Source organism: Lelliottia sp. CFBP8978, assembly GCF_034046055.2.
Classification (GTDB): domain Bacteria; phylum Pseudomonadota; class Gammaproteobacteria; order Enterobacterales; family Enterobacteriaceae; genus Enterobacter.
The window spans coordinates 4,421,172-4,478,842 of the sequence record NZ_CM188253.1 but is presented as its reverse complement, the minus strand read 5'-3'; the positions used below and the strand labels follow the sequence as shown (position 1 = coordinate 4,478,842).

The 57,671-nt window shown below is 51.7% G+C and carries 46 protein-coding genes, 1 tRNA gene and 3 rRNA genes (2 of these 50 cut by a window edge); 21 read left to right on the top strand and 29 right to left on the bottom strand.

The annotated features are described in order from the left end of the window. The 3 genes from pstS to glmU form a co-directional block, all read right to left on the bottom strand. Positions 1 to 311 carry the 5' portion of a phosphate ABC transporter substrate-binding protein PstS gene (gene pstS / locus SOM82_RS21005; RefSeq protein WP_154128795.1) on the bottom strand. 730 nt of this gene lie to the left of the window's left edge, so only the first 311 of its 1,041 coding nucleotides appear in the window; the start codon lies at positions 309 to 311; its stop codon lies off the left edge, out of view. A 320-nt stretch (positions 312 to 631) separates the two neighbouring features. Continuing rightward, a complete protein-coding gene (glmS, locus tag SOM82_RS21000; RefSeq protein WP_320460593.1) occupies positions 632 to 2,461 on the bottom strand; it encodes a glutamine--fructose-6-phosphate transaminase (isomerizing) in 1,830 nt (609 codons plus the stop codon). Between the two features lie 223 nt (positions 2,462 to 2,684). Beyond that, positions 2,685 to 4,055, bottom strand: coding sequence for a bifunctional UDP-N-acetylglucosamine diphosphorylase/glucosamine-1-phosphate N-acetyltransferase GlmU (gene glmU / locus SOM82_RS20995; RefSeq protein ID WP_320460592.1), 1,371 nt, complete (start codon positions 4,053 to 4,055; stop codon positions 2,685 to 2,687). 344 nt (positions 4,056 to 4,399) lie between these two features. On the opposite strand from glmU, the gene SOM82_RS20990 reads away from it, so the two are divergent. After that, positions 4,400 to 6,499, top strand: coding sequence for a right-handed parallel beta-helix repeat-containing protein (locus tag SOM82_RS20990; protein WP_320460591.1), 2,100 nt, complete (start codon positions 4,400 to 4,402; stop codon positions 6,497 to 6,499). A gap of 303 nt (positions 6,500 to 6,802) precedes the next feature. On the opposite strand, the gene SOM82_RS20985 is transcribed toward SOM82_RS20990, so the two are convergent. The 13 genes from SOM82_RS20985 to asnC form a co-directional block, all read right to left on the bottom strand. Beyond that, the gene (locus SOM82_RS20985) at positions 6,803 to 7,222 is read right to left on the bottom strand and encodes a F0F1 ATP synthase subunit epsilon (RefSeq protein ID WP_100778295.1); all 420 of its coding nucleotides are present in this window, start codon (positions 7,220 to 7,222) and stop codon (positions 6,803 to 6,805) included. A gap of 20 nt (positions 7,223 to 7,242) precedes the next feature. Beyond that, positions 7,243 to 8,625, bottom strand: a complete 1,383-nt coding sequence (gene atpD / locus SOM82_RS20980; RefSeq protein WP_137849936.1) for a F0F1 ATP synthase subunit beta — start codon at positions 8,623 to 8,625, stop codon at positions 7,243 to 7,245. Between the two features lie 26 nt (positions 8,626 to 8,651). Beyond that, entirely contained in the window at positions 8,652 to 9,515 is an 864-nt protein-coding gene (gene atpG / locus SOM82_RS20975; RefSeq protein ID WP_154128799.1) for a F0F1 ATP synthase subunit gamma, read from the bottom strand. Between the two features lie 50 nt (positions 9,516 to 9,565). Beyond that, positions 9,566 to 11,107, bottom strand: a complete 1,542-nt coding sequence (atpA, locus tag SOM82_RS20970) for a F0F1 ATP synthase subunit alpha (RefSeq protein ID WP_100778298.1) — start codon at positions 11,105 to 11,107, stop codon at positions 9,566 to 9,568. 12 nt (positions 11,108 to 11,119) lie between these two features. Then, positions 11,120 to 11,653 carry a F0F1 ATP synthase subunit delta gene (gene atpH, locus SOM82_RS20965; RefSeq protein WP_154128800.1) on the bottom strand — a complete coding sequence of 178 codons (534 nt, stop codon included), beginning with the start codon at positions 11,651 to 11,653 and terminating at the stop codon, positions 11,120 to 11,122. A gap of 14 nt (positions 11,654 to 11,667) precedes the next feature. Continuing rightward, positions 11,668 to 12,138 (bottom strand): F0F1 ATP synthase subunit B, encoded by a 471-nt coding sequence (gene atpF, locus SOM82_RS20960; protein ID WP_320460590.1) that lies wholly within the window; start codon positions 12,136 to 12,138, stop codon positions 11,668 to 11,670. 48 nt (positions 12,139 to 12,186) lie between these two features. Continuing rightward, positions 12,187 to 12,426, bottom strand: coding sequence for a F0F1 ATP synthase subunit C (atpE, locus tag SOM82_RS20955; RefSeq protein WP_000429386.1), 240 nt, complete (start codon positions 12,424 to 12,426; stop codon positions 12,187 to 12,189). Between the two features lie 50 nt (positions 12,427 to 12,476). Next, a complete protein-coding gene (gene atpB, locus SOM82_RS20950) occupies positions 12,477 to 13,292 on the bottom strand; it encodes a F0F1 ATP synthase subunit A (protein ID WP_154128801.1) in 816 nt (271 codons plus the stop codon). 8 nt (positions 13,293 to 13,300) lie between these two features. Next, complete coding sequence (gene atpI, locus SOM82_RS20945) at positions 13,301 to 13,681, bottom strand: F0F1 ATP synthase subunit I (RefSeq protein ID WP_154128802.1); 381 nt, start codon at positions 13,679 to 13,681, stop codon at positions 13,301 to 13,303. 617 nt (positions 13,682 to 14,298) lie between these two features. Next, positions 14,299 to 14,922: a 16S rRNA (guanine(527)-N(7))-methyltransferase RsmG gene (rsmG, locus tag SOM82_RS20940; RefSeq protein ID WP_320460589.1), complete on the bottom strand. Its 624-nt coding sequence runs from the start codon at positions 14,920 to 14,922 to the stop codon at positions 14,299 to 14,301. Between the two features lie 66 nt (positions 14,923 to 14,988). Further along, a complete protein-coding gene (gene mnmG, locus SOM82_RS20935; RefSeq protein ID WP_320460588.1) occupies positions 14,989 to 16,878 on the bottom strand; it encodes a tRNA uridine-5-carboxymethylaminomethyl(34) synthesis enzyme MnmG in 1,890 nt (629 codons plus the stop codon). 373 nt (positions 16,879 to 17,251) lie between these two features. Next, positions 17,252 to 17,701: an FMN-binding protein MioC gene (gene mioC / locus SOM82_RS20930; RefSeq protein ID WP_320460587.1), complete on the bottom strand. Its 450-nt coding sequence runs from the start codon at positions 17,699 to 17,701 to the stop codon at positions 17,252 to 17,254. Positions 17,702 to 17,790: 89 nt separating this feature from the next. Then, positions 17,791 to 18,249, bottom strand: coding sequence for a transcriptional regulator AsnC (gene asnC, locus SOM82_RS20925; protein ID WP_041689565.1), 459 nt, complete (start codon positions 18,247 to 18,249; stop codon positions 17,791 to 17,793). 150 nt (positions 18,250 to 18,399) lie between these two features. Between asnC and asnA the strand changes: the two genes are divergently transcribed. Then, a complete protein-coding gene (gene asnA, locus SOM82_RS20920) occupies positions 18,400 to 19,392 on the top strand; it encodes an aspartate--ammonia ligase (protein WP_154128805.1) in 993 nt (330 codons plus the stop codon). On the opposite strand, the gene viaA is transcribed toward asnA, so the two are convergent. After that, positions 19,393 to 20,844, bottom strand: a complete 1,452-nt coding sequence (gene viaA / locus SOM82_RS20915; protein ID WP_320460586.1) for an ATPase RavA stimulator ViaA — start codon at positions 20,842 to 20,844, stop codon at positions 19,393 to 19,395. It lies immediately after the preceding gene. Then, positions 20,838 to 22,334, bottom strand: a complete 1,497-nt coding sequence (gene ravA, locus SOM82_RS20910; protein WP_154128807.1) for an ATPase RavA — start codon at positions 22,332 to 22,334, stop codon at positions 20,838 to 20,840. Before ravA ends, viaA begins: the two co-directional genes overlap by 7 nt. Positions 22,335 to 22,556: 222 nt before the next feature. Here ravA and kup point away from each other — a divergent pair, with 222 nt between their 5' ends. The 7 genes from kup (at position 22,557) to rbsR (ending at position 30,526) form a co-directional block, all read left to right on the top strand. Further along, positions 22,557 to 24,425 (top strand): low affinity potassium transporter Kup, encoded by a 1,869-nt coding sequence (gene kup / locus SOM82_RS20905; RefSeq protein WP_320460585.1) that lies wholly within the window; start codon positions 22,557 to 22,559, stop codon positions 24,423 to 24,425. Positions 24,426 to 24,654: 229 nt separating this feature from the next. Beyond that, a complete protein-coding gene (gene rbsD / locus SOM82_RS20900) occupies positions 24,655 to 25,074 on the top strand; it encodes a D-ribose pyranase (RefSeq protein WP_154128809.1) in 420 nt (139 codons plus the stop codon). 7 nt (positions 25,075 to 25,081) lie between these two features. Further along, the gene (rbsA, locus tag SOM82_RS20895; protein WP_320460709.1) at positions 25,082 to 26,587 is read left to right on the top strand and encodes a ribose ABC transporter ATP-binding protein RbsA; all 1,506 of its coding nucleotides are present in this window, start codon (positions 25,082 to 25,084) and stop codon (positions 26,585 to 26,587) included. 4 nt (positions 26,588 to 26,591) lie between these two features. Next, positions 26,592 to 27,557 carry a ribose ABC transporter permease gene (rbsC, locus tag SOM82_RS20890; RefSeq protein WP_154128811.1) on the top strand — a complete coding sequence of 322 codons (966 nt, stop codon included), beginning with the start codon at positions 26,592 to 26,594 and terminating at the stop codon, positions 27,555 to 27,557. A gap of 27 nt (positions 27,558 to 27,584) precedes the next feature. After that, a complete protein-coding gene (rbsB, locus tag SOM82_RS20885) occupies positions 27,585 to 28,475 on the top strand; it encodes a ribose ABC transporter substrate-binding protein RbsB (protein WP_154128812.1) in 891 nt (296 codons plus the stop codon). Positions 28,476 to 28,582: 107 nt separating this feature from the next. Beyond that, positions 28,583 to 29,512 carry a ribokinase gene (gene rbsK / locus SOM82_RS20880; protein WP_320460708.1) on the top strand — a complete coding sequence of 310 codons (930 nt, stop codon included), beginning with the start codon at positions 28,583 to 28,585 and terminating at the stop codon, positions 29,510 to 29,512. A 3-nt stretch (positions 29,513 to 29,515) separates the two neighbouring features. Further along, a complete protein-coding gene (rbsR, locus tag SOM82_RS20875) occupies positions 29,516 to 30,526 on the top strand; it encodes a ribose operon transcriptional repressor RbsR (protein WP_320460584.1) in 1,011 nt (336 codons plus the stop codon). A 15-nt stretch (positions 30,527 to 30,541) separates the two neighbouring features. On the opposite strand, the gene SOM82_RS20870 is transcribed toward rbsR, so the two are convergent. Beyond that, complete coding sequence (locus tag SOM82_RS20870) at positions 30,542 to 31,243, bottom strand: FadR/GntR family transcriptional regulator (RefSeq protein ID WP_320460583.1); 702 nt, start codon at positions 31,241 to 31,243, stop codon at positions 30,542 to 30,544. Positions 31,244 to 31,724: 481 nt separating this feature from the next. Between SOM82_RS20870 and SOM82_RS20865 the strand changes: the two genes are divergently transcribed. The 4 genes from SOM82_RS20865 (at position 31,725) to rrf (ending at position 36,756) form a co-directional block, all read left to right on the top strand. Continuing rightward, positions 31,725 to 33,264, top strand: a 16S ribosomal RNA gene (locus tag SOM82_RS20865). Positions 33,265 to 33,349: 85 nt separating this feature from the next. After that, positions 33,350 to 33,425: transfer RNA gene (locus SOM82_RS20860), tRNA-Glu, on the top strand. A gap of 217 nt (positions 33,426 to 33,642) precedes the next feature. Next, positions 33,643 to 36,549: ribosomal RNA gene (locus tag SOM82_RS20855) — 23S ribosomal RNA — on the top strand. A gap of 91 nt (positions 36,550 to 36,640) precedes the next feature. Beyond that, positions 36,641 to 36,756, top strand: a 5S ribosomal RNA gene (rrf, locus tag SOM82_RS20850). The 16S, 23S and 5S rRNA genes sit together here with 1 tRNA gene alongside, the layout of an rRNA operon. Before the next feature lie 79 nt (positions 36,757 to 36,835). Here rrf and mobB read toward each other — a convergent pair. Together mobB and mobA are read right to left on the bottom strand one after the other, a co-directional pair. Then, a complete protein-coding gene (gene mobB, locus SOM82_RS20845) occupies positions 36,836 to 37,351 on the bottom strand; it encodes a molybdopterin-guanine dinucleotide biosynthesis protein MobB (RefSeq protein ID WP_320461636.1) in 516 nt (171 codons plus the stop codon). Next, positions 37,348 to 37,932: a molybdenum cofactor guanylyltransferase MobA gene (gene mobA, locus SOM82_RS20840; RefSeq protein WP_320461637.1), complete on the bottom strand. Its 585-nt coding sequence runs from the start codon at positions 37,930 to 37,932 to the stop codon at positions 37,348 to 37,350. Before mobA ends, mobB begins: the two co-directional genes overlap by 4 nt. Positions 37,933 to 38,001: 69 nt before the next feature. Between mobA and SOM82_RS20835 the strand changes: the two genes are divergently transcribed. The 3 genes from SOM82_RS20835 to dsbA all read left to right on the top strand — a co-directional run bounded on the left by SOM82_RS20835 (position 38,002) and on the right by dsbA (position 39,983). Next, complete coding sequence (locus tag SOM82_RS20835) at positions 38,002 to 38,271, top strand: YihD family protein (RefSeq protein WP_154128638.1); 270 nt, start codon at positions 38,002 to 38,004, stop codon at positions 38,269 to 38,271. 75 nt (positions 38,272 to 38,346) lie between these two features. Continuing rightward, positions 38,347 to 39,333, top strand: coding sequence for a serine/threonine protein kinase (locus tag SOM82_RS20830; RefSeq protein ID WP_320461638.1), 987 nt, complete (start codon positions 38,347 to 38,349; stop codon positions 39,331 to 39,333). A 26-nt stretch (positions 39,334 to 39,359) separates the two neighbouring features. Beyond that, the gene (dsbA, locus tag SOM82_RS20825) at positions 39,360 to 39,983 is read left to right on the top strand and encodes a thiol:disulfide interchange protein DsbA (protein WP_154128640.1); all 624 of its coding nucleotides are present in this window, start codon (positions 39,360 to 39,362) and stop codon (positions 39,981 to 39,983) included. Between the two features lie 15 nt (positions 39,984 to 39,998). On the opposite strand, the gene yihG is transcribed toward dsbA, so the two are convergent. Next, positions 39,999 to 40,907, bottom strand: coding sequence for a 1-acylglycerol-3-phosphate O-acyltransferase, YihG family (gene yihG / locus SOM82_RS20820; RefSeq protein WP_320461639.1), 909 nt, complete (start codon positions 40,905 to 40,907; stop codon positions 39,999 to 40,001). Between the two features lie 439 nt (positions 40,908 to 41,346). Between yihG and polA the strand changes: the two genes are divergently transcribed. Together polA and spfP are read left to right on the top strand one after the other, a co-directional pair. After that, positions 41,347 to 44,139: a DNA polymerase I gene (gene polA, locus SOM82_RS20815; RefSeq protein ID WP_320461640.1), complete on the top strand. Its 2,793-nt coding sequence runs from the start codon at positions 41,347 to 41,349 to the stop codon at positions 44,137 to 44,139. A 166-nt stretch (positions 44,140 to 44,305) separates the two neighbouring features. Beyond that, positions 44,306 to 44,353, top strand: coding sequence for a small protein SpfP (gene spfP, locus SOM82_RS20810; RefSeq protein WP_071892919.1), 48 nt, complete (start codon positions 44,306 to 44,308; stop codon positions 44,351 to 44,353). Positions 44,354 to 44,452: 99 nt separating this feature from the next. Here the strand turns inward: spfP and yihA are convergent, their stop codons facing one another. Beyond that, positions 44,453 to 45,079, bottom strand: a complete 627-nt coding sequence (gene yihA / locus SOM82_RS20805; protein ID WP_320461641.1) for a ribosome biogenesis GTP-binding protein YihA/YsxC — start codon at positions 45,077 to 45,079, stop codon at positions 44,453 to 44,455. A 582-nt stretch (positions 45,080 to 45,661) separates the two neighbouring features. On the opposite strand from yihA, the gene yihI reads away from it, so the two are divergent. Both yihI and hemN read left to right on the top strand, forming a co-directional pair. Next, a complete protein-coding gene (yihI, locus tag SOM82_RS20800) occupies positions 45,662 to 46,177 on the top strand; it encodes a Der GTPase-activating protein YihI (RefSeq protein WP_320461642.1) in 516 nt (171 codons plus the stop codon). Positions 46,178 to 46,365: 188 nt separating this feature from the next. Beyond that, on the top strand, positions 46,366 to 47,739 hold the full coding sequence (hemN, locus tag SOM82_RS20795) for an oxygen-independent coproporphyrinogen III oxidase (RefSeq protein WP_320461643.1): 1,374 nt from the start codon (positions 46,366 to 46,368) through the stop codon (positions 47,737 to 47,739). Positions 47,740 to 47,778: 39 nt separating this feature from the next. Here hemN and glnG read toward each other — a convergent pair whose 3' ends face one another. The 3 genes from glnG to glnA all read right to left on the bottom strand — a co-directional run bounded on the left by glnG (position 47,779) and on the right by glnA (position 51,857). Beyond that, positions 47,779 to 49,191 carry a nitrogen regulation protein NR(I) gene (gene glnG, locus SOM82_RS20790; RefSeq protein WP_320461644.1) on the bottom strand — a complete coding sequence of 471 codons (1,413 nt, stop codon included), beginning with the start codon at positions 49,189 to 49,191 and terminating at the stop codon, positions 47,779 to 47,781. A gap of 11 nt (positions 49,192 to 49,202) precedes the next feature. After that, positions 49,203 to 50,252, bottom strand: coding sequence for a nitrogen regulation protein NR(II) (gene glnL / locus SOM82_RS20785; RefSeq protein ID WP_154128647.1), 1,050 nt, complete (start codon positions 50,250 to 50,252; stop codon positions 49,203 to 49,205). A gap of 195 nt (positions 50,253 to 50,447) precedes the next feature. Beyond that, positions 50,448 to 51,857, bottom strand: a complete 1,410-nt coding sequence (gene glnA / locus SOM82_RS20780) for a glutamate--ammonia ligase (protein ID WP_095284040.1) — start codon at positions 51,855 to 51,857, stop codon at positions 50,448 to 50,450. A gap of 379 nt (positions 51,858 to 52,236) precedes the next feature. On the opposite strand from glnA, the gene typA reads away from it, so the two are divergent. After that, positions 52,237 to 54,060, top strand: coding sequence for a ribosome-dependent GTPase TypA (gene typA, locus SOM82_RS20775; protein ID WP_320461645.1), 1,824 nt, complete (start codon positions 52,237 to 52,239; stop codon positions 54,058 to 54,060). A gap of 90 nt (positions 54,061 to 54,150) precedes the next feature. Here the strand turns inward: typA and ompL are convergent, their stop codons facing one another. From ompL to SOM82_RS20760, 3 genes are all read right to left on the bottom strand, one after another. Then, positions 54,151 to 54,837 carry a porin OmpL gene (gene ompL / locus SOM82_RS20770; protein WP_320461646.1) on the bottom strand — a complete coding sequence of 229 codons (687 nt, stop codon included), beginning with the start codon at positions 54,835 to 54,837 and terminating at the stop codon, positions 54,151 to 54,153. A gap of 73 nt (positions 54,838 to 54,910) precedes the next feature. Then, positions 54,911 to 56,335: an MFS transporter gene (locus SOM82_RS20765; protein WP_320461647.1), complete on the bottom strand. Its 1,425-nt coding sequence runs from the start codon at positions 56,333 to 56,335 to the stop codon at positions 54,911 to 54,913. 45 nt (positions 56,336 to 56,380) lie between these two features. Then, positions 56,381 to 57,671, bottom strand: partial view of an MFS transporter gene (locus SOM82_RS20760; protein WP_154128650.1) — the 3' portion only. Its footprint extends 92 nt past the window's final position; 1,291 of the gene's 1,383 nt are visible here — the last part of the coding sequence; its start codon lies beyond the right edge, outside the window; its stop codon occupies positions 56,381 to 56,383.

Here is a 57,671-nt window from a genome sequence, read left to right as displayed (position 1 = left end):
ACACCACCGATCACGGTCGGGAACTGGAACAGACCTTCCTGAGCCAGTTTGTCATCAGACAGCGGAGCGTCTGATGCGCCGAAATCGACGGTATTTGCAGTAATTTGTTTAACGCCACCGGAGGAGCCGATACCCTGATAGTTAACCTTGTTACCGGTTTCTTTCTGGTAAGTATCAGCCCATTTGGCATACACCGGCGCAGGGAAGGTTGCACCAGCGCCAGTCAGGCTTGCTTCTGCGAATACAGAGAAAGCGCTCAGAGATAAGGTCGCGGCGACAACAGTTGCGACAGTGGTACGCATAACTTTCATAATGTCTCCTGCAAGATTTCGTAAATCATTGTTTGAGTGGCTACGATGAGCAAAATAGGACAAACAGGTGACAGATAAATGTACGAATTATGACAGTTTTATGACACGGGAAATTTAGCTTAAAGATTCGATAAATTACAATTAAAAATCAGCGACTTATCTTCAATTATGACAATATCTTTTCAGAAAAATTTTCTTTCTGTGACACTGAAAAAAGTAGCTGAAGATGACAGATTGTCATAAATAAAAATGCGTGAGTTGATTAAAAAACTGCCGGGAAGGGTTAAAAAAGCTCCACCCGAAGGTGGAGCCTGAAGGGATTATTCGACGGTAACAGACTTCGCCAGGTTACGCGGCTGGTCAACGTCGGTGCCTTTGATCAGCGCGACGTGATAAGCCAAAAGCTGCAGCGGAACGGTATAGAAGATTGGGGCAATCACTTCTTCTACATGCGGCATCTCAATGATATGCATGTTGTCGTTGCTGGTGAAACCGGCATCCTGATCGGCGAAGACATACAGCTGGCCGCCACGGGCGCGCACTTCTTCGATGTTCGATTTCAGTTTTTCCAGCAGTTCGTTGTTCGGTGCAACCACAATGACCGGCATATCCGCATCAATCAACGCCAGTGGGCCGTGTTTCAGCTCACCTGCAGCGTACGCTTCCGCATGAATATACGAGATCTCTTTCAGCTTCAGCGCGCCTTCCAGCGCGATAGGGTACTGATCGCCGCGGCCAAGGAACAGCGCGTGGTGTTTATCCGAGAAATCTTCAGCCAGAGCTTCAATGCGCTTATCCTGCGACAACATCTGCTCGATGCGGCTCGGCAATGCCTGCAGACCATGCACGATATCATGCTCAACAGAGGCATCTTGCCCTTTCAGACGCGCCAGTTTCGCCACCAGCATCAACAGCACAGTCAGCTGAGTCGTGAATGCTTTGGTCGATGCCACGCCGATTTCGGTTCCGGCGTTGGTCATCAACGCCAGATCGGATTCGCGCACCAGTGAAGAGCCCGGCACATTACAAATCGCCAGCGAGCCAAGGTAGCCCAGCTCTTTAGACAGACGCAGCGCAGCCAGCGTATCTGCTGTTTCACCGGACTGAGACAGCGTGATCATCAGGCTGTTGCGGCGCACAGCGGATTTGCGATAGCGGAATTCCGAGGCGATTTCGACATCGCACGGTACGCCCGCCAGCGCTTCAAACCAGTAGCGCGACACCATCCCCGAGTTGTAAGAGGTCCCGCAGGCCACAATCTGAATATGCTCGACGTTGGCCAGCATTTCGTTGGCGTTAGCGCCCAGCTCGCTGAGATCCACCTCGCCGTGGCTGATACGCCCGGTCAGGGTGTTCTTGATCGCGTTCGGCTGCTCGTAAATCTCTTTCTGCATGTAGTGACGATACGCGCCTTTGTCGCCCGCATCGTATTGCAGACTGGACTCAATCTCCTGACGCTTAACTTGCGCGCCAGATTTATCGAATACCGTTACGCTACGACGTGTCACTTCTGCGATGTCACCCTCTTCCAGGAAGATAAAGCGACGAGTCACCGGCAGCAGCGCCAGCTGATCGGAAGCGATAAAGTTCTCGCCCATCCCCATACCGATAACCATCGGGCTACCGGAACGCGCTGCCAGCAGCGTGCTCGGATCGCGGGAATCCATGATCACCGTACCGTATGCGCCACGCAGCTGTGGAATAGCGCGCAGCACCGCTTCACGCAGCGTACCGCCCTGTGCCAGTTCCCAGTGAACCAGATGCGCGATAACTTCGGTGTCGGTTTCAGAAACAAAAGTGTAGCCACGCGCTTTCAGCTCTTCGCGCAGCGGTTCGTGGTTTTCGATAATGCCGTTATGCACGACCACGATGTGTTCAGACACATGCGGGTGTGCGTTCCCTTCCGAGGGTTCGCCATGCGTCGCCCAGCGGGTGTGCGCAATACCGGTCCCGCCGTGGAGTGGCGTTTCTTCCGCCGCTTGCGCGAGCATTTGCACTTTACCGAGACGGCGCAGACGGGTCATATGCCCTTCTGCATCAACCACTGCCAGGCCGGCAGAGTCGTAGCCACGGTATTCCAGACGACGTAGTCCTTCGAGAAGGATTTCAGCAATATCACGCTGCGCAACTGCGCCAACAATTCCACACATAGTTAGATTTCCTGATTATGGCGTTATGCCATGCGTTGTCGCTGATCTGTATTTTCCCTTCGTTTTCACGCTTTTACCGCGCAAAATTCGACGGGCTAAGCCCTTTTCGGGCGCCCCGAGCCTTGTAGAGAGTGGGGATATTGTTATAGGTACTGCCTTTGAGCGGGGGATTATGTTATCCCCTCACTCTGTCCCTCTCCCAAAAGGGCGAGGGATGAAATACTTACTTCTTCTTCACCGGACGCCGCCAGCCTTGCTTGTGAACCTGCGGTACGCGGCTGAGCACCAGCTCATTGTCCGCCACATCGCGCGTCACGGTCGTTCCGGCGGCGATAGTTGCGCCGTGGCCGACCGTGACCGGCGCCACCAGCTGCGTATCGGAGCCGACAAACACATCGTTGCCGATAATGGTTTTAAACTTGTTCGCGCCATCGTAGTTACAGGTGATAGTACCCGCACCGATATTGACGTTGTCGCCGATTTCCGCGTCGCCGAGATAGCTCAAATGACCGGCTTTGGAGCCTTTGCCCAGACGCGCTTTTTTCATCTCGACAAAGTTGCCGACGTGCGCACCTTCCAGCAGCTCTGCACCCGGACGCAGACGCGCGAACGGGCCAATAGTGCAAGCCGCTTCCAGATGCGCATCTTCCACCACGCTGTACGGGCTGATTTCGCAATCATCGCCAATCATGCTGTTTTTAATCACGCATCCCGCACCAATTTTGACGCGATGGCCCAGCGTGACGCGGCCTTCAATAATAACGTTAGTGTCGATTTCCACATCGCGCCCGTGAATCAGCGCCCCGCGCAGATCAAAACGCGCCGGATCGCGCAGCATTACGCCAGCCAGCAGCAGTTTTTCTGCCTGCTCGGCCTGGTAAACGCGCTCAAGACGAGCCAACTGCAGGCGGTTGTTGACGCCTTCGACTTCGCTCAGACGGTCGGGGTGAACTGCCACGATCTCATGCCCTTCGCGGTGCGCCAGCGCAATGATATCGGTGATGTAATATTCACCCTGGGCATTGTTGTTGGTCAGTTTTGCCAGCCAGCGTTTCAGATCCGCGCCGTTAGCGATCAGAATGCCGGTATTGATTTCCTGAATCTGACGCTGCTCGTCGGAGGCATCTTTATGCTCGACGATGCCAGTCACTTTGCCGTTTTCACGGGTGATACGGCCATAGCCTGTCGGATCATCCAGTTTAACAGTCAGTAGCCCAATGCCACCCTGCGGTTTGGCTGCACGCAGGCGAGTGAGTGTTTCGACGGCAATCAGCGGGACATCGCCGTAAAGCATCAGAATGTCTTCGTCATCAGCAAAGAATGGCGCAGCCTGCTGCATCGCATGGCCGGTACCCAATTGTTCTGCCTGGAGCACCCAGTTGAGTTTATCGTCATTCAGCGTTTGTTTGAGCAAATCGCCGCCATGACCATAGACCAGATGGACCTTGTTGGCGCCAAGTTCGCCTGCAGCATCAATGACATGCTGCACCATTGGCTTTCCTGCCAGCGTGTGTAGCACCTTTGGAAGATCGGAATACATACGTGTCCCTTTGCCTGCGGCAAGGATGACCACGCTCATCGTATTATTCAACATACGCGTCCTGACTGTAATTTGAGTGTGAAGTAAAACCCTTTGACGTTGAAAATTCTACATATTTTGCGCCATAAAATGGGCTGCTGGTAAAACGCTCAACATCAGTCGTTATCGGCTATTTGAGGATAGATTTAGGGGCAGAGTAAATCACTTTTTCTCTGGAAAATAGCTTTCTTGCGGTAAGTCGCAAGCGTTCACAACAGGTTAGCTATTTTTTCGTCTCATGAATAAAGATCCCTATAAAACAAAACACCGTTTTAATTGTTCAATATTGTGACACCCAAAAAAGAAACGGCGTTTCATCTTGATGATAATGGCGCTCAATTATCAATCAGGAGAATAAGATGAATTATAAAATCCCTCTGGCCCTAATGATGTGTAGCTCCTTTGTCACCCATGCGGCTGAACCGCAGCTCGTCTGGAAAGCCATTGCCTTTGGGCAATCGACAGACGTGAATTTTTCGTCAAACGTATTACCTGAGAAAGTGGGCGTTAACGACGTGACGATCGACGGAAAAATCCTGACACCGCAGGATTCAGCCGACCTCACAAAACCTGTCACCCTTGAAAGCCGTGGCGGCAAGATTGCCAATTCTCACGATGGGTTAACCTTTTTCTATACCGAACTCCCCACCAGCGAGAATTTCGTCTTACAGGCTACGGTTAAAGTCGATCAGTTTGGCCCGGAAAATGGCGCTAAACCAGCCGCTCAGGAAGGGGCCGGATTGCTGGTTCGCGATGTGATTGGCGTGCCGCGCCAGCAGCCACTCAAAGAAGGTTATGAAGAGTTTCCGGCGGCGTCGAATCTGGTGATGAACGCCATTATGACGCAGGATAAAAAGGACCACCAGCGGGTTAAAATGCAGGCGATCACCCGTGAAGGGGTTTCACGTCCGTGGGGGAATGCGGGGGCGGCGATCAAAAAACAGAGTTATAAGGAAGAGGTCGATTTAAGCCAGACGCCTGAATTTCGTCTGAAGCTGCAAAGAACCAATGACGGTTTCATCACCGCCTGGGCACCCGTCAACAGCGATGCATGGGTCAGCCAAAGTGTGCCGCGTGCCGACCTGATCTCCGTACAAAATCAGGATCACTATTACGTTGGCTTTTTCGCATCACGTAATGCCAAAATCACCGTCAGTAACGCCTCCCTCACAACATCTGCCGCGCAGACTGTGGCTGGTAAACCCTGGCAGCCTAAAGCCCTGCCAGCCGTTGTCCAGTTGACCTCTGCCAGTAAAAGCACTTCCGAAGAGTATCTGGTGCAAGCCCGAGCCAATTACGATGGCGTGTTCAGCCTTCGACAAAATGAAGTGGTGATCGGCAATGAGAAAACCATCAAGGCTGGAGAGATGTACTCCGTTCCTGCGACACTGGCTCGCGATAACCTTTTCCGCATGACCTTTACCCCCACCCGCGGCGAACCGGTATACCAGGAATTTAGCGTTGAGAGAGTCACTGGCGTAACGGCAACGATATTATATGTGTCGCCGGAAGGGACAGCGGAGGGTAAGGGAACACTCACTTCTCCGATGGATTTAGCGACCGCCATCAGCCTTCTCGCACCGGGTGGCAAAATCATGCTGGCAGACGGCGATTATCCGCGCAGCGATATTCCTCTCGCCGCCAGTGGCAGCGCAGAAAAGATGAAAACGCTGCAAGCCGACGGCAAAGCGGTTATCCATGGGCTGCTGGTGGATGCCAGCTACTGGCACATTAAAGGGATCGAAATCACTGACAAGAGCCTGCGCGTGCAGGGAAGCCATAATCTGATTGAGAACGTTACCGCATATCGTAACGATGACACAGGTATTCAGATTTCTTCTCCGGATAACGTTGGTCGACCGCTGTGGGCCAGCTATAACCGGGTTGTCGATTCAGAATCTTACGCAAACGAAGATCCGGGCAAGATTAATGCCGACGGATTTGCAGTGAAAATGCGTGTTGGTGAGGGCAACCGTCTTGAAAATTGCTATTCCCATGACAACATTGACGACGGTTTCGACCTGTTCAATAAGATAGAAGACGGCGCGAACGGGGTTGTGGTGATCGAGAACTCTATCGCCCGTAATAACACCAGCAACGGCTTTAAGCTTGGGGGAGAAGGGCAACCGGTGGCGCATGAAGTGCGTAACAGCAAGGCGGAAGGGAATCATCTGGATGGTTTTACCGACAACTTCAATCCAGGCAAACTGGTCGTGGCGAACAACGTGGCGATAGACAACCAGCGCTTTAACTTTATCTTCCGTCCGAGTCCCTATGGCGATCCTTCAACGCAGGGAATTTTCACGGGGAATAAATCGGTGCGCACGCAACCCGGCCGTTATAACGACGCCGTTATCGGTAATATTGATGAGACGAATTATTTTATCGAACAGGGGAAAAGCGTGAACAGCAGAGGAGAGGTGCTGCCGGAGGGCGCTTCGCTTATCACACAACGGTAAGCGTGGCGCCACTCGGCATACAGCGGATTACAGATTGAACGTGCCGAAAGAGACGTTCATGTTGCTGAAAAGAGCGATGACTTTGTTGATCAGTTTCATGTTGGTATCCCAATTTTGTTGGAGTTAATTATGTGACACACATCACAAAAAGAAGTCTACTCCTCAAAATTACACCGATCAATATTTTTGTGACGATAATCACAAAATAATAAAACAGCTTTTCAGTTCCATAAATTTTGAAACGCAGCCATAAAAAAAGCCAGTCTGGGATCCAGACTGGCTTTTGTGCTTTTCAAGCCGGTGTTACATCGCTTTTTTGGTCAACTCGATAACGCGCAGTTTCGCGATCGCTTTGGCCAGCTCAGCTGAGGCCTGTGCGTAATCCACGTCGCCGTGAGAGCTCTTAATATGCTCTTCTGCTTTACGCTTCGCTTCCAGAGCTCGCGCTTCGTCGAGATCCTGGCCACGAATAGCGGTATCAGCAAGAACGGTCACACTGCCAGGCTGCACTTCAATCATGCCGCCGGACAGGTAGATAAACTCTTCGTGACCGAACTGTTTTACGATGCGGATCATACCAGGCTTAATGGCGGTGAGCAGCGGTGCGTGCCCTGGGAAAATACCCAGTTCACCTTCACTACCCGTTACCTGGATTTTCTCGACCAGACCAGAGAACAACTGTTGCTCTGCGCTGACGACGTCCAGGTGGTAAGTCATTGCCATATCACCCTCCGATTAAGGCGTTAAAGTTTTTTGGCTTTTTCCACGGCTTCGTCGATGGAACCAACCATGTAGAACGCCTGCTCTGGCAGGTGATCGTATTCGCCTTCCATGATGCCTTTAAAGCCACGGATGGTGTCTTTCAGGGAAACGTATTTACCCGGTGAACCGGTGAATACTTCCGCAACGAAGAATGGCTGGGACAGGAAGCGCTGAATCTTACGAGCGCGAGCTACCACCAGTTTGTCTTCTTCAGACAGCTCATCCATACCCAGGATGGCGATGATGTCTTTCAGTTCCTGGTAACGTTGCAGCAGGGACTGTACGCCACGCGCGGTGTCGTAGTGTTCCTGACCAACAACCAGTGGATCCAGCTGACGGCTGGTAGAATCCAGCGGGTCAACGGCCGGGTAGATACCCAGAGACGCGATCTGACGGCTCAGTACCACGGTTGCATCTAAGTGAGCAAAGGTGGTGGCTGGTGATGGGTCAGTCAAGTCATCCGCAGGGACGTATACCGCCTGTACGGAGGTGATAGAACCGGTTTTGGTTGAAGTGATACGTTCCTGCAGAACGCCCATCTCTTCCGCCAGAGTCGGCTGATAACCTACCGCTGAAGGCATACGACCCAGCAGTGCAGAAACTTCTGTACCGGCCAGGGTATAACGATAGATGTTATCCACGAACAGCAGTACGTCACGACCTTCGTCACGGAACTTCTCAGCCATAGTCAGGCCGGTCAGTGCCACGCGCAGACGGTTTCCTGGCGGCTCGTTCATCTGGCCATAAACCAGGGATACTTTATCCAGAACGTTAGAGTCGGTCATTTCGTGGTAGAAGTCGTTACCCTCACGAGTACGCTCACCCACGCCTGCAAACACGGAGTAACCGGAGTGTTCGATCGCGATGTTACGGATCAGCTCCATCATGTTTACGGTTTTACCTACACCCGCACCGCCGAACAGACCGACTTTACCGCCCTTAGCGAACGGACACATCAGGTCGATAACTTTGATGCCGGTTTCCAGCAGTTCCTGAGAGCTAGACAGCTCTTCATAGGAAGGTGCTGCACGGTGGATCGCCCAACGGTCTTCTTCACCGATGTCGCCTTTCATGTCGATTGGCTGACCCAGCACGTTCATGATACGACCCAGCGTTGCTTTACCAACCGGGACTTCGATCGGGTGCTCAAGGTCTTTTACTTCCAGACCACGACGCAGACCGTCGGAAGAACCCATGGCGATGGTACGCACGATACCACCACCGAGCTGCTGCTGAACTTCCAGCACCAGGCTCTCATTACCATTCTGAACCTCAAGAGCATCGTACACGCGCGGTACGGCATCCTGAGGGAATTCGACGTCAACCACGGCGCCGATTACCTGGACAATTTTTCCAGTAGCCATCTTGAATCCTCTACGAATTAACCTGGTTATACCGCGGATGCACCACCGACAATTTCGGTGAGTTCCTGAGTAATGCTGGCCTGACGAGCTTTGTTGTATACCAACTGCAGCTCTTTAATCAGGCTGCCGCCATTGTCGGTCGCGGCTTTCATCGCCACCATACGTGCGGCCTGCTCGCTGGCCAGGTTTTCTACCACGCCCTGATAAACCTGAGATTCAACGTAACGGCGCAGCAGGGTATCCAGCAGCGGTTTCGGATCGGGTTCATACAGGTAATCCCAGGCTTTCTGCTTCAGCTCATCATCTTCTGAAGCCGGTAAAGGCAGCAGCTGAGTGAGGGTCGGAACCTGAGACATGGTGTTAATAAATTTGTTGCTGACAATGTACAGCCTGTCCAGACGGCCTTCATCATAGGCCTGCAACATCACTTTAACCGGGCCGATCAGTTCGGACAGGGACGGGTTATCACCCATGCCGGTCACCTGAGCGACAATATTGCCACCCACTGAATTAAAGAAAGACACGCCCTTGGAGCCGATCATCGCGATATCGCTCTGAACGCCTTTGTCGGACCAGACTTTCATATCCGCCAGCAGCTTTTTGAACAGGTTAATGTTCAAGCCACCGCACAGACCACGGTCGGTAGACACCACCAGGTAGCCCACGCGTTTAACGTCGCGTTCTTCCAGGTAAGGATGCTTATATTCCAGATTACCGTTCGCAAGGTGACCAATCACTTTGCGCATGGTATCTGCATAAGGACGGCTGGCCGCCATGCGATCCTGCGATTTACGCATTTTGGAAGCGGCGACCATTTCCATCGCTTTAGTGATCTTCTGCGTATTCTGGACGCTTGCGATCTTACTACGTATCTCTTTTGCGCCGGCCATGAGCTTCTCCTCAATGCCTTGCGGCCTGTCCTAAGACAAGCCGCCGGACGTTACCAGGACTGGGTTGCTTTGAAGGAATCGAGGATAGCTTTCAGCTTGCCTTCGATTTCGTCGTTATAGCCACCGGACTGGTTGATCTCTTGCATCAGCGGAGCGTGATCACGGTCAACGTAAGCCAGCAGAGCGGCTTCGAAGCTACCGATTTTCGCCAGTTCCACATCTTCGAGGTAACCGCGTTCAGCCGCGAACAGCACCAGACCCTGTTGTGCTACAGACATTGGGGCATACTGTTTCTGTTTCAGCAGCTCGGTCACTTTCTGACCATGGCTCAATTGCTTACGGGTCGCTTCATCCAGATCGGAAGCGAACTGCGAAAACGCAGCCAGTTCACGATACTGTGCCAGCGCGGTACGGATACCACCGGACAATTTCTTGATGATCTTGGTCTGAGCAGCACCACCAACACGGGATACGGAGATACCCGGGTTAACCGCTGGACGAATACCGGAGTTGAACAGGTTCGTTTCCAGGAAGATCTGACCATCAGTAATCGAAATTACGTTAGTCGGAACGAACGCTGAAACGTCACCCGCCTGGGTTTCGATAATCGGCAGAGCAGTCAGGGAGCCGGTTTTACCTTTTACTTCACCATTGGTGAATTTCTCAACGTATTCCGCGTTAACGCGGGATGCGCGCTCCAGAAGACGGGAGTGGAGGTAAAATACGTCGCCCGGGAATGCTTCACGTCCTGGTGGACGACGGAGCAGCAGGGAAACCTGACGGTAAGCAACAGCCTGTTTAGACAGGTCATCATAAACGATCAGAGCATCTTCACCGCGGTCACGGAAGTATTCGCCCATTGCGCAACCAGCATAAGGAGCCAGGTATTGCAGTGCTGCGGATTCAGAAGCCGTTGCAACCACCACAATGGTGTTTGACAACGCGCCGTGCTCTTCCAGTTTGCGAACCACGTTAGAAATGGTGGACGCTTTCTGGCCAATAGCCACGTACACACATTTGATACCGGAGTCGCGCTGGTTGATGATCGCATCGATTGCCATCGCGGTTTTACCGGTCTGACGGTCACCGATGATCAGTTCACGCTGACCACGACCAATTGGGATCATGGCATCAACGGATTTATAACCGGTCTGTACGGGCTGATCGACTGACTGACGTTCGATTACGCCCGGTGCGATAACTTCGATTGGCGAGAAGCCATCGTTATCAACCGGACCTTTACCGTCAATTGGCGCACCCAGGGTGTTCACCACGCGACCCAGCAGGCCACGGCCGACTGGAACTTCAAGAATACGACCAGTACATTTGACCTTCATGCCTTCAGCAAGGTCAGCGTACGGGCCCATCACAACAGCACCCACGGAGTCGCGCTCCAGGTTCAGTGCGATAGCGTAACGGTTACCCGGAAGGGAAATCATCTCACCCTGCATACAATCGGCCAGGCCGTGGATGCGGATAACACCGTCACTTACAGAAACAATAGTACCTTCGTTGTGAGCTTCACTCACAACACTGAACTGAGCAATGCGCTGCTTGATCAGTTCGCTGATTTCGGTGGAATTCAGTTGCATGCTCCAGTCCCCTTAAGACTGCAAGACGTCTGCAAGGCGCTCAAGACGGCCGCGTACGCTGCCATCAATGACCATATCACCCGCACGGATGATTACGCCTGCCATTACAGACTTATCGATTTTGCAATTCAGCTTAACTTTGCGTGACAGACGTTTTTCCATCGCGGCAGTAATCTTCGCAAGCTGTTCTTCACTCAGTTTGTTTGCCGAGGTCACTTCGACTTCGGCAGTAGCTTCACTGAGGGCACGTAAGTGCTCAAACTGCTCGAGAACATCCGGGAGCACGCGCAGACGACCATTCTCAGCCATGACCTTAATCAGGTTCTGGCCGTTGTCATCCAGTTGCTCACCGCAAATGGCGATAAACGATGCAGCAAGGGTTTCTGGTGCTAATGCACCGGAAAGCATCTCAGCCACTTGCTCGTTTTTCGTTACCTCGGCGGCAAACGCCAGCATATCCTGCCAGCGATCGACATTTTGGTGTTCGACAGCAAAGTCAAAAGCTGCTTTGGCGTAGGGGCGAGCTACCGTAACAAATTCAGACATCAGCCCCTCCCTCCTTACAGTTCAGCGACAAGTTTGTCCACGATGTCGCTATTAGCAGCTTCATCCACGGAACGTTCGATGATCTTCTCGGCGCCAGCAACAGCCAGAATCGCAACCTGCTTACGCAGTTCTTCACGAGCACGTTTACGCTCAGCATCAATTTCAGCCTGAGCCTGTGCAACGATCTTAGTACGTTCCTGTTCTGCTTCAGCTTTAGCTTCGTCCAGGATCTGAGCACGGCGTTTGTTAGCCTGTTCAATGATTACCTGAGCTTCCGCTTTCGCTTTTTTCAGCTGGTCTGTCGCGTTGGCCTGTGCAAGGTCCAAATCTTTCTTAGCGCGCTCTGCAGAAGCCAGACCGTCAGCAATTTCTTTCTGACGTTTCTCGATGGCTGCCATTAAAGGCGGCCATACATACTTCATGCAGAACCAGACAAAGAGAATAAACGCGATGGCCTGGCCGAGGATTGTTGCGTTCATGTTCACAGCACAATACCTCTTAAATTTCTGTGGCTTGGGTTTTTAATCAACTACTTACGCGACAGCAAACATCACGTACAGACCCAGACCTACAGCGATCATCGGGATAGCATCCACCAGACCCATAACGATAAAGAACTGAGTACGCAGCAGAGGAATCAGATCCGGTTGACGCGCAGCGCCTTCCAGGAATTTGCCCCCGAGGATGCCGATACCGATCGCAGCACCGATAGCCGCCAGACCCATCATCACAGCGGCAGCCATGTACAGCAGATCCATATTCAGGTTTTCCATGACAGTCTCCAGTTTGTTTCAATAAAAACGTAGTAGTGGTGGTAAAAAAATCAGTGCTCTTCAGACGCCATCGACAGATAGACGATCGTCAGAACCATGAAGATAAAGGCTTGCAGCGTAATGATCAGGATGTGGAAAATGGCCCATGGCACATTCAGAACCCACTGTGACCACCACGGCAGAAGACCCGCGATCAGAATGAAAATCAGCTCACCCGCATACATGTTGCCGAACAGTCGCAGACCGAGTGAAACCGGTTTGGACAGCAGGCTCACGCCTTCCAGGATCAGGTTGACTGGAATGAACGCCCAGTGATTGAACGGCTGCAAGGTAAGCTCTTTCACGAAGCCGCTTACGCCTTTCATTTTGATGCTGTAGAAAAGAATCAGGATGAATACGCCCAGCGCCATGGACAGCGTGATGTTTACGTCAGCTGACGGAACCACACGCAGTGCAGGCAGGCCGAATACGTGCTCGCCGATGTAAGGCAGCAAGTCGATAGGCAGAAGGTCCATCAGGTTCATCAGGAAGACCCAGACGAATACAGTCAGCGCCAGCGGAGCAATCAGCTTGCTCTTGCCATGGTACATGTCTTTAACGCTGCCATGAACGAAGCCAATGACCAATTCGATTGCCGTCTGGAATTTCCCTGGAACGCCGCTGGTTGCTTTTTTAGCAACGCTACGGAACATGGCCAGGAACAACAGACCCAAAACCACCGAGAAGAACATGGAGTCAATGTTGAGCGTCCAGAAGGTGGCCGGGGGGTTATGCGGATCCACCAGCGAGAATGTACGCAGATCCATCTGAAGATTCGTCAGATGGTGACCTATGTAATCCTGCGGCGTCATATTTTCTGAAGCCATGATGCCTTTTACCCTTTGTTGTTGATTACAGCTGGCGCCAGAACTTGTACCACCAGCACCAAAACCCACGTCACTATCAGCGGCAAAAATACCACTTTGAAAACCGCCAGCGCCACCACCAGAAAGATAAAGGTCAGCAACACCTTACACACTTCACCCAGAGCGAAGGACCAGGCCACGCGGCCTTTGGCAGGTGTATGCGCCTGATGACGCCAGGCAAAAATCATAAACAACATATTTGGCAAAACGACAGCCAAACCTCCACTCACAGCGGAGATGCCCCAGAAGGGGTCTTTGAGGCAGTACAGCAATCCACTTGCTATCACCACCAGTAACTGAATGAACAGAAGCTTACGAGCAACGTTTCGACTCAAGAGCGACACAGACATCACGTTTTTACTCCTGCTCCCTTCGAGGTATGTCGCGTGTCGTATAAAACGTCCTTTAACGCTCAGAGTCAAGCATCAAAAAGCGGACAAATTATACGGTGCGCCCCCGTGATTTCAAACATTAAGTAGCGAAAAGGTGAATAAATGTTTAAATATTTTTCCCCAGCGCTATTTTTTAACTTTTTACCCGACTGAGACCTATAGGGCAAAACTGCAAACCACGCGGAAACATTGGCGACAAAGCGTGCACGAGATCACAAAACGCACATTTCCGATAAGGTCATATTTATCAAATTAATAAATCGATTTATTTCATCTTTCTGATATTAAAGATAAATAACAGCAACTATTTTCAAAACAGCCCTGTATACAATAAAAACCTTTCATTGACATTTTTAATAAATATTTAACATCAACAATTCATGCCCGTTTATCCATTTTTAGCAGGCTGATATTTTCATTGTTGACTATCTATTGGGTAAACAAACACTCTTAAGTTAACCCTAAGAAAATCCCTGGTAACAACGAGGTTAAAATTGCCGCCAGGGAAATGCGTACCCGATGCTGTTTTTTAACACTCTAAGAACAGCACAAATTCCACATTTTTTATGATATTTTTAAAAATTGTTTGGCTTAATTATCACCAAGTGACGCTCACCGTCGAGTTGAGGCACCTTCAGTTTGGTAATGGATTCGACAACATACCCCTCAGGAAGTTGGCCAATTTCATCTTCCGGAACCAGGCCTTTCAGCGCGTAAAAACGCCCCTCTTGCGCAGGCAGATGCTTACACCAGCTGACCATATCGTTGAGCGAAGCAAACGCGCGGCTAATGACGCCATCAAACGGAGGCTCCGACGGAAACGCCTCTACCCTGCTCTGTACCGGCTCAATATTTTCAAGCTTCAGCTCATGCTGTACCTGACGTAAGAAGCGAATGCGTTTCCCCAGGCTATCCAGCAGCGTGAAGTGGCAATCGGGAAGAACGATGGACAATGGAATCCCCGGAAGACCAGGTCCTGTACCAACGTCGATAAAACGCTCCCCCTTCAGATGAGGCGCGACCACAATGCTATCGAGGATATGACGAATCAGCATCTCGTTGGGATCGCGTACAGAGGTGAGGTTATACGCTTTGTTCCATTTGTTCAGCATATCGACATACGCCACCAGCTGATTTTTCTGGTGATCGGTGAGCGAAATACCTGCTTCATTCAGCAGACGAGAGAGTTTGTTGAGCACAGTGAATACCTGTTGAGAGGGTTGTTGGCCCGGCCAGCACGATGCGACCGGGCAACGATTTTAAACTTAAGCGCTGCGGCGCAGCATACCTTGTTTTTTCAGCCATACCAGCAGAATAGAGATGGCTGCAGGTGTCACGCCGGAGATGCGTGACGCCTGACCAATAGAAACCGGTTTATGATCGTTCAGTTTCGCGATCACTTCGTTAGACAGCCCGGTAACCTGGCGATAATCCAGCATCGCAGGCAACAACGTATTCTCGTTGCGCTGCTGTTTTTCGATCTCATCCTGCTGACGCGCGATATAACCTTCGTATTTCACCTGGATTTCAACCTGTTCCGCCGCTTCGGCATCCTCCAGGCCCGGTGCAAATGGGGTCATTTGAACCAGTTGCTCGTAAGTCATCTCAGGGCGACGCAGCAGATCTTCACCACTGGCCTCACGTGAGAGAGGAGCAGTCAAGTGAGCGTTCACTTCGGCAGCGGAATCCGCAGAGGGATTAACCCACGATGTTTTCAGGCGCTGACGTTCAGTTTCGATACGTTCCAGTTTTTCGTTGAAACGTGCCCAGCGTTCGTCATCGACCAGGCCGAGTTCGCGACCCATTTCAGTCAGGCGTAGATCCGCGTTGTCTTCACGCAGCATCAGACGATATTCCGCACGAGAGGTGAACATGCGGTACGGTTCTTTGGTTCCGAGAGTGCAAAGATCGTCAACCAGCACGCCAAGGTAGGCCTGATCGCGACGTGGCGCCCAGCCCTCTTTTTCTGCTGAGAAGCGTGCGGCGTTAAGACCGGCAAGCAGACCCTGAGCCGCGGCTTCTTCGTAACCGGTGGTGCCGTTAATCTGGCCCGCAAAGAACAGTCCCTGGATAAATTTGCTTTCCAGCGTCGGTTTCAGATCGCGTGGGTCGAAGAAATCGTACTCAATCGCATAGCCAGGACGAACAATTTTGGCGTTTTCCATGCCCTGCATTGAGCGGACGATCTGCATCTGCACATCGAATGGCAGGCTGGTGGAGATGCCGTTCGGATAAATTTCATTGGACGTCAGGCCTTCCGGTTCCAGGAAGATCTGGTGCTGATTACGATCCGCAAATCGCATCACTTTGTCTTCGATCGACGGGCAATAGCGCGGACCGATCCCTTCGATCACGCCGGCATACATTGGACTGCGATCGAGGTTATTACGGATCACATCATGCGTTTTCTCGTTGGTGTGCGTGATGTAACACGGCACTTGCTGCGGATGCTGCGCCGCAGACCCCATGAACGAGAAGACCGGCATCGGATTATCGCCGTGCTGCTGTGCCAGTACGCTGAAATCAATGGTGCGCGCGTCAATGCGCGGCGGCGTACCGGTTTTCAAACGACTGACGCGTAGCGGCAGTTCGCGAAGACGGCGCGAAAGCGGAATGGATGGCGGATCGCCTGCACGTCCACCGCTGTAATTATCCAGACCAATGTGAATTTTGCCGTCAAGGAAAGTGCCGACGGTCAGTACAACCGCTTTTGCACGGAACTTGAGACCCATCTGGGTCACGGCACCGACAACGCGATCGTTCTCAACGATAAGATCTTCCACAGCCTGCTGGAAGATCATCAGGTTTGGCTGATTCTCCAGCGCGGTGCGGACTGCCTGACGGTAAAGCACGCGGTCGGCCTGGGCCCGAGTGGCTCGTACCGCCGGACCTTTGCTCGCGTTTAGTATCCTAAACTGGATACCCGCCTGATCGATCGCTTTCGCCATCAGGCCGCCAAGTGCGTCCACTTCTTTTACCAGGTGTCCTTTCCCAATGCCGCCAATCGCCGGATTACAGGACATTTGTCCCAGCGTGTCGATATTGTGTGTCAAAAGCAGGGTCTGTTGACCCATACGCGCTGCGGCCATTGCGGCCTCAGTGCCTGCGTGACCCCCGCCAATGATGATGACGTCAAAAGGATCCTGATAAAACATGCTTTCCTGCCTTGCATAAAGCGGTTTGAAAATGGATTTAAGCCCGGGCCGTGGATTCTACTCAAGTTTAGTCTTTCGAGAAAGCATTGGGATCTTGGCTATTAAAAAGAAGATCTTCTTATTTAGAGATCTGTTTTACTATGATCTCTTATTAGGATCGCACCTTTGTGTGGATAAGTGGGATCTCATAATAAAGATCATGAGGTTAGAAAGGATCGTTTGCTGTGAATGATCGGTGATCCTGGACCGTATAAGCTGGGGTTAGATCGCGATCTTATCCACAGCCTAAAAACCGAACAGGGGTTGTTATTGGGATAACTACCGCTTAACCCAAGCTTTTAACCAGACTTATACACATCTGATCGCGCGATCTTTAATCGTTTTTGAGTAAATTTTTCCATTCACCCAGCCATTCTTCTGCTGGATCCTCCGGAATATCGTGATCGAGGATGTTGATCTTCAGCGTTTCGCCGATCTGTTTTGCCCCACAGGACTTGATCACGGCTTCTACTTTCTCTACTGCACCGCAAAAGGTGTCGTATTCTCGACTGCCGATACCAATAGCACCAAAACGGACTGCCGCCAGGTTTGGTTGTTGTTCCTGCAGCTCATCATATAAAGGCTGAAGGTTGTCAGGGATATCGCCTGCGCCATGAGTTGAGGTGATCAACAGCCAGATCCCATTAGCAGGGAGATCTTCCAGCAACGGCCCGTGCAGTGTTTCGGTTGAGAATCCAGCATCTTCCAGCTTTTCAGCCAGATGTTCTGCCACATATTCTGCACCGCCAAGAGTACTGCCACTGATAAGAGTAATATCTGCCATGATCGCTCGCTCATATAAAGAGGGGATCATTGTACGCTGTGAGCGAGCTGGGATCTACCTGTGGAAAATGTGGTAATTAAATGTCTGCGTTATGGGCGGATGGTGCGCATAATCGGGTTCTGGAGGGAGATCAACGTTTCGGTGGACTGAATTTCATCAATTGTTTGGATCTTGTTGATAAGTACCTGTTGAAGGGCGTCGATCGAACGGCACATCACCTTTATAAAGATGCTGTAGTGGCCGGTGGTGTAATAGGCTTCAGTGACTTCTTCCAGACTCTCCAGCCGGGCCAGTGCAGAGGGATAATCCTTAGCGCTTTTCAGGATAATGCCAATGAAGCAACAAACGTCATACCCGAGCTGCTTTGGGCTAACGTCAATCCGCGCCCCGGTGATAATCCCCGCCTGCTTCATCTTCTCCACGCGAACGTGAATCGTCCCTGGGCTGACGCCAAATTGTTTAGCCAGTTCGGCGTACGCGGTACGCGCATTAGCCATTAATGCCTCCAGGATGCCCCGGTCCAGATTATCGATCTGATAATTTTCCATAGTATTTTCTTATGAAGATTGAGTAATCACTCTATTCTAGCGTCTTATTTTATCGAATCAAAAGTGAGAGAGGCTTTTTGTTGTTGGATTATTGAATTGCATCCCGTTTTTGTTGCTTAATCAATATCAACAGGACGCAGGAGTATAAAAATGAAAACCGCTTACATCGCAAAACAACGCCAGATCAGTTTCGTTAAATCCCATTTTTCACGTCAGCTCGAAGAGAAGCTTGGTCTGATTGAAGTTCAGGCTCCCATTCTGAGTCGCGTAGGCGATGGGACACAGGATAACCTGTCTGGTTGCGAAAAAGCGGTACAGGTAAAAGTGAAAACATTGCCAGACGCTCAGTTCGAAGTGGTTCATTCACTCGCGAAATGGAAGCGTCAAACCCTGGGGCAACACGACTTCAGCGCGGGCGAAGGGCTCTACACGCACATGAAAGCCCTTCGCCCCGATGAAGACCGCCTGACAGCTATTCACTCTGTTTATGTAGACCAGTGGGACTGGGAGCGTGTGATGGGGGATGGCGAACGTCACACTGGCACGCTGAAATCTACCGTTGAAGCGATCTATGCGGGGATCAAAGCGACCGAAGCGGCGGTGAGCGAAGAATTCGGACTGGCACCGTTCCTGCCAGAGTCGATCCACTTCGTGCATAGCCAGGATCTGTTGAGCCGTTTCCCGGATCTCGATGCCAAAGGTCGTGAGCGAGCGATCGCTAAAGAGTTGGGCGCGGTATTCCTGATCGGTATCGGTGGCAAACTCTCTGATGGACAGCGCCATGACGTGCGTGCGCCGGATTATGATGACTGGAGCACGACTGATGAGCGTGAGTTAGCCGGTCTGAACGGCGATATTTTAGTGTGGAACCCTGTTCTGGAAGATGCGTTTGAGCTTTCTTCAATGGGGATTCGTGTGGATGCGGATGCGCTGAAGCGTCAGCTGGCGGTGACCGGGGACGAAGATCGCCTTAAACTTGAATGGCATCAGGCGCTGCTGCGCGGAGAGATGCCGCAGACTATCGGCGGGGGTATTGGTCAGTCTCGACTGACGATGCTGCTGCTGCAATTGTCCCACATTGGACAGGTGCAGTGTGGCGTATGGCCGCAACAGGTTCGTGCAAGCGTTGATTCCCTTCTTTAATTAACGCCGCCAGCGTCTGACCAGGCGGCTACGCAACCCGGTATCAAAGCGCCAGATATGATCGAAAATGCGCATAATGCCGGGTTTGCCATGTTGAGACATGGCCACGGCGTGAAAGCGATGTTGATGGTCCCGCTGTAACGACTTCACTTTTCCGACGACATCATCCGGCAGGCGCTGGGCGATAAAGTCGGAAATGACCACGGCGTCCGCGTCATACCAGTCTCCGCCCTGCATTCGTTCTATGATCGAGCGAAAACAGCTGGCGATATCGGTCCCGCCGCGAAAACGCTGGCTTAAAAAGCGGATCGCCTGCTCGATGCCCTGCTGACCGGTGAGCTCGTACCCCACCACTTCACTGGAAAACAACATAATAAAGCAGCGACGTCGGTCGGCGAGCGCAACGCGCATCAGTGCCAGACAAAATGCTTTGGCACATTGCTCATTAAAGCCGCCCATCGAACCGGATGTATCCACACAGACGATGAATGGCCCGCGAGGCTGCTCGTCAAAATCCTGATGGATAACCGGGCGCTGGCTGATTTTTTCTCGCCATGATTCACCGTGCAGGCGATAGGTCAGAAGCTGTTTCTCCACCAGCCGCCGATAGAATTCATATTCAAGCTCGGTCATCCCCAGCGTCGCAAGCTCTGTCGGCAGTAGCCGCAGGATATCATCGCTCTGCTGTAGCCCGTCCACCTGCTCCGGCACGGTCGCGGGTTCGCGCACCAGCGTGCGGAAGGTTTCCATTGGCGCATCTTTTTTGGGTACAGACTTCGCTTCTCGTGAGCGGCCAAGCTGTTCTGCAAGCTGCATCAGCTCGGGCTGCTGCGCCAGAAAATCACCGTATTTAACGATCAGCTGATAATCACCGCGCCGGATTTGCCCGGCACTCATATCCCAAAGACGACCGGCGGAATTTTCGTTTTCCACCAGTACCTGTTCCAGCTGACCGCTTAGGGTCATACGTTCCTGTACTTCACTGAGCAACTGTTCGCGCTCTTCTTCCAGTAGCTGCTGGTTAAGCGAGGTGGTTTGTACCACCAGACTCAGCCGCCAGCGCTGTAAGAACAGGGTGTGCAGCGCAGGAGTAAAAGTGGCGTTGTCCGATACCAGCTTGCGGGCCTGGGAAGCGTAAGGAGAATGTACTTTATCGAGTAGCGTCAGGATCTGCGGGAGCTGGACGATAAACTGAGGGGTGGAAAGCCGCTGGCATTGCTGATAACACGCCACCTCTTCGGTCAGTTCCGGCGGAACTTCCGTCTCTCTAAGCCGTTGACGAAGCGTGTCGCGCCAGCGCGGTAAATCGTCGGTGACGGCTTTTTTAATGCGCGGAAACTTTTCAAAGAATGCTGCCAGCTGGGGAGAGGCCAGTAAGGTCAGAAGGACCTCTTCGATCAACCCTTCTTCCCCGACCGCCAGCATGACGTTGAGCGTATCCAGCGTCAGCATTGACGCGCCTGTTTGATCTGCGCGCTGACATCCTGCAGGCTGGCTTCAATTCGGCCTAGCCAGTCGCTATGAATAAAGAGGCATTTTTGCTGCTCGCTGAAGCGCGTATGCTGCTGATGCCATTCATTATCCAGCGCGTCGAGTTGCTGTTTAATTTCTTCCGGAACGTTGTCCGAGGCGGTCCCCGGTAGCGCGAGGCGAGAACCTTGCAAACTCACATCGCGGATCACCAGGTGCAAACTGGTGTCCACTTCCAGATTCAGTATTTGAGCAAAGCCCGTTCCGTTTAATTTCCCGCGGATTTCGCCACTCTTGTCCAGCCACTGTGCCAGCGCTTCGCGCTCAACGGTAATGTGAACAACCTGCATATCGTGGAGTTTCAACGGCTGCTGCAGCAACAGCGTCAAAGAGCTTTCAGTCATCCCGGCGGGGAGTTCATAGTGCGGTTTGCGCGAGAACATGCCGCCGAGACGGCTCACCTTCAGCGCCGTTTTATCACTTTGCTGCTGCTGGAGCTGGATGCGGCGCTGGGTAATCGCACCCAGCTGGTTGAGCATCGCCTGCTGCCCCCAGGCGTGCCCGGTCATCAATATGTCCAGCTGCTGCTGCATCAGATTCATCCCTTCGCCATCGTGCCACAGACAATCTTTTAGCAGGATAAGATCGATGGGCGCGACGGATTCCCGTCCGCTGAACAGTGCGCTGGCCTGCAAAAGGCGAATGGCCTTTTTCCAGCGGCGGTCAGAGACATAAGGTGCAGAAGGCAGTAAATCCAGCTGTTGGCGCAGCATGTAGATCAGTTCAAATACGGCGTCAGGCAGTTTCACTTTCCCGATATCGATCTGCCATTGCTGATACTCTTCATCCGTCACCTGCAACGAAGGCGATACCGGGTTTTCGTTTTCATCCTGCTGGCTGATCAGCAGGGAGCGGAAGTTGGACTTATCCTGCACTTTATCCAGCCACAGGCGAATCAGCATTCGATCATAGAGTGCTTCGAGACTGCTGTCCGCCTCCGGCAGTTCGTTAGATGCCGCGACCAGCAGACGCATCGGAATTTTTTCTTCATAAGCGCCGTTACGAAAACGACGTTCGTTGATGGCGGTGAGCAGGGTGTTCAGGATGGCAGGCCCGGCTTTCCAGATCTCATCCAGAAAGACGATTTCTGCCTCGGGAAGATAGCCCGCCGTCAGACGCTGATAGCGACCTTCATCTTTTAACGCCTGAATGGAGAGGGGGCCGAACACCTCTTCAGGTGTCGAGAAACGAGTCATCAAATATTCAAAAGCGCGTGCATTCTGAAAGGCAAATTTCAGTCGGCGGGCAATCAGGCTTTTGGCAATGCCGGGCGGTCCCAGGAGGAACACACTTTCACCACTGAGCGCAGCGAGCAAACAGAGCCTGATGGCATGACTTCGTTCGAAAAGTCCTTTTTCCAGCGCGCTGCTAAGGCGGGAAATTCTTTCTGCTAATAGATGTGAGTGAGCCATAATAGGTTTGCGTCCTTTCGGCGGCGTTGCAGCTAATTGATGCGAGTATAGACGTTTCAGCATGGGCTGGTAATAGGCTGAAGTGTGGCGCTATTTTCTTTGCGCTACATTAATGCGGTTGCATTTAGGGGTACGATCTTGCGATTAATCGTGCATACTGTGCGCCTTTTTGTGCGCCAAGGGACTAAGCACACATTTGTTATATAGCGAAAAGACAAGTCTATGAGCACTGATAAGAAGCAATCATTAAGCGCAATAACGCTTGCGGCAATCGGGGTTGTGTACGGTGATATCGGCACCAGCCCGCTTTACACGCTTCGCGAATGTCTGTCCGGTCAGTTTGGTTTTGGTGTTGAGCGTGACGCCGTTTTTGGCTTTTTGTCACTCATCTTCTGGCTGCTGATCCTTGTCGTCTCCGTAAAGTATCTCTCTTTCGTCATGCGTGCAGATAACGCCGGTGAAGGTGGGATCCTGACGTTAATGTCCCTTGCCGGGCGCAATACATCGGCCAAAATGACCTCGTTCCTGGTGATTATCGGGTTGATCGGGGGCAGTTTCTTCTATGGAGAAGTGGTGATAACGCCTGCGATTTCGGTCCTCTCGGCGATCGAGGGGCTTGAGATTATCGCGCCGCAGCTTGAGACCTGGGTTGTTCCACTCGCCATTATTGTCCTTACCCTGCTGTTTATGATTCAGAAACATGGCACTGGGCTGGTGGGTAAGCTGTTTGCGCCGATTATGCTGGCCTGGTTCCTGATCCTGGCGGCGCTCGGGCTGCGCGGTATTCTTTCCAACCCGGAAGTGCTGCAGGCGCTGAACCCAATGTGGGCGGTCCACTTCTTCCTCGAATACAAAACCGTGTCGTTTGTCGCGCTCGGCGCTGTCGTGCTGTCGATTACCGGTGTGGAAGCGCTGTACGCAGATATGGGCCACTTCGGTAAGCTGCCGATTCGTCTGGCATGGTTCTCTGTTGTGCTGCCGTCTCTGGTGCTAAATTACTTTGGTCAGGGTGCGCTGCTGCTGAAAAATCCTGAAGCGATTAAGAACCCTTTCTTCCTGCTGGCACCTGACTGGGCGCTGGTACCGATGCTGATCCTCGCCACGCTGGCGACCGTTATCGCTTCTCAGGCGGTTATCTCAGGTGTGTTCTCTCTCACGCGTCAGGCGGTGCGTCTGGGTTATCTGTCTCCGATGCGAATTATTCATACCTCTGAGATGGAGTCCGGTCAGATCTACATTCCATTCATTAACTGGTTGCTCTACTTTGCCGTGGTGATTGTGATTGTCAGCTTTGAACACTCCAGCAATCTGGCCGCGGCGTATGGTATCGCGGTCACGGGAACCATGGTGCTGACGTCGATTCTCTCCACTACCGTGGCTTACCGAAACTGGCACTGGAACAAATTCCTGGTTGCACTGATTCTGGTTGGCTTCCTGTGTATTGATGTGCCGTTGTTCTCTGCGAACCTGGACAAAATTGTCTCTGGCGGCTGGCTGCCGCTGACGTTAGGTCTGTTGATGTTTGTGGTCATGACAACCTGGAAAAGCGAACGTTTCCGCCTGCTGCGTCGCATGCATGAGCACGGGAATTCTCTGGAAGCGATGATCGCGTCTCTGGAAAAATCCCCGCCGGTTCGTGTACCGGGTACGGCGGTTTATATGTCCCGCGCGCTGAATGTCATTCCGTTTGCGTTAATGCATAACCTAAAGCACAACAAGGTGCTGCATGAGCGAGTCATTCTGCTAACACTGCGAACCGAAGATGCGCCGTATGTACATAACGTACGTCGTGTGCAGATTGAACAGCTGTCTCCGACATTCTGGCGCGTGGTCGCGAGCTATGGCTGGCGCGAAACGCCGAACGTCGAAGAGGTCTTCCATCGCTGCGGTCTGGAAGGGCTGAGTTGCCGAATGATGGAGACGTCGTTCTTTATGTCCCATGAGTCGCTGATTGTCGGCAAACGCCCGTGGTATCTGCGCCTGCGTGGCAAGCTGTATCTTATCCTGCAGCGCAACGCCCTGCGCGCTCCCGATCAGTTTGAAATCCCACCTAACCGCGTGATTGAACTGGGGACGCAGGTCGAGATTTAAGCCTCCGTTCGGCCTGATGCCCTCACCCCAACCCTCTCCCACAGGGAGAGGGCGCAATCATAAAAAACGGTAACCCTCTGGTTACCGTTTTGCATTTATTTCCCCTCCGCATTTCACTTAGCGAAACGTTTCGATGTTGATCACAATTCTGTTACTTCATGATGGTTTTCTGACCACTCTTGCGACTACACTTGTTGTTAGCGAAACGTTTCGCTAGTGGAGCAAGAAAATGAAGAAAGGCACGGTACTCAATTCTGAAATCTCATCGGTTATTTCCCGTCTTGGGCATACCGATACGCTGGTGGTTTGCGATGCAGGCTTACCGGTTCCGCGCAGCACAACCCGTATTGATATGGCGTTAACGCAGGGTGTGCCCTCGTTTATGCAGGTACTGGATGTGGTGACAGCGGAGATGCAGGTTGAGACGGCCATTCTCGCGTCGGAAATCAAACAACATAATCCGCAACTCCACGAAACGTTGCTCACTCATATCGAGCAACTGCAACAACACCAGGGAAACACCATAGAAATTCGTTACACCACGCATGAACAGTTCAAACGACAAACCGCAGACAGTCAGGCGGTGATTCGCAGCGGGGAGTGTTCCCCGTATGCGAATATCATTCTCTGTGCTGGCGTCACGTTCTGAGGCCATCATGGACGCATTATTGCAACTCAAAGGGATCGATAAATCGTTCCCGGGCGTAAAAGCCCTCTCCGGTGCAGCGTTAAACGTTTACTCCGGGCGCGTTATGGCGCTGGTGGGCGAAAACGGTGCCGGTAAATCCACGATGATGAAAGTGCTGACCGGTATCTATGCACGTGATGCTGGTTCGCTGCTCTGGCTGGGGAAAGAAACCACCTTCACCGGACCTAAATCCTCTCAGGAGGCCGGGATCGGCATTATCCATCAGGAATTGAATCTCATCCCGCAGCTTTCCATCGCGGAAAACATCTTCCTGGGCCGTGAATTCGTTAACCGTTTTGGCAAAATCGACTGGAAACAGATGTATGCCGAGGCGGACAAACTGCTGGTGAAGCTCAATTTGCGCTTCAAGAGCGATCGTCTGGTGGGCGACTTGTCTATCGGCGATCAGCAGATGGTCGAAATCGCCAAAGTGCTGAGCTTTGAGTCGAAAGTCATCATTATGGATGAACCGACCGACGCCCTGACTGATACCGAAACGGAATCCCTGTTCCGCGTGATCCGCGAGCTGAAATCCCAGGGGCGCGGGATCGTCTATATTTCCCACCGCATGAAAGAGATCTTCGAGATTTGCGATGACGTGACGGTTTTCCGCGACGGGCAATTCATTGCCGAGCGCGAAGTCTCCTCGCTGACCGAAGATTCGCTGATTGAGATGATGGTGGGGCGTAAGCTGGAAGAACAATATCCGCGTCTCGACAAAACGCCGGGCGCGGTCCGCCTGAAAGTCGACAATCTGTGTGGGCCGGGCGTAAACGATGTCTCCTTCACGCTGCGTCAGGGCGAAATCCTTGGCGTGGCCGGGCTGATGGGGGCCGGGCGTACTGAGCTGATGAAAGTCCTCTACGGCGCACTGCCGCGCAGCAGCGGTTACGTCACTCTCGACGGACATGAAGTAGTTACCCGTTCTCCACAGGATGGGCTGGCGAATGGCATTGTTTATATCTCCGAAGACCGTAAACGCGACGGCTTAGTGCTGGGCATGTCGGTTAAAGAGAATATGTCACTCACCGCTCTGCGCTATTTCAGCCGCAGCGGCGGCGGCTTAAAACATAAAGATGAACAGCAGGCGGTGAGTGATTTTATCCGTCTGTTTAATGTGAAAACGCCATCAATGGAACAGGCTATCGGCCTGCTGTCGGGGGGGAATCAGCAGAAAGTGGCGATTGCCCGTGGCCTGATGACGCGCCCAAAAGTGCTTATCCTCGATGAACCAACTCGTGGCGTTGACGTTGGTGCAAAGAAAGAGATTTATCAGCTGATCAACCAGTTCAAGGCTGACGGTCTGAGCATCATTCTGGTTTCATCCGAGATGCCAGAAGTGTTAGGTATGAGCGATCGCATTATGGTTATGCATGAAGGGCATCTCGGCGGTGAATTCACTCGCGAGCAGGCCACCCAGGAAGTTCTGATGGCTGCCGCTGTGGGCAAGCTTAATCGCGTGAATCAGGAGTAAGAAGATGACTACCCAGGCTGTTTCTGGTCGCCGCTATTTCACTAAGGCATGGCTGTTAGAACAAAAATCGCTGATCGCACTGCTGGTGCTGATCGCGATTGTGTCTACCATGAGCCCGAACTTTTTTACCGTCAATAACCTGTTCAATATCCTTCAGCAAACGTCCGTCAACGCCATTATGGCGGTGGGGATGACGCTGGTGATCCTGACGTCGGGAATCGATCTGTCCGTGGGTTCCCTGCTGGCACTCACCGGCGCGGTGGCGGCTTCGATTGTAGGGATAGAAGTCAATGCGCTGGTGGCTATTGCCGCCGCCCTGGCATTAGGGGCGGCCATTGGCGCTGTTACCGGGATGATTGTGGCGAAAGGTCGGGTACAGGCGTTTATTGCTACTTTGGTTATGATGCTGCTGCTGCGCGGTGTCACGATGGTGTACACCAACGGAAGCCCCGTCAATACCGGCTTTACCGACAATGCCGATCTGTTTGGCTGGTTTGGTATCGGCCGCCCTCTGGGCATTCCGACGCCGGTGTGGATTATGGGAATTGTTTTCCTGGCTGCGTGGTACATGCTGCATCACACGCGTCTGGGTCGTTATATTTATGCGCTGGGCGGTAACGAAGCGGCGACGCGTCTTTCTGGCATCAGTGTGAATAAAGTCAAAATTATCGTGTATTCCCTGTGTGGTCTGCTGGCATCGCTGGCGGGTATTATCGAAGTGGCGCGTCTCTCCTCTGCGCAACCCACGGCGGGTACAGGGTATGAGCTGGATGCGATTGCGGCGGTCGTGCTGGGTGGTACAAGCCTTGCCGGCGGTAAAGGCCGCATTGTCGGGACGTTGATTGGCGCACTGATTCTCGGCTTCCTGAATAATGGATTGAATTTATTAGGTGTTTCCTCCTATTACCAGATGATCGTCAAAGCGGTGGTCATTTTGCTGGCGGTTCTGGTAGACAACAAAAAACAGTAACTGACGACACTACAGGACATCTCTGATATGAACATGAAAAAACTGGCTACTCTGGTTTCTGCTGTGGCGCTGAGCGCAACGGTGAGTGCTAACGCAATGGCGAAAGATACCATCGCGCTGGTGATCTCTACGCTGAATAACCCGTTCTTCGTCTCCCTGAAAGATGGTGCGCAGAAAGAAGCAGACAAACTGGGCTATAACCTGGTGGTACTGGATTCACAGAACAACCCGGCGAAAGAGCTGGCCAACGTTCAGGACTTGACCGTTCGTGGCACCAAAATCCTGCTGATCAACCCAACCGACTCTGATGCGGTAGGTAATGCCGTGAAGATGGCAAACCAGGCGAAAATCCCTGTGATCACGCTTGACCGTGTTGCGTCTAAAGGTGAAGTCGTCAGCCACATTGCGTCTGATAACGTGCTGGGCGGTAAAATTGCAGGTAACTACATCGCGAAGAAAGCCGGTGAAGGCGCGAAAGTTATTGAGCTGCAGGGCATCGCCGGTACTTCCGCAGCGCGTGAGCGTGGCGAAGGTTTCCAGCAAGCTGTGGCAGCGCACAAATTTAATGTCCTGGCCAGCCAGCCCGCTGATTTCGACCGCACCAAAGGGCTGAACGTCATGCAGAACTTGCTGACGGCTCATCCGGACGTGCAGGCCGTGTTCGCACAAAACGATGAAATGGCTTTGGGTGCGCTGCGTGCGCTGCAAACGGCTGGTAAATCTGATGTGATGGTTGTCGGATTTGACGGTACGCCAGATGGTGAGAAAGCCGTTAATGATGGCAAACTGGCTGCAACTATCGCTCAGCTTCCAGAGCAGATTGGCGCAACAGGCGTTCAGACTGCGGATAAAGTGCTGAAGGGTGAAAAGGTCCAGGCTAAATATCCGGTTGACCTGAAGCTGGTCATTAAGCAGTAATAGGCGATTCAGGCCGTCAACGGCGGCCTGAGGGACAACAAATAAAGAAAAGTGTGGCATACGCCACCGGATAAAACCGGTGGCGCTCTCTGATGGACACCTCATACATGAAAACCGCAGGCAACCTCGTCGTCCTTGGCAGTATTAATGCCGATCACATTCTTAACCTTGATTCTTTCCCTACCCCTGGTGAAACCGTTACCGGTCATCACTATCAGGTCGCTTTCGGTGGCAAAGGCGCAAACCAGGCGGTTGCTGCTGGTCGAAGCGGGGCACATATTGCCTTTATTGCCTGCACGGGGGATGACGATACGGGGGAACGCGTTCGTAAGCAGCTCGAAAGCGACAATATTGATACCGCGCCCGTGAGCGTGGTTGAGGGAGAATCAACCGGCGTGGCGCTGATTTTCGTTAACGCTGAAGGTGAGAATGTTATCGGTATTCACGCAGGGGCAAACGCGGCGTTGACCACGGAGCGTGTGAACGCTCAGCGCGATCTTATCGCTGATGCAGAAGCATTGCTGATGCAGCTTGAATCCCCGGTCGAAAGCGTACTGGCAGCAGCAAAAATAGCGCATGAAAATCATACCACTGTCGTACTTAATCCTGCTCCGGCGCGTCTATTATCAGACGAGTTGCTGGCGCTGGTGGACATCATTACACCCAACGAAACGGAAGCTGAAAAGCTGACAGGCATCAGTGTCGAAAATGATGAAGACGCAGCGCGTGCGGCTAAAGCTCTGCATGATAAAGGTATTGGTACTGTCATTATTACGCTCGGAAGCCGCGGTGTATGGGCAAGCGTTGATGGCGATGGCCGCCGCGTTCCAGGTTTTAAAGTTAAAGCGATTGATACCATTGCAGCGGGAGATACCTTTAACGGCGCGCTGGTTACGGCGCTGCTGGAAGGAACGTCTCTGGATGATTCCATCCGTTTTGCGCATGCAGCTGCTGCTATTGCGGTGACACGCAAAGGGGCCCAACCTTCCGTTCCTTGGCGCAAAGAGATAGATGAATTTTTGAGTCAGCAGAGGTAACGCTTGGCCACAATGAAAGATGTCGCCCGCATGGCGGGCGTTTCTACCTCGACGGTCTCCCACGTTATCAATAACGATCGCTTTGTCAGCGAGGCGATTCGGGAGAAAGTGGAAGCCGCAATTAAAGACCTCAATTATGCGCCTTCGGCATTAGCGCGCAGCCTTAAGCTTAATCAAACGCATACTATTGGTATGCTGATTACAGCCAGTACCAATCCTTTCTATTCTGAATTAGTGCGCGGTGTGGAACGCAGCTGTTTTGAGCGTGGTTACAGCCTGGTGCTGTGTAATACCGAAGGCGATGAGCAGCGAATGAATCGTAATCTCGAAACCTTAATGCAAAAACGGGTCGATGGGTTGTTGTTGCTATGCACTGAAACGCACCAGCCATCGAAAGAGATCATGCAGCGCTATCCTTCGGTTCCAACAGTGATGATGGACTGGGCGCCCTTCGACGGGACCAGCGATCTGATTCAGGATAATTCATTGCTGGGTGGCGATATGGCTACGCAGTATCTGATTGATAAAGGGTATAGCCGTATCGCCTGTATTACAGGCCCGCTGGATAAAACGCCGGCGCGTCTGCGACTGGAAGGCTATCTCGCGGCCATGGATCGGGCGAGTTTGCCGGTTCCTGAGGGTTACCGCATTACAGGCGATTTTGAATTTAACGGCGGTTTTGAAGCGATGCAAAAACTGCTGGCACAAGAGCTGCGCCCACAGGCAGTATTTATTGGTAACGATGCGATGGCATTTGGTGCTTATCAGGCGTTATACCAGGCGGGATTAAGCGTCCCACACGATATGGCGGTTATTGGTTACGACGATATCGAACTGGCTCGTTACATGACGCCGCCGCTTACAACTATTCACCAACCGAAAGACGAACTGGGCGAGCTGGCGATCGATGTTCTGATTCATCGCATGGCGCAGCCCACACTTCAGCAGCAACGGTTGCAGCTTACCCCTGTTCTGATGGAGCGGGGTTCTGTTTCGGCGGGTGGCGATCGTTAGGCAGGTTGTGGTTCTTTATTGTCCTGTTGAATGGGGTGCTGCCAGTAAATCCTGGCACGCCTGTAATGCACGTTGGCCGTCGCTATCCTGAATTGCATCCACAATGGCTTGATGCTGATCCAGCTTCACCACGTCATTCTGGGTAATAGAAGCAAAGTAGTTGTGATACACCGAGCGGAACAGAGAGGCAAAGGATATAAGGAAGGGATTTCCACTCATATAATAGATGTGTTCATGCCAGGACATATCGACTTCAATCCAGCGCTGGCGATTGAAGTGCTGTTTCAGAAAGATCATCTCTTCCATTAACGTGTTCAGCTGTGCTTTTTGTTCCGCGCTACCTTGGTGGGCTGCCAGCAAACATGCCTGAGGTTCAAGACTGCTGCGCATTATCAGAAAATGCTCGACGACCTGGTGGAAGTTTTCTTCCGTCATCCACCAGGTGAGTAATTCCTGATCGAGGAAGTTCCAGTTGCTTTGGGGCATAACGCGCGTACCGATTCGTGGGCGCGGCAGCACCATTCCTTTTGCCGTTAAGGTTTTCACTGCTTCACGGACTGCGGTACGGCTTACTCCAAACTGCTCACCCAGTTCCATTTCACCTGGCAAAATGCTTCCAGGAACATATTTTCCTGCAAGAATCCGCTGAGCCAGCTTTTCTGCCAGCACATAAGAAAGGTTTTTTTGTGCTGCAAGCTGCTGTGCGCTTAATGGCATCGCTCTTATTCCTTCATTGTTCATGCTATTAAGTATGCCATCAGGAGTGCGATTGTGGCTGTATAAACAGCAAATAGAACAATTTATGGCTTGTAAACAGCGGTTTTGGTGAAAAAAAACACGGTTAGAAACTTTTTTTAGATTTCCTCTTGTCACCGTCAGAGAACTCCCTATAATGCGCCTCCACTGACACGGAACAACGGCAAGCAAGCCGCCGGGGCAGAAGGGGTTCAGCGATGAACGCCGACAGAGAAAAGCGAAAATAAACGCTTGACTCTGAATGAGGAAAACGTATTATACGGGACCTCGCAACGGTGAGCGAAAGCCGCGTTGCACTGCTCTTTAACAATTTATCAGACAATCTGTGTGGGCACTCAAAGTGACATGGATTCTAAACGTCGCAAGACGCTAAATGAATAACCAAGTCTCTGAGTGAACATACGTAATTCATTACGAAGTTTAATTCACGAGCATCAAACTTAAATTGAAGAGTTTGATCATGGCTCAGATTGAACGCTGGCGGCAGGCCTAACACATGCAAGTCGAGCGGTAGCACAGAGAGCTTGCTCTCGGGTGACGAGCGGCGGACGGGTGAGTAATGTCTGGGAAACTGCCTGATGGAGGGGGATAACTACTGGAAACGGTAGCTAATACCGCATAACGTCGCAAGACCAAAGAGGGGGACCTTCGGGCCTCTTGCCATCAGATGTGCCCAGATGGGATTAGCTAGTAGGTGGGGTAACGGCTCACCTAGGCGACGATCCCTAGCTGGTCTGAGAGGATGACCAGCCACACTGGAACTGAGACACGGTCCAGACTCCTACGGGAGGCAGCAGTGGGGAATATTGCACAATGGGCGCAAGCCTGATGCAGCCATGCCGCGTGTATGAAGAAGGCCTTCGGGTTGTAAAGTACTTTCAGCGAGGAGGAAGGCATTGTGGTTAATAACCACAGTGATTGACGTTACTCGCAGAAGAAGCACCGGCTAACTCCGTGCCAGCAGCCGCGGTAATACGGAGGGTGCAAGCGTTAATCGGAATTACTGGGCGTAAAGCGCACGCAGGCGGTCTGTCAAGTCGGATGTGAAATCCCCGGGCTCAACCTGGGAACTGCATTCGAAACTGGCAGGCTAGAGTCTTGTAGAGGGGGGTAGAATTCCAGGTGTAGCGGTGAAATGCGTAGAGATCTGGAGGAATACCGGTGGCGAAGGCGGCCCCCTGGACAAAGACTGACGCTCAGGTGCGAAAGCGTGGGGAGCAAACAGGATTAGATACCCTGGTAGTCCACGCCGTAAACGATGTCGACTTGGAGGTTGTTCCCTTGAGGAGTGGCTTCCGGAGCTAACGCGTTAAGTCGACCGCCTGGGGAGTACGGCCGCAAGGTTAAAACTCAAATGAATTGACGGGGGCCCGCACAAGCGGTGGAGCATGTGGTTTAATTCGATGCAACGCGAAGAACCTTACCTACTCTTGACATCCACGGAATTTAGCAGAGATGCTTTAGTGCCTTCGGGAACCGTGAGACAGGTGCTGCATGGCTGTCGTCAGCTCGTGTTGTGAAATGTTGGGTTAAGTCCCGCAACGAGCGCAACCCTTATCCTTTGTTGCCAGCGGTTCGGCCGGGAACTCAAAGGAGACTGCCAGTGATAAACTGGAGGAAGGTGGGGATGACGTCAAGTCATCATGGCCCTTACGAGTAGGGCTACACACGTGCTACAATGGCGCATACAAAGAGAAGCGACCTCGCGAGAGCAAGCGGACCTCATAAAGTGCGTCGTAGTCCGGATTGGAGTCTGCAACTCGACTCCATGAAGTCGGAATCGCTAGTAATCGTAGATCAGAATGCTACGGTGAATACGTTCCCGGGCCTTGTACACACCGCCCGTCACACCATGGGAGTGGGTTGCAAAAGAAGTAGGTAGCTTAACCTTCGGGAGGGCGCTTACCACTTTGTGATTCATGACTGGGGTGAAGTCGTAACAAGGTAACCGTAGGGGAACCTGCGGTTGGATCACCTCCTTACCTGAAAGAACCTGCCTTTGTAGTGCTCACACAGATTGTCTGATGAAAAGTAAATAGCAAGGCGTCTTGCGATTGAGACTTCAGTGTCCCCTTCGTCTAGAGGCCCAGGACACCGCCCTTTCACGGCGGTAACAGGGGTTCGAATCCCCTAGGGGACGCCACTTGCTGGTTTGTGAGTGAAAGTCGCCGACCTCTGTATCTCAAAACTGACTTGCGAGTCATGTTTGAGATATTTGCTCTTTAAAAATCTGGATCAAGCTGAAAATTGAAACGACACACTGTGTCTGTTCTCCGTAATAAGAACAGATAAGCGGTGTGTTCGAGTCTCTCAAATTTTCGCAATGCGATGATGTTTTACGAAACATCTTCGGGTTGTGAGGTTAAGCGACTAAGCGTACACGGTGGATGCCCTGGCAGTCAGAGGCGATGAAGGGCGTGCTAATCTGCGATAAGCGTCGGCGAGGTGATATGAACCTTTGACCCGGCGATACCCGAATGGGGAAACCCAGTGTGTTTCGACACACTATCATGTCATGAATACATAGTGGCATGAGGCGAACCGGGGGAACTGAAACATCTAAGTACCCCGAGGAAAAGAAATCAACCGAGATTCCCCCAGTAGCGGCGAGCGAACGGGGAGGAGCCCAGAGTCTGAATCAGCGCGCGTGTTAGTGGAACGGTCTGGAAAGTCCGACGGTACAGGGTGATAGTCCCGTACACAAAAATGCACGCGTTGTGAACTCGAAGAGTAGGGCGGGACACGTGGTATCCTGTCTGAATATGGGGGGACCATCCTCCAAGGCTAAATACTCCTGACTGACCGATAGTGAACCAGTACCGTGAGGGAAAGGCGAAAAGAACCCCGGCGAGGGGAGTGAAAAAGAACCTGAAACCGTGTACGTACAAGCAGTGGGAGCCTACTTGTTAGGTGACTGCGTACCTTTTGTATAATGGGTCAGCGACTTATATTCTGTAGCAAGGTTAACCGTATAGGGGAGCCGAAGGGAAACCGAGTCTTAACTGGGCGTTAAGTTGCAGGGTATAGACCCGAAACCCGGTGATCTAGCCATGGGCAGGTTGAAGGTTGGGTAACACTAACTGGAGGACCGAACCGACTAATGTTGAAAAATTAGCGGATGACTTGTGGCTGGGGGTGAAAGGCCAATCAAACCGGGAGATAGCTGGTTCTCCCCGAAAGCTATTTAGGTAGCGCCTCGTGAACTCATCTTCGGGGGTAGAGCACTGTTTCGGCTAGGGGGCCATCCCGGCTTACCAACCCGATGCAAACTACGAATACCGAAGAATGTTATCACGGGAGACACACGGCGGGTGCTAACGTCCGTCGTGAAGAGGGAAACAACCCAGACCGCCAGCTAAGGTCCCAAAGTCATGGTTAAGTGGGAAACGATGTGGGAAGGCACAGACAGCCAGGATGTTGGCTTAGAAGCAGCCATCATTTAAAGAAAGCGTAATAGCTCACTGGTCGAGTCGGCCTGCGCGGAAGATGTAACGGGGCTAAACCATGCACCGAAGCTGCGGCAGCGACACTTAGGTGTTGTTGGGTAGGGGAGCGTTCTGTAAGCCGTTGAAGGTGAACTGTGAGGTTTGCTGGAGGTATCAGAAGTGCGAATGCTGACATAAGTAACGATAAAGCGGGTGAAAAGCCCGCTCGCCGGAAGACCAAGGGTTCCTGTCCAACGTTAATCGGGGCAGGGTGAGTCGACCCCTAAGGCGAGGCCGAAAGGCGTAGTCGATGGGAAACAGGTTAATATTCCTGTACTCGGTGTTACTGCGAAGGGGGGACGGAGAAGGCTATGTTAGCCGGGCGACGGTTGTCCCGGTTTAAGCATGTAGGCGGAGAGTTTAGGTAAATCCGGACTCTTATCTAACGCTGAGGTGTGACGACGAGGCACTACGGTGCTGAAGTAACAAATGCCCTGCTTCCAGGAAAAGCCTCTAAGCATCAGGTAACATCAAATCGTACCCCAAACCGACACAGGTGGTCAGGTAGAGAATACCAAGGCGCTTGAGAGAACTCGGGTGAAGGAACTAGGCAAAATGGTGCCGTAACTTCGGGAGAAGGCACGCTGGTGTGTAGGTGAAGTCCCTGCGGACGGAGCTGAAACCAGTCGAAGATACCAGCTGGCTGCAACTGTTTATTAAAAACACAGCACTGTGCAAACACGAAAGTGGACGTATACGGTGTGACGCCTGCCCGGTGCCGGAAGGTTAATTGATGGGGTTAGCCGCAAGGCGAAGCTCTTGATCGAAGCCCCGGTAAACGGCGGCCGTAACTATAACGGTCCTAAGGTAGCGAAATTCCTTGTCGGGTAAGTTCCGACCTGCACGAATGGCGTAATGATGGCCAGGCTGTCTCCACCCGAGACTCAGTGAAATTGAACTCGCTGTGAAGATGCAGTGTACCCGCGGCAAGACGGAAAGACCCCGTGAACCTTTACTATAGCTTGACACTGAACACTGGTCCTTGATGTGTAGGATAGGTGGGAGGCTTTGAAGCGTGGACGCCAGTCTGCGTGGAGCCAACCTTGAAATACCACCCTTTAATGGCTGGTGTTCTAACGTAGACCCGTAATCCGGGTTGCGGACAGTGTCTGGTGGGTAGTTTGACTGGGGCGGTCTCCTCCTAAAGAGTAACGGAGGAGCACGAAGGTTAGCTAATCCTGGTCGGACATCAGGAGGTTAGTGCAATGGCATAAGCTAGCTTGACTGCGAGAGTGACGGCTCGAGCAGGTGCGAAAGCAGGTCATAGTGATCCGGTGGTTCTGAATGGAAGGGCCATCGCTCAACGGATAAAAGGTACTCCGGGGATAACAGGCTGATACCGCCCAAGAGTTCATATCGACGGCGGTGTTTGGCACCTCGATGTCGGCTCATCACATCCTGGGGCTGAAGTAGGTCCCAAGGGTACGGCTGTTCGCCGTTTAAAGTGGTACGCGAGCTGGGTTTAGAACGTCGTGAGACAGTTCGGTCCCTATCTGCCGTGGGCGCTGGAGAATTGAGGGGGGCTGCTCCTAGTACGAGAGGACCGGAGTGGACGCATCACTGGTGTTCGGGTTGTCATGCCAATGGCATTGCCCGGTAGCTAAATGCGGAAAAGATAAGTGCTGAAAGCATCTAAGCACGAAACTTGCCCCGAGATGAGTTCTCCCTGACTCCTTGAGAGTCCTGAAGGAACGTTGAAGACTACGACGTTGATAGGTCGGGTGTGTAAGTGCAGCGATGCATTGAGCTAACCGATACTAATGAACCGTGAGGCTTAACCTTACAACGCCGAAGATGTTTTGGCGAAAGAGACGATATTCAGCTTGATACAGATTAACTGACGCGCGGAGAAGCGTGTTGGTGACAGAATTTGCCTGGCGGCTTTAGCGCGGTGGTCCCACCTGACCCCATGCCGAACTCAGAAGTGAAACGCCGTAGCGCCGATGGTAGTGTGGGGTCTCCCCATGTGAGAGTAGGGAACTGCCAGGCATTAATTAAGTGAAAAGGCCATCCGGAAGGATGGCCTTTTTGCGTCTTGCTATAAAAATAGAACGCTCTTCTATAAACGCTAATGATCTTTTTGTCTGATCATCCACTCCTGAATCCATTGAACTATTTCATCAGTATCATTCAAATCCAGTACAGGAACGGCAAGCGAGAGAGGGACATCACTGGCCACTGCGATAACATGTTCATCCAGGATTAATTCATGGATTTCATGTCCAGAGTTGCTTCGAAAAAGCAGGATTTTAGCCACCGGTTCATGTTTAAACCCCTCCACAAGCACCAGATCCAGCATCGAATGGTCCATTCGGCTCACCAAATAATTCAAATCCAATGCGCTTTCTTCCGGCGTTTCAGTCATTAATGCCCATCGCTGTGCGCTGGCAACCATCGTTTGCGCCGCACCGGCTTTACGTAACTCGTAACTGTCCTTGCCTGGAGTGTCGATATCCATATGGTGATGAGTGTGTTTAATTAACCCGGGACGAATATTCTTTGCGCAAAGCGCAGGAATCAACTTTTTCAGAAGCGATGTTTTTCCCGTGCCGCTCCAGGCCGCAATTGCCAGAACAGGTTTCATTTTCCCCCCTGAAAATTTTGTAAATCTTCCGTAGTATTAATGTTGATAAAAGCAGACTTCAGGTCGTTAAAACTCACTGCGTGACCGCCAACTTGTCGCATAAATATCATTACACGCCGTTCTCCTGATGCAAGATAGGCTTCAAGCCGTGGAATTAATATCCTGTTAATCAAAGCGATAGTCGGGTGATCACGCTCTCCGTCATGAACCCATACCACAGGTGCGTCTTGCCTCTGGCGAAGCAATCGCTCAGCAAGGCAGGCTGGAATGAAGGGGGTATCGCATGGGCAAAAGAGAAACCATTCTCCGTCTGAATGTTTCATAACGCTAAGAATGCCAGCCAATGGGCCAGGGTAATCCGATAAATTATCCTGAAGAACGGGATACCCGCTTTGCTGATAAATGTCGATGTGACGATTTGCGCTAATCGCAATCCTGTTCACTTGTCCACTCAGGGTATCGGCAACATATTGCCATAACTGTTTGCCGTTAAGTTCCTGCAATCCCTTGTCTTTTCCGCCCATTCGCGTTGCTCGACCACCTGCCAGAACAACCCCAGTAATTTCCTGGTTCTGATTCACGAATATCGCCTCTTTTAATGTGGGATTGACCCTGTTAACGTATTCCACTAAATGAAAGGAGCACCACATATGAAATGCAAACGTCTGAATGAAGTTATCGAACTCCTCCAGCCCGCTTGGCAAAAAGAGCCAGAACTGAATTTGATGCAATTCTTACAGAAATTGGCGAAAGAGTCAGGTTATGACGGCGAACTGACAGACCTTTCTGATGATATTCTGATCTACCATCTCAAAATGCGCGACTCCGATAAAGATGCGGTGATTCCTGGTATTCAGAAAGATTATGAAGAAGATTTCAAAACTGCGTTACTGCGTGCCCGTGGCGTAATTAAAGAGTAAAACCTTGTAAGAGGAGCCACCGAAATCGCTGTGAAATGATATCCTGAATCATTCGTATAATTTCCGGATGATCGGATGAACGACAAGGCTTTTACTTTTCAGACATTACACCCGGATACCATTATGGATGCCCTGTTCGAACAGGGCATTCGGGTGGACTCCGGGCTCACCCCTTTAAACAGCTATGAAAACCGCGTCTATCAGTTCCAGGACGAGGACCGCCAACGCTTTGTCGTGAAGTTTTACCGTCCCCAGCGTTGGTCTGCAGAACAGATCCAGGAAGAGCACCAGTTCGCGCTCGATCTGCTGAATGATGATGTTCCTGTCGCCGCACCTATCCTGTTTGATAATCAATCACTGTTGACCCATCAGGGTTATTTCTTTGCCGTCTTCCCCAGTCTGGGTGGCCGTCAATTTGAAGCAGATAATATTGATCAGATGGAGTGGGTGGCGCGCTATCTGGGGCGTATCCATCAGACCGGGCGCAAAAAAGCATTTAACGCACGTCCTACCATGGGCATTCAGGAGTATTTAACTGAGCCGCGGCAGGTATTTGAAACGTCTACGTTGATTCCGGCTGCACTCAAAGCTGATTTCCTGAAAGCGACTGATGCATTAATCCAGGCTGTCACAATGCGCTGGGACACTGAAGCAGAAATACTGCGTCTTCATGGTGACTGCCATGCCGGAAATATCCTCTGGCGCGACGGTCCATTATTTGTGGATCTTGATGACGCCCGTATGGGGCCTGCAGTTCAGGATCTGTGGATGCTGCTAAATGGTGATAAAGCTGAACAGCGTATGCAGCTGGAAACGATTATTGAAGCTTATGAAGAATTTAGCTCCTTTAATTCAGACGAAATCGCGCTGATAGAACCTTTACGGGCCATGCGTTTTGTATATTATCTCGCATGGTTAATCAGACGTTGGGACGATCCCGCGTTCCCTAAAAATTTCCCATGGCTTACCGGGGAAGATTACTGGCGCAGCCAGACAACCACATTTATTGAGCAGGTTAAGGTTCTGAATGAACCGCCTCTACAATTAACGCCAATGTATTAATCGGACACATCAGGAGAAAGTTGATCATGAAAAAAATATGGCTGGCGCTGGCAGGTATGATTCTGGCATTTAGCGCATCTGCTGCTCAATTCAGCGATGGCAAGCAGTTCAATACCCTCGAAAAGCCGGTTGCCGGTGAGCCTCAGGTGCTGGAGTTCTTCTCATTCTATTGCCCACACTGCTATCAGTTTGAAGAAGTTCTGCACGTTTCCGATAACGTGAAGAAAAAGCTGCCTGAAGGCACCAAAATGACGAAGTACCATGTCGAATTCCTTGGTCCTCTGGGCAAGGACTTAACCCAGGCATGGGCAGTTGCACTGGCGCTGGGTGTGGAAGATCAGGTCACCGCACCTATGTTTGAAGCCGTTCAGAAAACCCAAACCGTTCAGACCGTTGCAGACATTCGCAAAGTGTTTGTTGATGCCGGCGTGAAAGGCGAAGATTACGATGCTGCATGGAATAGTTTCGTGGTGAAATCTCTGGTAGCTCAGCAGGAAAAAGCTGCTGCAGACCTCCAGTTGCAGGGTGTTCCGGCCATGTTCGTGAACGGAAAATACCAGGTGAACCCGCAAGGGATGGATACCAGCAGTATGGACATTTTCGTTCAGCAGTACGCTGACACAGTAAAATATCTGGTTGAAAAGAAATAAAAGTGAAAACGCCGGTCAATGACCGGCGTTTTTGTATGCAGATTTAATATCGTTTATCAGCACATCTTTATCATGCCAAAGCGTGTTCAGCCATAGCTGGAAACGACGTTTAAAGTTCTTATCATTAATGTAATCTCCATGCAGCTCTTCACCCACCTGCACCAGATTTATCCGCACGACAATACGTGTCAGTCTGCCGCTTAGCATATCGTAAAATGGCGTCTTATCATTTTCCGGATAACAAAGCGTCACGTTCAGCAATTTATCGAACTGATCTCCCAGTACGCTGATGGCCATTGCAATCCCTGCCGCTTTCGGTGGCAGCAAATTATTATAGGCGGAGCGGGTCTGTCGATGCTTTTCTTCGGTAAAGCGAGAGCCTTCAACAAAGTTGACGATAGTGGTCGGTTGCGCGCGAAATTTCTCGCAGGAGCGACGCGTTGTTTCAACATCACGGCCCCGGCGCTCCGGGTGGCGAATCAAATAGCTCCGGGAATAACGTTTCATAAATGGCATGTCTAACGCCCAGCAGGCCAGCCCAATAAAAGGTATCCAGGCGAGTTGCTGCTTCAGAAAATATTTATTCATTGGGATATGTTTGCGAAATAGCACACACAGCACCACGATATCCGCCCAGCTGCGGTGGTTACCGACCAGCAAATACCAATTTTTCTTATTCAGGCCATCCAGCCCTTCGATATCCCACTTTAAATGAGGGTTGAGATGCATTAGCCACGCCAGTCCCTGACACCAGCAATACATCATAACATTGCAAAATCCCGAAACAGTGCGCCACACCGCCGGGACGGGGAACAGTAATTTGATGATTCCAGCCATGATGATCGGCACGGAACAGACGATGGTTACCAGAATCGTCAAAATGATACTTAACAGGAGGGTTATTGCAGCTGGCAGTCTAGACATATTGATATTTATCAGGTGGTTATATATAACCTGACGGTCAGACCGCAGGTGAAGGGCGCTGATTTTATCAGAAAACGGACAAAAGCAGGGGGCTTTCACCTCGGGATGAGTTGGAATGAGTGCTTAAACAGAGTATTTGTCTACGATAACGATTTCGGCTTCTCTTATATCCACATAGAGTAAATAGTCATCAACTGGAAATATACCAGAACGATCGACATTCAACTCACTGATTAAAAACAATAAATATAAAAATAAAGATCCATGAATGGCACAATTATTCATATGGATTAAAAATATGCACAAACTTATCCACAGTTTGTTTTTGCGAGCGATCCTGACGATCGCAAAATCTTTTCCTGTATTCGGTGCTAAAAACTGATGTTTTCATCCTTCTGTGGCATCCTTTAGCCATTAATTGATTAAAGGCACGGACACTATGGTTCAGATTCCAGAAAACCCTCTTATTCTCGTCGACGGCTCTTCATACCTGTATCGGGCGTATCATGCGTTTCCTCCTCTGACCAATAGCGCAGGAGAGCCTACCGGCGCGATGTATGGCGTGTTAAACATGCTGCGTAGCCTGCTCCTTCAGTACCAGCCATCACACGCTGCGGTGGTGTTCGATGCGAAGGGTAAAACCTTCCGTGATGAACTGTTTGAAGATTACAAATCCCATCGTCCGCCGATGCCAGATGATCTGCGTGCCCAAATCGAGCCATTACATACCATGGTAAAAGCCATGGGGTTACCGCTGCTGGCGGTGTCTGGCGTCGAGGCTGATGACGTTATTGGTACGTTGGCGCGTGAGGCTGAAAAGTTAGGCCGCCCGGTACTGATAAGCACCGGCGATAAAGATATGGCACAGCTAGTGACGCCAGACATCACCCTGATTAACACCATGACCAATACCATCCTCGGGCCGGAAGAGGTCGTCACGAAATACGGTGTTCCACCAGAGCTTATTATTGATTTTCTGGCGTTGATGGGCGACTCCTCGGATAACATTCCGGGTGTTCCAGGCGTAGGTGAGAAAACGGCACAGGCATTGCTGCAGGGGTTAGGTGGGCTGGATAAGCTCTACGCTGAGTCCGATAAAATTGCCGGGTTGACGTTCCGCGGCGCCAAAACGATGGCTGCGAAGCTGGAGCAAAATAAAGACGTTGCCTACCTCTCATATAAACTGGCCACCATCAAAACCGACGTGGAGCTGGAACTGACCTGTGAGCAGCTTGAAGTGCAGCCGCCGGCTGCCGATGAACTTCTGGGCCTGTTTAAGCAATACGAATTCAAGCGCTGGATAACAGACGTCGAAGCGGGTAAATGGCTGCAGGCTAAAGGTGCTAAACCAGCCGCGAAGACAAAAGAAACTATTGTTGTTGATGCTGAAGACGAAGCTGAAGAAGAGGTCACCGCGCTCTCCTTTGAGAACTATGAAACCGTGCTCGAAGAGTCACAGCTCATTGCCTGGATTGAGAAGCTGAAAAAAGCGCCGGTCATCGCTTTTGATACCGAAACCGACAGCCTGGATAACATCTCAGCCAATATGGTCGGCCTCTCATTTGCGACGGAACCTGGCATTGCGGCTTATGTTCCGGTGGCGCACGACTATCTCGATGCGCCTGACCAAATCCCTCGTGAGCGCGTGCTTGAGTTACTCAAACCGCTGCTGGAAGATGAAAAAGTGCTGAAGGTTGGGCAAAACCTGAAGTATGACCGCGGTATTTTGCAAAACTACGGTATTGAGCTGCGCGGTATTGCCTACGACACCATGCTGGAATCTTACATTCTCAACAGTGTGGCGGGTCGTCATGATATGGATTCCCTTTCCGATCGCTGGCTCAAGCATAAAACGGTCACCTTTGAAGAGATTGCCGGAAAAGGCAAAAACCAGCTGACATTTAATCAGATTGCGCTGGAAGAGGCCGGTCGTTATGCGGCAGAAGATGCCGACGTTACCCTGCAATTGCACCTGAAAATGTATCCGAAACTGCAAAAGCAGGAAGGACCACTCAACATTTTCGAAAATGTCGAAATGCCTCTGGTGCCAGTGCTCTCCCGTATTGAGCGTAACGGCGTGAAAATTGATCCTGCCGTTTTGCATAAGCATTCCGAAGAGATCGCTCTGCGTTTAAATGAGCTGGAACAGAAAGCCCATGAGATCGCTGGTGAGCCGTTCAATCTTTCTTCGACCAAGCAGTTGCAGACCATCCTGTTTGAAAAGCAGGGCATCAAGCCGCTGAAGAAAACGCCTGGCGGTGCGCCGTCAACGTCAGAAGAGGTGCTGGAAGAACTGGCACTCGACTATCCATTGCCGAAAGTGATTTTGCAGTACCGCGGTCTTGCAAAGCTGAAATCGACGTATACCGATAAGCTGCCGCTGATGATCAATCCAAAAACCGGTCGCGTGCATACCTCTTACCATCAGGCCGTTGCGGCTACCGGGCGCTTGTCCTCCACGGATCCCAACCTGCAAAACATTCCGGTCCGAAATGAAGAGGGACGCCGCATCCGTCAGGCATTTATTGCTCCGAAGGATTACCTGATTGTCTCGGCCGACTACTCGCAAATCGAACTACGCATCATGGCGCATCTGTCACGTGATAAGGGGCTGCTGACTGCTTTTGCCGAAGGGAAGGATATCCACCGGGCAACAGCCGCGGAAGTCTTTGGTCTGCCGCTGGACAGCGTTACCAACGAACAGCGTCGCAGTGCGAAAGCAATCAACTTCGGTCTGATTTACGGCATGAGCGCATTTGGTCTTTCTCGCCAGTTAAACATTCCGCGTAAAGAGTCGCAGAAGTACATGGATCTCTACTTTGAACGTTACCCTGGCGTACTGGAATATATGGAGCGTACGCGCGCCCAGGCGAAGGAAAAAGGTTACGTCGAAACGCTGGATGGGCGCCGTCTTTATCTGCCGGATATCACGTCCAGCAATGCGGCTCGTCGGGCGGGGGCTGAACGTGCGGCGATCAACGCACCGATGCAAGGAACGGCTGCGGACATCATTAAACGCGCAATGATTGCGGTTGATGCATGGCTGGAAAAAGACAAACCGCGTGTGCAAATGATCATGCAGGTTCACGATGAACTGGTGTTTGAAGTGCATCAGGATGATCTGGATGCGGTCTCGAAAAAGATCCATGAACTGATGGAAAGCAGCATGAAGTTAGATGTGCCATTGCTGGTGGAAGTGGGGAGTGGCGAAAACTGGGATCAAGCTCACTAAGTGTTTGCCGGGGTAAGGGCTTTTTCTGTAAGTAAGCAACATAACAGTGAATATTTTGTGACAGCCATTAGATTTACCTATGTAAAGACTGAAAAAAAACTACAAAAAGTGCTTTGTCCAGCGATAAAAAAAGAGTAGAGTTAAAGACGTAGGGTACAGAGGTAAGATGTTCTATCTTTCAGACCTTTTACTTCACGTAATCGGATTTGGCTGAATATTTTAGCCGCCCCAGTCAGTAATGACTGGGGCGTTTTTTATTGCAGCAAAGAAAATATTCAGGCAAAAAAAAGCGCGGTAATGACCGCGCCGATGATTACTCTTCTGTTTCAGTGGCGGGTTCCAGGTCGTTAAACCAGCTGTCCAGCTTGTGTCGCAGAACATCCACGCCTTGCTTTTTCAGTGATGAAAACGTTTCTACTTGCACGTCACCGCCGAATTCGAGAGCTGCCTCACGCACCAGTTTCAACTGCGCTTTACGCGCGCCGCTTGCCAGTTTATCAGCTTTCGTCAGCAGCACCAGCACAGGGATTTCGCTGGCGACACCCCAGTGGATCATTTGTTGATCGAGATCTTTAAGCGGGTGGCGGATATCCATCAGCACAACCAGCCCTTTCAGACACTGGCGTTTTTCCAGATATTCACCCAGCGCACGCTGCCATTTGATTTTTACCTCTTCCGGCACTTCTGCATAGCCATATCCCGGTAAATCCACCAGGCGTTTGCCATCAGCCACTTCGAACAGGTTGATCAGCTGAGTACGCCCCGGCGTTTTTGAGGTACGCGCCAGGCTTTTCTGGTTCGTGAGCGTATTCAGTGCGCTGGATTTGCCCGCATTGGAGCGGCCAGCAAATGCCACTTCAATTCCCGTATCGGGCGGTAAGTGGCGAATATCAGGCGCGCTGGTGACAAAATGCGTCTGTTGATAATTCCAGGTAGTCACGTGGTCGTCTCCATAAATCTTATTCTGAAGGGGAGTATACCTGAATGCAGGCAAAAGGCTTTTCCCTTCGCTCCGCAGCTGTAAGTTAAAACCATTTAAAATGTAAGACATTAACCATTGTCGCTATGGGATATTTAAGAGGATCCTCAGGCTCTGAAATCGTTAAATGATTTAAAATCATGTTGTTAGTTATATAGAATTATCTGAAAGTTCTAATTTGGACTGGTTGTCCGCTTGTTTGGTAAGTAAAAAAAGGTAAAGTAACACCCATGGCGAGGATGCCAGCAGGATAAAGACTTAAGGATAAGGGTCAGGAGCGCCAGGAGGCGAAGACTCAGGACGACGACCAGGAAGGTACACGCCGGAGGCGTGAGAAAAGGGAAAGGGAACCGTATTAAGGATGATATCCGCTAAAGGATAAACAGGGTTAGTTGTTAGCAAACAGGGATTGTAAAACCCGTTAAGGGTTATAGGTCAGGAAAAAAGGCGACAGATTGCTCTGTCGCCTTTTTTCTTTGCTTGCTTTCTGCTAGATTTCGCCGCAATTCTATACTGAATAAAACGGCTTAAAGACAAGGCAACATGAAAAAACCAACCTCCGCATCGGGTGCGAAACGCCCTGCTAAAGCACATCGCAAGACACGTGAAGAACTGAATCAGGAAGCACGTGACCGCAAACGTGCGAAAAAGCACAGTGGTCACTCCGCCGGTAGTCGTGCGAATGGTGGCAGTGCTGGCAGCGCGTCTGCGAAAAATACTCAACAGAAAGATCCGCGTATCGGTAGTAAAAAGCTAATCGCACTGGGCGTCACTGAAACCCCGGTCGTCAAGCAGCACAAACCAAAGAGCGAGAAACCTATGCTTTCACCGCAGGCTGAGTTGGATATGCTGGAGAATGATGAGCGCCTGGACGCGCTGCTGGAACGTCTTGAAGAGGGCGAATCCCTGAATACTGAAGAGCAGAAGTGGGTAGATAGCAAGCTGGATCGTATTGATGAACTGATGCAGCAACTTGGCCTCTCTTACGACGATGAAGAAGATGACGAAGAAGAAGAAAAGCAGGACGATATGATGCGTCTTCTCAAAGGTGGAAACTAACATTTGCACCCAGCAGGCTCTATAGTCCTGCTTATAACCCTTCCGGTTATATGTTATCTGGCGTGGTTATTCGTTAAACTACGGCGGTTGTCGCGGCGACAGAAGTGGCTGCGCACCCGAATGATGGCCCGAAATGGGGTCAGAACGGGCCGCCGTAAACGTACGCGACACCAACGGAAGGAGTGAGCATGTCTGTACCAAGCATCGACTGGGATCTGGCCCTGATCCAGAAATATAACTATTCCGGGCCACGCTATACCTCATACCCAACCGCGCTGGAGTTTGCAGAATCCTTCGGCGAGGCTGATTTTCAGCAGGCGGTGGCACGCTATCCTGAGCGCCCGCTTTCGCTTTATGTTCACATCCCTTTCTGCCATAAGCTCTGCTACTTCTGCGGCTGTAATAAAATCGTTACCCGCCAGCAGCACAAAGCCGATCAGTATCTGGATGCCTTAGAGCAAGAAATCCTTCACCGTGCACCGCTTTTTGCCGGGCGCAATGTGAGCCAGTTACACTGGGGCGGCGGTACGCCTACCTATTTGAACAAGACACAAATTAGCCGTCTGATGAGTCTGCTGCGCGCCAGTTTCCGTTTTGAAGCCGATGCTGAAATTTCTATCGAAGTCGATCCGCGCGAGATTGAGCTGGATGTTGTCGATCACCTTCGCGCTGAGGGCTTCAACCGGCTGAGCATGGGCGTACAGGACTTCAACAAAGAGGTTCAGCGTCTGGTCAACCGCGAGCAGGATGAAGCGTTTATTTTTGCCTTGCTGAATCACGCTCGCGAAATTGGTTTCACCTCGACCAATATCGATCTGATTTACGGTCTGCCTAAGCAGACGCCGGAAAGCTTTGCTTTCACGCTTAAACGCGTGGCAGAACTCAATCCCGATCGCCTGAGCGTCTTTAACTACGCGCACCTGCCAACGCTGTTTGCGGCGCAGCGTAAAATCAAAGATGCCGACCTGCCGTCTGCGCAGCAAAAGCTGGATATCCTGCAGGAAACCATCACCTCACTTACCGAAACGGGCTACCAGTTTATCGGTATGGACCACTTTGCCCGTCCTGATGACGAGCTGGCGATTGCCCAGCGTGAAGGCGTGCTGCACCGCAATTTCCAGGGTTATACCACCCAGGGAGATACCGATTTGCTGGGCATGGGCGTTTCGGCCATCAGCATGATGGGGGATTGCTATGCGCAGAACCAGAAAGAGCTGAAACACTATTATCAGCAGGTGGATGAAACCGGCAACGCCTTGTGGCGCGGGATTGCGTTAACGCGTGACGATTGCATTCGCCGTGATGTTATCAAGGCACTTATCTGCAACTTCCGCCTCGATTTTGCACCGGTTGAAACAGAGTGGGATCTCGTCTTTAACGACTACTTTGCTGAAGATCTGAAACTGATTGCGCCGCTGGCAAAAGATGGGCTGGTGGATGTGACGGATAAAGCCATTCAGGTCACCCCGAAAGGGCGTTTGTTGATTCGTAATATCTGCATGTGCTTTGACGCGTATTTGCGCCAGAAGGCTCGTCTGCAGCAGTTTTCTCGCGTGATTTAAAGCGCAAACCCCGGCGGCATCGCGCCACCGGGGAATCGCTTATTCCATTCCCAACTCTTTCAGCTTCCGCGTCAGCGTATTTCGCCCCCAGCCCAGCAGCCGGGCCGCTTCTTGTTTATGTCCCTGAGTATGGCGAAGCGCGGTCGTCAGCAAAGTACGCTCCATCTCGGGTTGGGCTTCTGAAAGCAAGTTTTGATGACCGGAACGCAGCGCGCGATCGGCCCACTGTGCCAGCAGCGTTGCCCAGCTATCGGGTAATGACTGTCCGGTGTTGCTTTCAGGGGCGGTTGCTTCGAACAGCTCGCCGGGAAGATCCTGAATCAACACTTCCTGACCCGCAGCCATCACGGTAAGCCAGCGACAGGTGTTTTCAAGCTGGCGAACATTACCCGGCCACGCCAGACGCGTCAGAGCGGCATCGGTTTCCGGGTGCAGTTGTTTGGCTTCCACGCCAAGCTCACGCGCCGCAACCTGCAAAAAGTGCCGTGCCAGGCGGGGAATATCCTCACGGCGTTCGCGCAGAGGCGGCAGATGAACACGAATCACGTTCAGACGGTGGAACAAATCCTCGCGGAATTTACCTTCCTGTACGCGCTGCTCAAGATTCTGGTGCGTCGCCGCGATAATACGCACGTCGACTTTCACCGGAGCATAACCCCCCACACGATAAAATTGTCCGTCAGCTAAAACACGAAGCAGGCGTGTTTGCACATCCAGCGGCATATCGCCGATTTCATCAAGGAAAAGCGTTCCGCCGTCGGCCTGCTCAAAGCGGCCCTGGCGAATGGTATTCGCGCCGGTAAAGGCCCCTTTTTCATGACCAAATAGCTCCGACTCAATCAAGTCCTTCGGAATGGCCGCCATATTCAGCGCGATAAACGGCGCTTTCGCTCGCGGGCTATGCCGATGTAAAGCATGGGCAACCAGCTCTTTACCGGTCCCCGACTCGCCGTTAATCAGTACGCTAATGGAGGAGCGCGACAGACGGCCAATAATGCGAAACACATCCTGCATGGCAGGCGCTTCGCCGATAATATCGGTTGTGGGCCCGAACACCGGCGCATTACGCGGCTGCTGCTGTTCCTGATAATGGCTGATAGCCCGCTCGACCAGCGCAACGGCTTCATCAATATCAAAGGGTTTGGGCAGGTAATCAAATGCGCCCTGCTGATAGGCGCTGACGGCGGCATCCAGATCCGAGTGGGCTGTCATTATGATGACCGGAAGCATAGGGTGGCGTTGCTTGATTTGCTTTAACAGCGCCAGCCCATCCATTCCGGGCATACGGATATCAGAAAGCAGCACGTCCGGGGTTTTCGTGATCAGCGCATCGAGCACTTCGCTACCGCTTTCAAACGTGGTGCAGTTTAAACCTGCTCCGGTAAGCGCGCGTTCAAGCACCCAGCGGATGGAACTATCATCATCGACTACCCAGACTATCCCTCGTTGCATCGTCGTCACCTTTATTTTTTAATTGGCAGGTAAACCGAAAACTCGGTATGACCCGGCCAACTGGTAAATTCAATTTTGCCGGAGTGTTGGTCGATCAAATTGCGGGCAATGGACAATCCCAGCCCGGTCCCACCTTCACGGCCGCTGACCATGGGATAAAACAGCGTGTCCTGCAGATGCGACGCAATTCCCGGGCCGTTGTCTTCTACGTCAATTCTTGCCGCCAGGCGATAGCGCACACCATGCAGCGTCAGCTGGAAAGCCGTACGCGTGCGCAGGACAATTTGCCCACCTTCCGACCCTAATGCCTGCAGGGCGTTACGCACGATATTTAAAAGCACCTGTTCAATCTGGTCGGGATCGTGAGGCAGTTCTGGCAGGCTCGGATCGTAATCGCGAACCAGCGTGACATTCTCAGGCAATTCCATCGACACCAGCTTCACCACCCGCTCAGCCACCTTGTGGATGCTTTCGGTCACGTGCATGCCCGGCTGCTGTGGGCCGAGCAGCCGGTCGACCAGATTGCGCAGACGGTCGGCCTGTTCAATGATGACGTTGGTGTACTCGGCCAGTGCCGGATCCGGCAGCGCTTTGGTTAACAGCTGAGCCGCGCCCCGGAGCCCACCGAGTGGATTTTTGATTTCATGGGCAAGTCCACGCACCAGATCGCGAGCGGCGATTTGCTGGGCATGCTGGAGTTGCTCCTGGCTGAGCCGCCGCAGATTATCCATCGGCGCCATCTCCAGCAGAATCAGACCGTCCGGCAGACGTTGCGCCGTCAGCGAAAGAATATGCGAGCGCCCGTCGATCACCAGCGTCACTTCGTTATCGGTAAAGCCTTGGCCCGCCGATAAGCTTTCCTGCATCAGGGCAATATTCAGCGAAAAATAGCTCAACAGTTCTGGCAGCGGTGTACCAAATAATTTACGCGAGCTTTGGGCGAGCAACTGCTGCGCCGCAGGGTTGGCGTAATGGACAGCCAGCTCGTCGTCGACCAGTAAGATACTGTTGATTAAAGAATTGAGGATCTGCCCAGCATCGGGCAGCGTGCCAGTTGCCATTCAGCAGTCTCCTGGAGTTGGGTGCACTAATTTAGTGCAGTATAGCGTTTTAGTGGTAAAAAGCGCGTGAGATCAGTTTGTTGGTGGAGAAAAAAGCCCATCCGGAGATGGGCTAAAAGTTTCCACGGCAACAAAAAATCTTCTGCGTCTTTCTTGCCGCAGTGGCGGCAAGAAATCCGTTGAATCAGATGAAAATTAAACGCTGTAGTACAGTTCGAACTCAACCGGGTGTGGCGTCATGCGTACACGGTCGTTCTCTTCAATACGCAGTGCGATGTAAGCATCGATAGCGTCGTCAGTGAACACACCGCCAGCAGTCAGGAACTCACGGTCTGCGTCCAGCGCATTCAGGGCTTCTTCCAGAGAACCGGCAACCTGTGGGATCTCTTTCGCTTCTTCTGGCGGCAGGTCGTACAGGTTTTTGTCCATCGCTTCGCCTGGGTGGATCTTGTTCTTAATACCATCAAGACCCGCCATCAGCAGCGCTGCGAAGCACAGGTACGGGTTAGCCGCTGGGTCCGGGAAGCGCACTTCGATACGACGCGCTTTTGGAGACGCAACCACTGGAATACGGATAGAAGCAGAGCGGTTACGGGCAGAGTACGCCAGCATCACTGGAGCTTCGTAGCCTGGGACCAGACGCTTGTAGGAGTTGGTGGTTGGGTTCGCCAGGGCGTTGATCGCTTTAGCGTGCTTGATGACACCACCGATGTAGAACAGCGCCTGCTCGGACAGACCCGCATATTTGTCGCCAGAGAACAGGTTAGTCCCGTTCTTGGAGAGAGACATGTGGCAGTGCATGCCGGAACCGTTATCGCCGAACATTGGTTTTGGCATAAAGGTCGCGGTTTTACCGAAGCGGTGTGCAACGTTGTGCACCACATATTTGTAGATCTGAATTTCGTCCGCTTTTTTGGTCATGGTGTTAAAGCGGGTGGCGATTTCGTTCTGACCCGCAGTCGCCACTTCGTGGTGATGCGCTTCAACAACCAGGCCCATCTCTTCCATGATCAGACACATGGTAGAACGGATGTCCTGAGAAGAATCGACCGGAGGAACCGGGAAGTAACCGCCTTTCACGCCTGGACGGTGACCTTTGTTACCACCTTCGTATTTGGTGGAAGAGTTCCATGCGCCTTCGATATCGTCGATAGCCACGTGGGAACCGGAGATAGACGCACCAAAGCGAATATCGTCGAACAGGAAGAACTCTGGCTCTGGCCCGAACAGCACGGTGTCCGCGATACCGGTAGAACGCAGATACTCTTCAGCGCGTTTTGCGATGGAGCGTGGGTCGCGGTCGTAGCCCTGCAGTGTGCCTGGCTCGAGGATATCGCAACGGATGATCAGGGTAGACTCTTCGTAGAACGGGTCAATGAGCGCAGTGGTTGCGTCAGGCATCAGCACCATGTCGGATTCGTTGATGCCTTTCCAGCCGCCGATAGAGGAGCCGTCAAACATTTTGCCTTCTTCAAAGAATTCGGCATTTACCTGGTGAGCAGGGATCGTGACGTGCTGTTCTTTGCCTTTAGTATCGGTGAAGCGCAGATCAACAAACTTCACTTCGTGTTCGTTCAGCATCGTCAAAACGTGTTCAGCGGACATACTTAACTCTCCCGGATTGGTCATTGTCGTCGTGGTAACGAGGTCTTCAATTCTGTGTTATGCAGGCGTTGTTGCCATATTTTTTATAAAGCGAAATCTGTGCCAACTTTTAAATCACCCCCAAAAGGCGTTATCATGCACTTCATAGTGCAAATGAGCTGCACCACGATAGTCATCTTGCACCAGTATAGTGCTTCAGTGTGAACATTGAGCACCATATTGGTGCAATTTTCGTTAAAGTGCACTTTTTACGCTGCGTGAAAGCGATCACAAAGCAACTCTGCGATACTTGTTTGCGGAGGATGTTTGTGATCCTGTTTAGTCCTGCGATTAATCCGTGTACAATAACGCGCTATTTCTAAATGCCTGAGGCAAAGTTGTGATCGAAAATCTGCGTAATATCGCCATCATCGCGCACGTTGACCATGGTAAAACTACCCTGGTTGATAAGCTGCTGCAGCAATCTGGTACCTTCAGTAATGAACGTGCTGAAGCCACCGAACGCGTGATGGACTCCAACGATTTGGAGAAAGAGCGTGGGATTACCATCCTCGCTAAAAACACCGCTATCAAATGGAATGACTACCGTATCAACATCGTTGATACCCCAGGGCACGCCGACTTCGGTGGTGAAGTTGAACGTGTAATGTCCATGGTAGACTCCGTTCTGCTGGTCGTTGACGCAATGGATGGCCCAATGCCGCAGACGCGCTTCGTAACCAAAAAGGCATTTGCCCATGGTTTGAAGCCAATCGTGGTTATTAACAAAGTTGACCGTCCTGGCGCGCGTCCTGACTGGGTTGTGGATCAGGTGTTTGACCTGTTCGTTAACCTTGACGCAAGCGACGAGCAACTCGATTTCCCAATCATTTATGCATCTGCATTGATGGGTATCGCCGGCAACGACCACACTGATATGGCGGAAGACATGACCCCGCTGTACCAGGCGATTGTTGACCACGTTAAAGCACCAAGCGTTGACCTTGATGGTCCGTTCCAGATGCAAATCTCCCAGCTGGATTACAACAACTACGTTGGTGTAATCGGCATCGGTCGTATCAAGCGCGGTAAAGTGAAGCCTAACCAGCAGATCACTGTTATCGACAGCGAAGGTAAAACGCGTAACGGTAAAGTCGGTAAAGTGCTGACTCACCTCGGTCTGGAGCGTATTGAATCCACCGAAGCCGAAGCGGGCGATATCATTGCTATCACCGGTCTGGGCGAGCTGAACATCTCCGACACCCTTTGCGACCCGCAAAATGTTGAAGCACTGCCAGCGCTGTCTGTTGATGAACCGACTGTAACCATGTTCTTCAACGTCAACACCTCTCCGTTCTGTGGCAAAGAAGGTAAATACGTTACCTCTCGTCAGATCCTTGACCGCCTGAACAAAGAGCTGGTGCACAACGTCGCGCTGCGCGTTGAAGAAACCGAAGATGCGGACGCGTTCCGTGTATCCGGTCGTGGTGAGCTGCACCTGTCTGTGCTTATCGAAAACATGCGTCGTGAAGGCTTCGAACTGGCTGTGTCCCGTCCGAAAGTTATCAACCGTTTGATCGATGGCCGCATGCAAGAGCCGTTCGAGAACGTAACGCTGGATATCGAAGAACAGCACCAGGGTTCTGTGATGCAGGCGATGGGCGAGCGTAAGGGCGATGTCAAAGACATGATCCCTGACGGCAAAGGCCGTATTCGTCTGGATTACCTGATCCCGGCACGTGGCCTGATTGGCTTCCGTACCGAGTTCATGACCATGACCTCTGGTACTGGTCTTCTGTACTCCACCTTCAGCCACTACGATGACGTTAAACCGGGTGAAATCGGCCAGCGCCAGAACGGCGTGCTGATCTCCAACGGCCAGGGTAAAGCAGTTGCGTTCGCACTGTTCAGCCTGCAGGATCGCGGTAAGCTGTTCCTGGGTCACGGTGCAGAAGTTTACGAAGGCCAGATCATCGGTATTCACAGCCGTTCTAACGACCTGACGGTAAACTGCCTGACCGGTAAGAAACTGACCAACATGCGTGCTTCTGGTACTGACGAAGCAACCACGCTGGTTCCGGCACAGAAAATGTCTCTTGAGCAGGCTCTGGAATTTATCGATGACGACGAACTGGTAGAAGTCACTCCTACCTCCGTACGTATCCGTAAACGTCACCTGACTGAGAACGACCGTAAACGTGCGGGCCGTGGCAGCAAAGACTAATACGACTCCTTTCTGAGGATGCGTAGTCCGGGCGATGCGAAAGCACAACCCGGCCAAAAAAGCCGCTGAGATTCAGCGGCTTTTTTTATATCAGAATGAATATCGCAACCCTAAGCGAATGCGATACTGCTCGCGGTTGTAGTCATTCCATCGGTCCAGCCATTGAAGCTCCAGATACGGCAGCCAGTGCGGGTCAATCTTGTAGCTAAATTTGTTCGTGATTTCCCAGTGATGATCTTTACCATTTTTACTGTGGTAATCATTCACTCGCTGGAAAAAGTGCGGTTCAAAGGTATAAAAGAACGCATCGGTTAATTTAAAATTCCAGTAATTCGCGAATTCATGGGTATCGTTCTTATCCATTTCACCGTTAAAGTCAGGCGTGTCGTAATTATTGTGATTGTAGCGATAACGAAATGTCAGGTTAAACCAGTCAATAAATTTATAATTCGTATCTAAATAAATAGCGCCGCCCGAACCTGCACTGCTGTCATTAATCAACCCGCCGGGCTGAAAGGTTAATTTGTCCGTAGGTCGAAACAGGGGATACCAGCCCTCAATTTCGTTATAGCTGTGCTTCAGCTCATCCCATTGACCTAAATTATAGGCATTGGTGAACATCAGCCCCGCCCCTATATCAAAGTTATATCCGGCTCGCAGGATAATTTCGTGCTGTTCGGAGGCGGTATTATAGGCTTCGCGCGTTTCGACATAAGCACCCGCCAACGCGGAGCAAGACACTGATGAAACGAACAGTGCAATGACGATTCTCTTCATGATTTGTCCATGTATAGATACAGAAGGGCCGCCCCTCCTGTTAAACAGGAAGGGTTAATAGCCAGATTTAGGGTTATAAAGTGACTGCTGACGCTTTATTTTTTATGGGTACATCCGGTTCTGGTGCAGACTGTTTCTTCCGTTTTCCAATCTCCTCAATAATATAAGCGAAGCGTTGTTCATTGAGTTTATAAAACAGCCCCATGGTGATGGCAGCAATAATCGCCAACCCGCAAGGCCAGAGAAAAATAAGCTGACGCAGACCAAGCAGGGTGCCTGCGCTTTGTACCGCATGTGGGATATAGCCAATTTGCGTCAGCATAATTCCCGGCAGGAATCCGGCGAGCGCGGCGGAAATTTTGCGTGAAAAGGTATAGCCGGTATAGACCGAACCTTCGGCGCGAATTCCGGTTTTCCATTCGCCATAATCAACGGTATCCGGCACCAGCGCCCAGTTCAGGCTGTTCACAAAGGCGGTACCAAAAAACGCCATACAGGAAAACAGCACAAACGACATCGAGCTGGTTCCCCAGAAAAAGTTCAGTACATCGCCCACCGCCCACAGGGTCAAACCGCCCAGATACACCTGCTTTTTGCCAAAGCGTTTTACCGCGCCGGGCACCAGGAAAACCCCCACCAGAATGCAGCCCATACTGAAAAAACCCATCCAGGACAAAAGATGAATATCGTTCAGCACGTACTGGGTGTAATACACCTGGATGGCAAGCTTGATATTGAAGGCCGCCAGCGTGCAGAGGTTGGCGATACACAACACCAGCAAAGGGGGGTTGCGGAAGATGGCACAGAACGATTTCATAATGCCGGGTTTATGGGATTCCGGTGTGATCTCAACGTAGCGTTCTTTCACCCCACTGTAGCAACACCACATGCAAAACAGCCCTGCGGTCACGAATAGCAGCGCCGCAACTAAATAGCCCAACGACGGCTGGCTGACGAACAGCGCCTGAACGGGCATAAAGCCAACGGTACACAGCAGCAGACCCACCGTTGCGCCACCCTGACGCCAGGCGGCGAGGTGGGCGCGCTCGTTTGGGTTTTTGGTGATTGCCGGGACCATTGCACCATACGAACAGTTCATCAGGCTGTAAAACAGACCAAACATCATGAAGAGTACCGTGGCGATGGCGGTTTTGACGGTCAGGCTGAAGTCGTTCGCCACAAACTGCGCTGTGGCAACCAGCGCCACCGGGACGGAGGCATACAGAATAAAGGGTCTGAATTTACCCCGTGCGCCGATATTGCGTCGTGAATCCAGTAGCACGCCGGTCAGCATATCGGTGAAGGCGGTGAAGAATTTCGCCACCAGAAAAATAATTCCGCCGTAGAACGCAGGCATCCCCAGCTCATCGGTATAAAACTTCAGCAGATATAACGTGCCGATACACAGCATCAAATTCGAGCCAAAATCGCCCATTCCGTAGGCGCACTTCTCGCGCAGGCTCAGTTTCAGGGTTAACGGATCAGGGTTCGGGTTCATCTGCGATCCTCATAGCGCCCCGCAGGGCGCTCTTTTAGTGATTCATCAGGCCATGCGCTTGCGCATTTCTATCTCTTCAACGATGCGCACGTACATCTTCTCGTTGAGGTTATAGAAGCATCCCATGGCCACAATGGTGATAACGGCCAGGATGCCTGGATAGATGAAAATCAGCTGGCGTAAGCCTTCGACGGTTCCGGCGGACTGCACCACGTTGGGAACATAGCCAATTTGCGTCAGCATAATCCCGGGGAAGAAACCGGCCAGCGCCTGCGATACCTTCCTGAAGAAGGTAAATCCGGTGTAGACCGTGCCTTCGGATCGCACGCCGGTACGCCATTCACCGTATTCCACTGTGTCTGACACCAGCGCCCAGTTCAGGCTGTTGACGAAGGCCGAACCAAAGAAGGCCAGGCACGAGAACGCCACAAAACTGACCGAGCCGCCGCCAAAGAAGTAATTCAGCAGATCGCCCGCCACCCAGATCAGTAATCCGCCGATATACACTTTTTTCTTACCGAAGCGGCGCACCGCGCCGGGCATCATAAATACGCCGATAAAAATGCAGCCCATGCTGAAGAACCCCATATACGACAGCAAAATCGGGTCGTTAAGCACGTACTGGGTGTAGTAAACCTGAATGGCGAGTTTGACGTTAAACGCGCCGAGCGTGCACAGGTTGGCGATACAGAGGATAAACAGCGGTCGATTACCGGCAATGGCCCTAAACGACTGTAACAGGCCCGGTTTTTGCGTCGAACTGGCAGGCTGCACCTCCACGTAACGCTCTTTCACGCCCCGGTAGCACCACCACATACAGAGCAGACCGCCGAGGGAAAACAGCGTGGCGGCGAAGACATAACCCAGCTGGGGATTGTCTTCAATCAGGTTCATCACCGGAACAAAACCGACGGTACAGAGCAGTAAACCGAGCGTAGCACCGCCCTGACGCCAGGCCGCCAGAGAGGCACGCTCATCAGGATTTTTGGTCATCGCCGGAACCATTGCACCATACGAACAGTTCATCATGCTGAAGAACAGCCCGTAGAGCATAAACAGCACCGTCGCCATCACCGTTTTACCATTGATATCAAACGGCGTGCCGATGAAGTTGGCGATCGCCAACAGCATCACCGGAAAGGCGGCATAGATAACGAAAGGACGGAATTTTCCCTTCGGCCCAATCTTGCGGCGCGAGTCGAGCATAATGCCGGTGCCCATATCGGTAAACGCAGTAAAAAACTTCGCGATCAAAAAGATGATGCCACCATAGGTGCCCGGCAATCCCAGCACGTCGGTGTAAAACTTCAGCAGATACAGTGTGCCGATATCCAGC

Coding starts and splice junctions, on each gene's coding strand:
- glnG (WP_320461644.1), bottom strand. CDS start 49,191: ATGCAACGAGGGATAGTCTGGGTAGTCGATGATGATAGTTCCATCCGC.
- ompL (WP_320461646.1), bottom strand. CDS start 54,837: ATGAAGAGAATCGTCATTGCACTGTTCGTTTCATCAGTGTCTTGCTCC.
- asnC (WP_041689565.1), bottom strand. CDS start 18,249: ATGGAAAATTATCAGATCGATAATCTGGACCGGGGCATCCTGGAGGCA.
- yihG (WP_320461639.1), bottom strand. CDS start 40,907: ATGTCTAGACTGCCAGCTGCAATAACCCTCCTGTTAAGTATCATTTTG.
- rbsA (WP_320460709.1), top strand. CDS start 25,082: ATGGACGCATTATTGCAACTCAAAGGGATCGATAAATCGTTCCCGGGC.
- atpE (WP_000429386.1), bottom strand. CDS start 12,426: ATGGAAAACCTGAATATGGATCTGCTGTACATGGCTGCCGCTGTGATG.
- ravA (WP_154128807.1), bottom strand. CDS start 22,334: ATGGCTCACTCACATCTATTAGCAGAAAGAATTTCCCGCCTTAGCAGC.
- SOM82_RS20765 (WP_320461647.1), bottom strand. CDS start 56,335: ATGAACCCGAACCCTGATCCGTTAACCCTGAAACTGAGCCTGCGCGAG.
- glnA (WP_095284040.1), bottom strand. CDS start 51,857: ATGTCCGCTGAACACGTTTTGACGATGCTGAACGAACACGAAGTGAAG.
- SOM82_RS20985 (WP_100778295.1), bottom strand. CDS start 7,222: ATGGCAATGACTTACCACCTGGACGTCGTCAGCGCAGAGCAACAGTTG.
- atpH (WP_154128800.1), bottom strand. CDS start 11,653: ATGTCTGAATTTGTTACGGTAGCTCGCCCCTACGCCAAAGCAGCTTTT.
- glnL (WP_154128647.1), bottom strand. CDS start 50,252: ATGGCAACTGGCACGCTGCCCGATGCTGGGCAGATCCTCAATTCTTTA.
- asnA (WP_154128805.1), top strand. CDS start 18,400: ATGAAAACCGCTTACATCGCAAAACAACGCCAGATCAGTTTCGTTAAA.
- kup (WP_320460585.1), top strand. CDS start 22,557: ATGAGCACTGATAAGAAGCAATCATTAAGCGCAATAACGCTTGCGGCA.
- mioC (WP_320460587.1), bottom strand. CDS start 17,701: ATGGCAGATATTACTCTTATCAGTGGCAGTACTCTTGGCGGTGCAGAA.
- mnmG (WP_320460588.1), bottom strand. CDS start 16,878: ATGTTTTATCAGGATCCTTTTGACGTCATCATCATTGGCGGGGGTCAC.
- glmU (WP_320460592.1), bottom strand. CDS start 4,055: ATGTTGAATAATACGATGAGCGTGGTCATCCTTGCCGCAGGCAAAGGG.
- yihI (WP_320461642.1), top strand. CDS start 45,662: ATGAAAAAACCAACCTCCGCATCGGGTGCGAAACGCCCTGCTAAAGCA.
- rbsC (WP_154128811.1), top strand. CDS start 26,592: ATGACTACCCAGGCTGTTTCTGGTCGCCGCTATTTCACTAAGGCATGG.
- SOM82_RS20870 (WP_320460583.1), bottom strand. CDS start 31,243: ATGCCATTAAGCGCACAGCAGCTTGCAGCACAAAAAAACCTTTCTTAT.
- rbsD (WP_154128809.1), top strand. CDS start 24,655: ATGAAGAAAGGCACGGTACTCAATTCTGAAATCTCATCGGTTATTTCC.
- atpD (WP_137849936.1), bottom strand. CDS start 8,625: ATGGCTACTGGAAAAATTGTCCAGGTAATCGGCGCCGTGGTTGACGTC.
- rbsK (WP_320460708.1), top strand. CDS start 28,583: ATGAAAACCGCAGGCAACCTCGTCGTCCTTGGCAGTATTAATGCCGAT.
- SOM82_RS20990 (WP_320460591.1), top strand. CDS start 4,400: ATGAATTATAAAATCCCTCTGGCCCTAATGATGTGTAGCTCCTTTGTC.
- atpI (WP_154128802.1), bottom strand. CDS start 13,681: ATGTCTGTGTCGCTCTTGAGTCGAAACGTTGCTCGTAAGCTTCTGTTC.
- atpG (WP_154128799.1), bottom strand. CDS start 9,515: ATGGCCGGCGCAAAAGAGATACGTAGTAAGATCGCAAGCGTCCAGAAT.
- SOM82_RS20830 (WP_320461638.1), top strand. CDS start 38,347: ATGAACGACAAGGCTTTTACTTTTCAGACATTACACCCGGATACCATT.
- rbsB (WP_154128812.1), top strand. CDS start 27,585: ATGAACATGAAAAAACTGGCTACTCTGGTTTCTGCTGTGGCGCTGAGC.
- SOM82_RS20835 (WP_154128638.1), top strand. CDS start 38,002: ATGAAATGCAAACGTCTGAATGAAGTTATCGAACTCCTCCAGCCCGCT.
- atpB (WP_154128801.1), bottom strand. CDS start 13,292: ATGGCTTCAGAAAATATGACGCCGCAGGATTACATAGGTCACCATCTG.
- mobB (WP_320461636.1), bottom strand. CDS start 37,351: ATGAAACCTGTTCTGGCAATTGCGGCCTGGAGCGGCACGGGAAAAACA.
- dsbA (WP_154128640.1), top strand. CDS start 39,360: ATGAAAAAAATATGGCTGGCGCTGGCAGGTATGATTCTGGCATTTAGC.
- atpA (WP_100778298.1), bottom strand. CDS start 11,107: ATGCAACTGAATTCCACCGAAATCAGCGAACTGATCAAGCAGCGCATT.
- hemN (WP_320461643.1), top strand. CDS start 46,366: ATGTCTGTACCAAGCATCGACTGGGATCTGGCCCTGATCCAGAAATAT.
- viaA (WP_320460586.1), bottom strand. CDS start 20,844: ATGCTGACGCTGGATACGCTCAACGTCATGCTGGCGGTCGGGGAAGAA.
- polA (WP_320461640.1), top strand. CDS start 41,347: ATGGTTCAGATTCCAGAAAACCCTCTTATTCTCGTCGACGGCTCTTCA.
- glmS (WP_320460593.1), bottom strand. CDS start 2,461: ATGTGTGGAATTGTTGGCGCAGTTGCGCAGCGTGATATTGCTGAAATC.